Source organism: Streptomyces sp. CNQ329 (assembly GCF_000482585.1).
The window spans coordinates 57,672-114,549 of record NZ_AXVU01000015.1; the positions used below are offsets into that span (position 1 = coordinate 57,672).

The window sequence follows — 56,878 nt, forward strand, 5'->3', positions numbered from 1 at the left end:
CATCCTCGACATCCTCGACAACTACGCCTTCGTCCGCACCTCCGGCTACCTGCCGGGCCCCAACGACGTGTACGTCTCGCTGGCCCAGGTGCGCAAGAACGGGCTGCGCAAGGGCGACCACGTCACGGGCGCCGTGCGCCAGCCGCGCGACGGCGAGCGCCGGGAGAAGTTCAACGCGCTGGTCCGGCTCGACTCGGTCAACGGTCAGGGGCCGGAACAGAGCCGTGGCCGGGCGGAGTTCGGCAAGCTCACCCCGCTCTACCCGCAGGACAGGCTCCGCCTGGAGAGCGACCCGGGCGCGCTGACGCCGCGGATCATCGACCTGGTCTCGCCCATCGGCAAGGGGCAGCGCGGGCTGATCGTGGCGCCGCCGAAGACCGGCAAGACGATGATCCTGCAGTCGATCGCCAACGCGATCACCACCAACAACCCCGAGTGCCACCTCATGGTCGTCCTCGTCGACGAGCGGCCCGAGGAGGTCACCGACATGCAGCGGTCGGTGAAGGGTGAGGTCATCTCCTCGACCTTCGACCGCCCGGCGGAGGACCACACCACGGTCGCCGAGCTGTCCATCGAGCGGGCCAAGCGGCTCGTCGAGCTGGGCCACGACGTCGTCGTGCTGCTCGACTCGATCACCCGGCTCGGCCGCGCGTACAACCTGGCCGCGCCCGCCTCCGGCCGCATCCTGTCCGGCGGTGTGGACTCCACGGCGCTCTACCCGCCGAAGAAGTTCTTCGGCGCCGCGCGCAACATCGAGGACGGCGGCTCGCTGACCATCCTGGCCACCGCGCTGGTCGAGACCGGCTCGCGGATGGACGAGGTGATCTTCGAGGAGTTCAAGGGCACCGGCAACATGGAGCTGCGGCTCGACCGCAAGCTCTCGGACAAGCGCATCTTCCCCGCGGTCGACGTGGACGCCTCCGGCACCCGCAAGGAGGAGATCCTCATGGGCAGCGACGAGCTGGCCATCGTCTGGAAGCTCCGCCGGGTGCTGCACGCGCTGGACCAGCAGCAGGCGATGGAGCTGCTGCTGGACAAGATGAAGCAGACCAAGAGCAACGCGGAGTTCCTGCTCCAGATCCAGAAGACCACGCCCACGCCCAACGGCGACTGACGCGCAACCCGGCGCCGGTCCCACGCGAACCGGTGCAGGTCGGGCAGTTTTCGTAGGCAAAAGCCTCCCCTTGGAACGAGGGGAGGCTTTTGCGCGTTCACCCAGACATGTGTCACCCTTTTAGGTGATCCCTGTCGGGTAATGTGGGGAAAAGTTCGGATCTACCCGCGGCACATCAGGGACCTGAGCGGCCGAGGTGAGGAGCCGATGGCGGAACCGTACGAAGCCGGGGACCCGGGCCGCCGGCCGCGCAGCCGCCGCCGCAAGGCGGTCCTCGCGGCGGTGTGGGTGCTCGTCGGGGCCGTGATCCTCGGCGGGGCCGGGCTCACCTACCTCTACTTCCGCCTCGACGGCAACCTCACCAGCGTCGACCTGGACGCCAAGCTCGGCGGCGACCGGCCCGAGGACCTGCCCGGCGGCTCCACCGACATCCTCGTCCTCGGCTCCGACTCCCGGGCCGGCGAGAACGCCGAATACGGCCGCGACGGCGGCGGCGCACGCTCCGACACCGCGATGATCGTCCACGTCTACGAGGACCGGAAGCGCGCCAGCGTCGTGAGCATCCCCCGCGACACCCTCGTCGACCGCCCCGAGTGCACCCGCGACGACGGCGACACCGCGCCCGCGGCCGACCGCGCGATGTTCAACGAGTCGTACTCCGTCGGCGGCCCGGCCTGCACGGTCAGGACCGTGGAGAAGATGACCGGGATGCGCATGGACCACTTCGTGGAGGTCGACTTCAGCGGCTTCAAGCGGCTCGTCGACCAGCTCGGCGGGGTGGAGATCACCACCCGCCAGGACATCGACGACCCCGACAGCCGCCTCGACCTCGAGGCAGGCACCCACACCCTGGACGGCGAGCAGGCGCTCGGGCTGGTCCGCACCCGCAAGGGCGTCGGCGACGGCAGCGACCTGGGCCGGATAGAGCTCCAGCAGGTCTTCGTCCGGGCGCTGGTGCAGCAGGTCGGCGAGGTGGACCTGCTGACCAGCCCCGCCAAGCTCATCGGGCTCGCCGACACCGCCACCAAGTCGATCACCACCGACGAGGACCTGGGCTCGGTGAACGAGCTGCGCCGGCTGGCCGAGAGCCTGGGCGCCATAGGGCCGCGCGACATGCAGATGGCGACCCTCCCGGTGACGTACGACGAGCGGGACGGCAACCGCGTCGTGCCGCTGGAGAAGCAGTCCGCGCAGGTCTGGAAGGCGCTGAAGGAGGACCGGCCGATACCGAAGTCCGCGCTGAAGGACACCGCGGGCGGACAGGAGGGCCGTGACCGCGTCGTCGCCGCCCCGCCGGCCGGCCCCCGGGACCTGGCGGAGGTCGCACCGCGCGGCGGCGGTGCACAGGCGGCCGCCGGGTGACCCCGGAGCGTAAACGTCCGGCAGACCGGAACCGTCCCTCCCCCGGGGGACCGCGGGGGAGTGCGGGCGGCGGAATAATGCGGGCCCGAGGCCCGTTTTGGAGAGCACGACCGGTCCTCGTAGACTGGTACGTCGGCCCCGGTTCACGTGACGCAGTTCCGCCGATCGACCCGGAGCCCTCCCGAACCTAGGAGAGTCCCTTGAAGCGCGATATCCACCCGGAGTACGTGGAAACCCAGGTGAGCTGCACCTGCGGTAACTCCTTCACCACTCGGAGCACCGTCACCTCCGGCACCATCCGCGCGGACATCTGCTCCGCGTGCCACCCGTTCTACACGGGCAAGCAGAAGATCCTCGACACCGGTGGCCGCGTGGCCCGCTTCGAGGCCCGCTTCGGCAAGCAGGCCGCGGCGAAGAAGTAGCTCGTCCGCGTGCGCCGGGCCGGCCGCCCCGTTCAGGGGCGGACCGGGCCGGCGCACGTTTTTCGTCCCGCCCGGCCGTACGCGCCCGGTCCTGCTACTTCCCCCCTACGGAGCGCCCCACGATGTTCGAGGTCGTCAAGGATCTCATCGGCGAGCACGCCAGCCTTGAGCAGCAGCTCGCCGACCCCGGCGTGCACGCCGACCAGCGCCGCGCCACCAGGCTCAACAAGCGCTACGCCGAGCTGACCCCGATCATCGCCGCGTACCGCGCCTGGGAGCGCGCCGGCGAGGACGCCGCCGCGGCCCGCGAGCTGGCCGCGGAGGACCCGGACTTCGCCGCCGAGGCCAAGAGCCTGGAGCGGGAGCGGGAGGAGCTGACGGAGCGGCTGCGGCTGCTGCTCGTACCGCGCGATCCCAGCGACGACAAGAACGTCATCCTGGAGGTCAAGGCGGGCGAGGGCGGCGAGGAGTCCGCGCTGTTCGCCGGCGACCTGCTGCGGATGTACCTGCGCTACGCCGAGCGGCAGGGCTGGAAGACCGAGCTGCTGGACGCCAACGAATCCGACCTCGGCGGCTACAAGGACGTCTCGGTCTCCGTGAAGCTCAAGGGCGGCGCGGCGCCGGCCGAGCCGGGCCAGGGCGTGTGGGCGCGGCTGAAGTACGAGGGCGGCGTGCACCGCGTGCAGCGGGTGCCGGCCACCGAGTCGCAGGGCCGCATCCACACCTCGGCCGCCGGCGTGCTGGTGCTGCCCGAGGCCGAGGACGTCGACGAGGTCGAGATCGGCCCGGGCGACCTGCGCATCGACGTCTACCGCTCCTCGGGCCCCGGCGGGCAGTCCGTCAACACGACGGACTCCGCGGTACGCATCACGCACCTGCCCACCGGCATCGTGGTCTCCTGCCAGAACGAGAAGAGCCAACTGCAGAACAGGGAGCAGGCGATGCGTATCCTGCGGGCGAGGCTGCTCGCCGAGGCGCAGGAGGAGGCGGAGAAGGAGGCGGCGGACGCCCGCCGCAGCCAGGTGCGTACGGTGGACCGGTCGGAGCGCATCCGCACGTACAACTTCCCGGAGAACCGCATCTCCGACCACCGGGTCGGGTTCAAGGCGTACAACCTGGACCAGGTGCTCGACGGGGAGCTGGACGCGGTGATCCAGGCATGCGTGGACGCGGACGCCGCGGCCAAGCTCGCGGACGCCGGCTGAGCACCGCACGGATACGGCCGAGGGACCGGAGGGAACGTGAACCTGCTGCTCGTCGAAGTGGCACAGGCCACGCGGCGGCTCGCCGACGCAGGCGTGCCCTCCCCGCGGTTCGACGCGGAGGAGCTGGCGGCGTCCGTGCACGGCGTGCCCCGCGGCGAGCTGCACCGCGTCGCCGACGCCGACTTCGACGCGCGCTACTGGGAGGCCGTCGCCCGCCGCGAGGCCCGCGAGCCGCTGCAGCACATCACCGGCGTCGCCTACTTCCGCTATCTGGAACTCCAGGTCGGCCCCGGCGTCTTCGTGCCCCGGCCGGAGACCGAGTCCGTGGTGGACTGGGCCATAGCGGCCGTGCGCGCGATGGACGTCGTCGAGCCGCTGATCGTCGACCTGTGCACCGGCTCCGGCGCCATCGCGCTGGCCATGGCGCAGGAGGTGCCGCGGGCCGCCGTGCACGCCGTCGAGCTGGAGGAGACGGCGCTCACCTGGGCCCGCAAGAACGCCGCGCACAACGACGGCGGCGCCCGGGTCGTCCTGCACCACGGAGACGCCCGCACCGCGCTGCCCGAGCTGAACGGCCAGGTCGACCTGGTCATCAGCAACCCGCCGTACATCCCGCTGACCGAGTGGGAGCACGTCGCCCCCGAAGCCCGCGACCACGACCCGCAGGCCGCGCTCTTCTCCGGCGAGGACGGCCTCGACCTCATCCGCGGTCTGGAGGTCGCGGCACGGCGGCTGCTGCGCCCCGGAGGCGTGCTGGTCGTCGAGCACGCCGACACCCAGGGCGGCCAGGTGCCGTGGCTCTTCACCGAAGAACGCGGCTGGGCGGACGCCGCCGACCACCCCGACCTCAACAACCGGCCTCGATTCGCGACCGCCCGCAGGGTCCGTACCTGAGAAGGAGATTGACATGGCACGGCGCTACGACTGCAGCGATGCGGCCGATCGCAAGACCGGGCTGCGCGAGGCCGCGTCCGCAGTCCGCCGCGGCGAGCTGGTCGTCCTGCCCACCGACACGGTCTACGGCATCGGCGCCGACGCCTTCACCGAGGAGGCGGTGGGGGCGCTGCTGGACGCCAAGGGCCGCGGGCGCAACATGCCCACCCCGGTGCTCATCGGCTCGCCGAACACGCTGCACGGGCTGGTCAGGGATCTCAGCGAGGAGGCGTGGGAGCTGATCGACGCCTTCTGGCCCGGCGCGTTGACCGTCGTCGCCCAGCACCAGCCGTCGCTGACCTGGGACCTGGGCGAGACCCGCGGCACGGTGGCGGTGCGGATGCCGCTGCACCCGGTGGCGCTCGAACTGCTCAAGGAGGTCGGGCCGATGGCCGTCTCCAGCGCCAACCTCACCGGCCACCCGGCCCCGCAGGACTGCAGTGCCGCCCAGGAGATGCTGGGCGAGGCGGTCTCGGTCTATCTCGACGGGGGCCCGACGCCGGCCGCGGTGCCGTCCTCGATCGTGGACATCACGGGCCGTACGCCGGTGCTGCTGCGCGAGGGTGCGGTGACCGCGGGGCAACTGCGCGAGGTCGCGGGCGGGCTCGAGGTCGCCAGTTGACCGCGCCCGAGGGGCGCACGGGGGACATACAGGGATTCCGGATCCTCCACGTCAGCACCGGCAACGTCTGCCGCTCGCCGATCACCGAGCGGCTGACGCGGCATGCCCTCGACGTGCGCCTCGGCCCGCGGCCCGCGGCGGGAATCGCGGTGGAGAGCGCGGGCACCTGGGGGCACGAGGGCGCCCCGATGGAGGCGCACGCGGCGACGGTGCTGCGCGAGTCGGGGGCGGACCCGGACGGGTTCGCGGCGCGGGAGCTGCGCGACGAGCACGTGATCCGGGCGGATCTGGTGCTGACCGCGACCCGGGACCACCGGGCGCAGGTGATCTCCATGGGGCACTCGGCGGGGTTGCGCACGTTCACCCTCAAGGAGTTCGCCCGGCTGGTACGGGCCATAGATTCCGCCACGCTGCCGCCGGCCCGCGAGGGCCCGGTGGCGCGGGCACACGCCCTGGTGCAGGCCGCCGCGGCGCTGCGCGGCTGGCTGCTGGCTCCCACGCCGGCGGCGGACGAGGTGTACGACCCGTACGGCGCGCCCGTGCCGTACTTCCGGCGGATCGGCGAGGAGATCGGGCAGGCACTCGACCCGGTGGTGACGGCGCTCACAGGCGTGCCCGCCGCTGCCTGACGGTGGCCGGATGCAACCGGTCGGGCGTCCCGCGTGTCTCTTTCTGTACGGGCCCGAACGGGCCTTCCGGTCCGTACCCGGAGAACGGAGGCCCGGGAGCGGGCTAATGTGTGTGGCTGAACGGAACAGCGAAACCCCTGGGGCAGCTTGTGCGTGAATACCTGCTGACGCTGTGCATCGCAGCCGCTGTCACCTATCTGCTGACCGGCCCGGTGCGGAAGTTCGCGATCGCGGCCGGCGCGATGCCGGAAATCCGGGACCGTGACGTGCACAGTGAGCCGACGCCGAGACTCGGCGGCATCGCCATGTTCGGCGGCATGTGCGCCGCGCTGCTCGTCGCGTCGCAGTTGCAGGCATTCGAGCGGGTGTTCGAACTCAACGAACCCAAGGCGCTGCTGTCCGGCGCCGCGCTGATCTGGGTGATCGGCGTACTGGACGACAAATGGGGCGTGGACGCCCTGCTCAAGCTCGGCGCGCAGATGATCGCCGCCGGCGTCATGGTGCTGCAGGGCCTGACGATCCTGTGGATCCCGGTCCCGGGCGTGGGCACGGTGGTGCTGACGCCGATGCAGGGCACGCTGCTGACCGTCGCGCTCGTCGTGATCTCGATCAACGCCGTCAACTTCGTGGACGGCCTGGACGGGCTGGCCGCCGGCATGGTGGGCATCGCCGCCGCGGCGTTCTTCATGTACGCGTACCGCATCTGGTTCGGCTACGGCATCGAGGCCGCCGCCCCGGCGGCGCTCTTCTCCGCGGTGCTGCTGGGCATGTGCGTCGGCTTCCTGCCGCACAACGTGCACCCCGCGCGGATCTTCATGGGCGACTCCGGCTCGATGCTGCTGGGCCTGGTGCTGGCCGCCGGGGCGATCTCCATCACCGGACAGGTGGACCCGGACGCGCTGCAGGTCTTCGCCGGCAGCGAGAAGCAGGCGGTGCGCTCGACGGTGCCCGTCTTCATCCCGCTGGTGCTGCCGCTGACGATCCTGGCGATCCCGATGCTGGACCTGGTGCTGGCCGTCGTACGGCGCACGTGGCGCGGCCAGTCGCCGTTCGCGGCCGACCGGGGACATCTGCACCACCGGCTGCTGGAGATGGGCCACTCGCACATGCGGGCCGTGCTGCTCATGTACTTCTGGTCGGCGCTGGTCGCGTTCGGGATGGTGGCCTTCTCGGTGCAGGCCGACAACGTCTGGGTGGTGCTCGTGGCCGTCGGGCTGAGCGCCGCGGGCCTGGTGCTGTTGCTGCTGCCGAGGTTCGCCCCGAAGACGCCGTCGTGGGCCAACAGGCTCGTACCGCCGCGCTACCGGCGCCCGGGGGACGCCGGTGACGGAAGCGACGGCGACGGCCCCGGCGATGGTGCGGGCGCACACGGCGGCCCGGCGGTGGCGGACGGGGTCGCGGCGAACGCGGCGGGCGGGGCGAGCGGAACGCCGCATTCACAGGGTCACGAGCTGGTGCCGGCGGGTATCAGCGGCTCGACGGCCGTGGGGGAGCGCTCGCGCTGGCGCCGGGCCGGACATTGAGCCCCTTAGCAGGCATATCTCCAGGTGGGCGGAGCGGCGCGGCCGGCGTACCCCCTTCGTGTGACGGGCGGCACACTTCCCGAGTAAAGCTGGGGTCAAGATGCTTGTGATACCGTTCACGAGAACCCGGTGCAGAGCCGAAGGACCGTAGTGCGACGGTTCTCTGGCGCGATGCCCCTCGATGCGGTGCACTCGCTCCGGGAACATGCTCGTCACCGTCGACCAGTTGCTCCCGACTCCCGCCGGAGACTCCTCATATGCAGGTCAACGACGCCCGGATCCTCCGTGGCGCCGCGATCCCGACCGCCCTCGCCGGCGTCGTCGCAGTGATCATCAGTTCACTCGCGGCCGGTGTGAAGGGCGGTGTGGGAGCCGCCGCAGCCACGGTGGTGGTCCTTGCCTTCTTCGGTCTCGGCCTCTTCGCACTGCAGCACTTCTCGCGCAAGAACCCCGAGTTGTTCCTCGGGATCGCGCTGATCACCTACACCTCCCAGGTGTTGATGCTCGCGGTGGTCATGGGGCTGTTCAAGGACACGACGCTCTTCCACACCAGGGCGTTCGGCTTCACCGTGCTCGCCGCGGCGCTGGTGTTCACCGCCGCCATGGGCCGTACCCACGTCCGGCTGAAGCTGCCGTACGTGGAACCGGAGCGAGAAACCGGGGTGGGTGAACAGCGCTCCGGTACAGCCACCGAGGCCGGGCGATGAGGGGCGCCGCCCGAGCAGTGATCCGCTGCTGCTATCGTCCCCCTGCCGCGCCGGTGCGCGCGTGCGCCGTGGGCCGCAGGGCCGCACCGCACCCCGCCGGCCGTATCCCGTCCTGTCACGTACCGCTCTCCGGCGGTGCACAACGCCGACACATTGAGGTTGCCGTAGCCATGCGTCACACCGAAGGAGCTCGCCGGTGAGTGCTGCTGATACGACGCTCGCTTTCGACGCGAGTTGCAAGATCTTCGTTGATGGCGGTTGCGGCTTCCAGTCCCCCGGCCTGCACTCGTTCATCTTCAAGCCGATCTTCACCGTCGGCGGCTTCGAGTTCAACAAGCCGATCCTGCTGGCGCTGCTGACGACGCTGGTGCTGTGCGTCTTCTTCTGGAAGGCGTTCGCCAACCCCAAGGTCGTCCCGGGCAAGCTGCAGATGGTCGCCGAGTCCGGCTACGACTTCGTCCGCCGCGGCATCGTCTACGAGACCATCGGCAAGAAGCAGGGCGAGAAGTGGGTGCCGCTGCTGGTCTCCCTCTTCTTCTTCATCTGGCTGATGAACCTCTGGTCGGTCGTCCCGCTGGCCCAGTTCCCGGTGACCTCGATCATCGCCTTCCCGGCGGCGCTCGCGGGCCTGGTCTGGCTGACCTGGATGAGCCTGACCTTCAAGCGGCACGGCTTCGTCGGCGGGCTGAAGAACATCACCGGCTACGACAAGTCGCTCGGCGCGGTGCTCCCGCTGGTCATGCTCATCGAGTTCTTCTCGAACGTGCTCGTGCGGCCGTTCACGCACGCGGTCCGGCTCTTCGCGAACATGTTCGCCGGCCACCTGCTGCTCGTGATGTTCACCATCGCCACCTGGTTCTTCATGAACAGCTGGGGCTTCGCCTACGCACCCGTGGCCTTCGTGATGGTCATGGTGATGATCGCCTTCGAGCTGTTCATCCAGGCCGTCCAGGCATACGTGTTCGTCGTGCTGTCGGCCAGCTACATCTCCGGTGCCCTCGAAGAGGCGCACTGAGAGACCCGTACCGCCCGCACCCCACCAATCGTCCGGTGGCCAACCCCCACCGGTTCGGCAGAAGAGAAGGAAGAAAGCACATGGCTGCGATGGAGACCCTGGCCGCAATCGATGGCAACGTCGGCTCGATCGGTTACGGCCTCGCCGCGATCGGCCCCGGTGTCGGTATCGGCTACATCTTCGGTAACGGCGTGCAGGCCATGGCCCGCCAGCCGGAGGCCGTCGGCCTGATCCGGCAGAACATGATTCTGGGCTTCGCCTTCTGCGAGGCGCTCGCCCTCATCGGCATCGTCCTGCCGTTCGTGTACTGATCAGCCTCTTCCGACGAAAGGCACCGATGTGAATCTCCTGCAGATCGCGGCGGAGGAAAAACAGAATCCTCTCGTCCCGCCGTTGCCGGAACTCGTCATCGGCCTGATCGCCTTCCTCATCGTCTTCGGCCTGCTGGCCAAGAAGCTCCTGCCGCGTATCAACGAGGTGCTGGAGGAGCGCAAGGCGGCCATCGAGGGCGGCATGGAGAAGGCCGAGGCCGCCCAGATCGAGGCGGAGCAGACGCTGGAGCAGTACAAGGCCCAGCTCGCGGAGGCCCGGCACGAGGCCAACCGGCTGCGCGAGGAGGCTCGCGAGCAGGGTTCGGCCCTCATCGCCGAGATGCGGGCCGAGGGCCAGCGGCAGCGTGAGGAGATCATCGCCGCCGGTCACGCCCAGGTCGAGGCCGACAAGAAGGCCGCTTCGCTGGCGCTGCGCCAGGACGTCGGCAAGCTCGCCACCGAGCTGGCCGGCCGGCTGGTCGGCGAGTCCCTGGAGGACCACGCCCGGCAGAGCCGCGTCGTCGACCGGTTCCTGGACGAGCTGGAGGCCAAGGCCGCCGCGCAGTCCGGGACGAAGGCCGAGGCCGGGGCATGAACGCCGGAACGGCGACGAGTCGAGCGAGCGCCGGCGGGCGGGACGAGGAGCGTGACCGATGAACGGAGCGAGCCGCGAGGCGCTTGCCGCCGCCCGGGAGCAGCTCGACGCGCTGACCGACAACACCTCGGTCGACGCGGCGAAGCTCGCCGAGGAGCTGGCCGCCGTGACGGCGCTGCTGGACCGCGAGGTGACGCTGCGGCGGGCGCTGACCGACCCGGCGCAGCCCGGCGAGGCCAAGGCCGAGCTGGTCGCCCGGGTCCTCGGCGGGCAGATCGGCGGCGAGGCCGCCGACCTGGTCGCCGGGATGGTGCGGGCCCGCTGGTCGCGGGCGCGTGACCTGGTCGACGTGCTGGAGGAGCTCGCCGACACCGCGGACCTCACCTCCGCACAGCGGGCGGGCAAGCTCGACGAGGTGGAGGACGAGCTGTTCCGGTTCGGCCGGATCGTCACGGGCGACAAGCAGCTCCGCGGGGCGCTCACCGACCGGGTGGGCACCCGGGCCGCCAAGGCCGGGCTGCTGCACTCGCTGCTGGGCGGCCGGGCGAACCCGGTCACCGAGCGGCTGGTCGTGCGGCTCGTCGAGCGCCCGCGTGGCCGTAGCCTGGAAGGGGGCCTGGAGGCCCTGTCCAAGCTCGCCGCGGAGCGCCGGAACCGGATGGTCGCGGTCGTGTCCACCGCCGTGCCGCTCAGCGACGGGCAGAAGGAGCGCCTGGGCGCCGCGCTGTCCCGGCTGTACGGCCGGGACATGCACCTGAACCTGGACGTGGACCCCGCGGTCCTCGGCGGGATCTCGGTGCGGGTGGGCGACGAGGTCATCAACGGCTCCGTCGCGGACCGCCTCGACGAGGTGAAGCGCGGTATGGCCGGCTGACGGTCACCGACCGTCACACACCAACTCCAGAGCATCACCAGCGGCCCGAGTTGGGCCGTGGACGCAAGAACTTACGGGCCCAACAAGGAGAGCAGGGAACCCAGATGGCGGAGCTCACGATCCGGCCGGAGGAGATCCGGGACGCGCTGGAGAGCTATGTCCAGTCGTACCAGCCGGACGCGGCCTCGCGCGAAGAGGTCGGCACGGTATCGCAGGCCATGGACGGCATCGCCAAGATCGAGGGGCTGCCCTCGGCGATGGCGAACGAGCTGCTGAAGTTCGAGGACGGCACCCTCGGCCTCGCCCTCAACCTGGAGGAGCGGGAGATCGGTGCGGTCGTCCTCGGCGAGTTCAGGGGCATCGAGGAGGGGCAGTCGGTCACCCGCACCGGCGAGGTCCTCTCCGTGCCGGTCGGCGACGGCTACCTGGGCCGGGTCGTCGACCCCCTGGGCAACGCGGTGGACGGCCTCGGCGAGATCGCGACCGAGGGCCGCCGCGCGCTGGAGCTGCAGGCTCCCTCGGTCATGCAGCGCAAGTCGGTGCACGAGCCGATGGAGACCGGCTACAAGGCCGTCGACGCGATGACCCCCATCGGCCGCGGCCAGCGCCAGCTGATCATCGGTGACCGGCAGACGGGCAAGACCGCCCTCGGCATCGACACGATCATCAACCAGCGCGACAACTGGCGCTCCGGCGACCCGAACAAGCAGGTCCGCTGCATCTACGTGGCGATCGGCCAGAAGGGCTCCACCATCGCCGGCGTGCGCGGTGCGCTGGAGGAGGCCGGCGCGCTGGAGTACACCACGATCGTGGCGGCCCCGGCGTCCGACCCGGCGGGCTTCAAGTACCTGGCCCCCTACACCGGCTCGGCCATCGGCCAGCACTGGATGTACCAGGGCAAGCACGTCCTGATCATCTTCGACGACCTGTCCAAGCAGGCCGAGGCGTACCGTGCCGTGTCGCTGCTGCTGCGCCGCCCGCCGGGCCGCGAGGCGTACCCGGGCGACGTCTTCTACCTGCACTCCCGGCTGCTGGAGCGCTGCGCCAAGCTCTCGGACGACATGGGCGCCGGTTCGATGACGGGCCTGCCGGTCATCGAGACCAAGGCGAACGACGTGTCGGCGTACATCCCGACCAACGTGATCTCCATCACCGACGGCCAGTGCTTCCTGGAGTCCGACCTGTTCAACTCGGGCCAGCGCCCGGCGCTGAACGTCGGTATCTCCGTCTCCCGCGTCGGCGGTGCCGCCCAGCACCGCGCGATCCGGCAGGTCTCCGGCCGGCTGAAGCTGGACCTGGCGCAGTTCCGCGAGCTGGAGGCGTTCGCCGCCTTCGGCTCCGACCTGGACGCCGCCTCCAAGGCCGCCCTGGAGCGGGGCCAGCGGATGATGGAGCTGATGAAGCAGCCGCAGTACGCGCCCTTCCCCACCGAGGACCAGGTCGTGTCCGTGTGGTCCGGCACCAACGGCATCCTGGACGACGTGCCCGTCGCGGACGTCAAGCGGTTCGAGCGTGAGCTGCTGGACCACCTGCACCGGGAGAGCAAGGACCTGCTCACGAGCATCCGCGAGGGCGGCAAGATGGGCGACGAGACCATCGAGGCGCTCCGCGAGGCGGTCGAGTCCTTCAAGCGGCAGTTCGAGACCTCGGACGGCAAGCTGCTGGGCGAGGGCTGAGCATGGGCGCCCAGATGCGGGTCTACAAGAGGCGGATCCGTAGCGTCTCTGCGACCAAGAAGATCACCAAGGCGATGGAGATGATCGCCGCCTCGCGCGTCGTCAAGGCGCAGCGCCAGGTGGCGGCCTCCGCGCCGTACGCGAACGAGCTGACCAGCGCCGTCACGGCGGTGGCCGCGGGCTCCGAGACCAAGCACCCGCTGACCACCGAGGTGGAGCGGCCGGTGCGGGCCGCGGTGCTGCTGATCACCAGTGACCGCGGTCTGGCCGGCGGTTACAACTCCAACGCCATCAAGCAGGCCGAGGCGCTCACCAACCGGCTGACCGGCGAGGGCAGGCAGGTCGACCACTTCATCGTCGGCCGCAAGGGCGTGTCGTACTTCGGCTTCCGCGAGCGGCCGGTGGCCGAGTCGTGGACCGGGTTCACCGACAACCCCACGTACGCGGACGCCAAGAAGGTGGCCGCGCCGCTCATCGAGTCGCTGAGCAAGGAGACCTCGGAGGGCGGCGTGGACGAGATCTACATCGTCTACACCGAGTTCCACTCGATGATGACGCAGACCGCCGTGGACAAGCGGCTGCTCCCGATCGTCTTCGAGAAGACCGCCGAGGAGTCGGCGGAGGTCTTCCAGGAGGCGCGCAAGAAGGAGCACAACTACCACGCGCTGTACGACTTCGAGCCGTCCGCGGACGGCGTGCTCGACGCGCTGCTGCCGCGGTACGTCGAGAGCCGGATCTACAACGCGCTGCTGCAGTCGGCCGCCTCCAAGCACGCCGCCACCCGTCGTGCGATGAAGTCGGCGACGGACAACGCCGAGGAGCTCATCAAGTCGCTCACGAGGCTTGCCAACCAGGCCCGCCAGGCCGAAATCACCCAGGAAATCAGCGAGATCGTCGGTGGTGCGAACGCCCTGGCCGACGCCTCTGCGGGGAGTGACCGATAATCATGACCACTGCTACGACCACGGAAGCGAAGGCCACGGCGACTGGCCGCGTCGCGCGGGTCATCGGCCCGGTCGTCGACGTGGAGTTCCCCGTCGACGCGATGCCCGACATCTACAACGCGCTCACCGTCGAGGTCGCCGACCCCGCCAACGCGGGCGAGACCAAGGTGCTGACCCTGGAGGTCGCCCAGCACCTCGGTGAGGGCCTGGTACGCGCCATCTCCATGCAGCCCACCGACGGTCTGGTCCGCCAGGCCCCGGTGACCGACACCGGCGAGGGCCTCACGGTCCCCGTCGGCGACGTCACCAAGGGCCGCGTGTTCAACACCCTGGGTGAGATCCTCAACGCCGAGGTCGACGAGTCGGAGATCCAGGAGCGCTGGGCGATCCACCGCAAGGCCCCGGACTTCGACCAGCTCGAGGCCAAGACCGAGATGTTCGAGACCGGTCTGAAGGTCGTCGACCTGCTCACCCCGTACGTCAAGGGCGGCAAGATCGGCCTGTTCGGCGGCGCGGGCGTGGGCAAGACCGTGCTCATCCAAGAGATGATCATGCGTGTGGCCAAGCTGCACGAGGGCGTCTCGGTGTTCGCCGGCGTCGGCGAGCGCACCCGTGAGGGCAACGACCTCATCGCGGAGATGGCCGAGTCCGGCGTGCTGCCGCAGACCGCGCTGGTCTTCGGCCAGATGGACGAGCCGCCGGGCACCCGGCTGCGCGTCGCCCTGGCCGGTCTGACGATGGCGGAGTACTTCCGCGACGTGCAGAAGCAGGACGTGCTGTTCTTCATCGACAACATCTTCCGCTTCACCCAGGCCGGCTCCGAGGTCTCCACCCTGCTGGGCCGCATGCCCTCCGCGGTGGGCTACCAGCCGAACCTGGCGGACGAGATGGGTCTGCTCCAGGAGCGCATCACCTCCACCCGCGGCCACTCGATCACCTCGATGCAGGCGATCTACGTGCCCGCGGACGACTACACCGACCCGGCCCCGGCGACCACCTTCGCCCACCTGGACGCGACGACGGAGCTGTCCCGTCCGATCTCGGAGAAGGGCATCTACCCCGCGGTGGACCCGCTGGCGTCCACCTCCCGGGTGCTCGACCCGCGTTACATCACGCAGGACCACTACGACTGCGCCACCCGCGTGAAGGCGATCCTGCAGAAGTACAAGGACCTGCAGGACATCATCGCCATTCTGGGTATGGACGAGCTGTCCGAGGAGGACAAGCTCACCGTCTCCCGGGCCCGCCGGATCGAGCGCTTCCTGTCGCAGAACACCCACGCGGCCAAGCAGTTCACCGGTCTCGACGGATCGGACGTGCCGCTGGACGAGTCGATCGCCGCGTTCAACGCGATCGCCGACGGCGAGTACGACCACTTCCCCGAGCAGGCGTTCTTCATGTGCGGTGGCCTGGAGGACCTCAAGGCCAAGGCGAAGGAGCTGGGCGTCTCCTGACGGATGCGCCCGCGGTCGTCATCGGCTCCGAGCCGATCGGGGGCGGGGTTCGCCCCGTCCCCGGCCCGCAAACCAGTTATTCTCTGCTAAACCCCAGTTGAGGAGCCATCGTGGCCGAGCTGCACGTCGAGTTGGTCGCCGCGGACCGTAGCGTATGGTCCGGGGAGGCAACCCGGGTCATCGCGCGCACCCCGTCCGGTGACATCGGCATCATGCCCGGACACCAGCCGCTGCTCACGGTGCTGGAGTCCGGCCCCGTGACGATCCGCACGGCGGGCTCCGCCGGTGACGGCACGGTCGTGGCAGCGGTGCACGGCGGCTTCATCTCCTTCGCGGACAACAAGCTCTCGCTGCTCGCCGAGATCGCCGAGCTTTCCGACGAGATCGACGTGGAGCGCGCCGAGCGCGCCCTGGAGCGGGCCAAAGCGGACGCGGATGCGGGGGCGGAGCGACGCGCGGAAGTGCGGCTCCTGGCCGTGGCGGGTCGCTGAGGCCACGCGAGAGGAGCGGCGAGGAGGTCTGTGGAGATGTTCCTCGCTTTGCTGCTGGCCGGGGCAGTGGTCGCCCTGCTGCTGCTCGGCCTCTTCCTCTTCGGGCTGCGCCGCCGGCTGATCCAGCGGGCCGGCGGCACCTTCGACTGCAGCCTGCGCTGGGCCGCCCGCGCCGACCGGCCCGGGAAGGGCTGGGCCTACGGCGTCGCCCGGTACAGCGGTGACGTCATCGAGTGGTTCCGCGTCTTCTCGTACGCGCCGAGGCCGCGCCGCGTGCTGCGGCGGGACGGCATCGAGGTGCTGGAGCGCCGGGCGCCCGCCGGCGAGGAAGAGCTGGCGCTGCTCTCCGACGCCGTCGTGCTGGCCTGCCGGCACGACGAGGACCGGATCGAGCTGGCGATGAGCGAGGATGCGCTCACCGGCTTTCTCGCCTGGCTGGAGGCGGCGCCTCCGGGCCAGCGTGTCAACGTGGCGTAGCGCGCACGGCCACTCCGTGCGCGGGAGACGGAAGAGGGCCTGAACCCGGGGCGGGGAGGCGAGCGCACGCCGGACACCCCGGGCTCAGGCCGTCCGGGGGTCAGCCGAGACCGTTGTGGACCGCGGTCATCAGCTCGCCGTCGGCGGTGTCACCGCTGAGTTCCCAGACGAACGCGCCGCCGAGGTTCTGGTTCCTGGCGTAGGCCATCTTCGCGGTGATCGTCGCCGGGGTGTCGTAGCTCCACCACTGGCTGCCGCAGTGGGCGTACGCCGTCCCGGCGACGGTTCCGGTGGCGGGGCACCTGCTCTTCAGCTCCTTGTAGTCGTCGATGCCCTGCTCGTACCTGCCGGGTGCGGGACCCGTCGCGGAGCCGCCGGGCGCGCTTTGGGTCACGCCCGTCCAGCCGCGGCCGTAGAAGCCGATGCCGAGCAACAGCTTGCCGGGCGGGATGCTCAGGCCCTTCAGCTTCTGGATCGCGGCGTCGGAGTGGAACGCGGCGTTCGGGATGCCGTCGTATGAGGTCAGGGGCGAGTGCGGGGCGGTGGGGCCCTGGGCGTCCCAGGCGCCGAAGAAGTCGTACGTCATGACGTTGTACCAGTCGACGTACTGTGCCGCGCCGGCGTAGTCGGCGGCCTCGATCTTGCCGCCGCCGGAGGCGTCGGCGGTGATGGCCGCGGTGAGGAGTTCGTCGCCGAACTTCGCGCGGAACGCCTGCATCATGTTCCTCATCACGGCGGGGCCGCTGCTGTCGCAGGTCAGGCCGCAGGCGTTGGGGTACTCCCAGTCGAGGTCGATGCCGTCGAACAGGCCCTGCCAGCGCGGGTCGTACACGAGGTCGTAGCAGGACTGGGCGAAGGCGGCCGGATTCTGCATGGCCTGGGTGAAGCCGCCGGACCAGGTCCAGCCGCCGAACGACCAGAGGATCCTGAGGTGCGGGTGCTTCTTCTTGAGCTTGAGCAGTTGGTTGAAGTTGCCGCGCAGCGGCTGGTCCCAGGTGTCCGCGACGCCGTCGACGCTCTGGCCGGCGGTGTAGCTCTTCTCGATGGCCGCGAAGGAGTCGCCCATGGTGCAGCGGCCGTTCTGGACGTTGCCGAAGGCGTAGTTGATGGTGTTGATCTTCTGTGCTGTGCCGGAGGTGTCGAGGTTCTTCGCGTGGTAGTTGCGGTCGTAGACGCCCCACTCGGTGAAGTAGCCCATCTTGATCGTGTCGCCGCCCGGACCGCCGCCACCGGTGGTGGTGACGGTCCGCGAGGGGCTGGAGGGGCCGACCTGGTCCGCGGTGTCGCGGGCGCGGACGCTGTAGCTGTACGTGGTGCCGGCGGTCAGGCCGGTGTCCGTGTACCGGGTGTCGGCGACCGTGGCGATCCTGGTGCCGCCGCGGTAGACGTCGTAGTTCTTGATCCCCTTGTCGTCGGTGGCCGCCGTCCAGCTCAGCACGACGGAGGTGTCGGAGATGTTCCCGGCGCTGGGCGTGCCGGGAGCGGAGGGGGCGTTGTCCCCGGGGACGCCGCCGCCGTCGCAGGGGTCGCCGTTCAGGGTGCAGCCGGTGACGGCGCCGCCGCCGCTGCCGGAGCCGTTGAAGCCGAAGGTGACGCTGGCGCCGGGGGCCAGGGTGCCGTTGTACGACGTGCTCTTCGCGGTCCAGCGGGTGCCGCTGTGGGAGACGTCCGCGTCCCAGGCGGACGTGACGCTGGTGCCGGCGGGGAAGTCCCAGGACACGGACCAGGAGGAGAGGGGGTCGGTGCCGGTGTTCTTCACCGTCCACCTGCCCTCGAATCCGGTGCCCCAGTCCGCGGCCTTCTGGTAGGTCGCGGTGGCCCCGGCCGCGTGGGCGGGGCCGGCGAGTCCGACCATGGCGGCGAGCGGGATGGCCACGGCGGCCACCATGGCCGTTGCGCGTCTCAGCAGGCGTCTGCCGGTGGGGGATCTCAAGGTGTGTCTCCCTCGTCGAGTGCCGTTCCGGACAGGTGCGGGCGGCACGTCCGCGCGTACGGCCGCCCGTGGAGCCAGGTTTGTTCATGCCATGACACTCACTAACCAGGGAGGTTATTGGTACATACCAATGCGGTCAAGAGGTCTGGACCACATGGTGAAGCCCGGGTCGGTGGGGGCGACTCCACCTTCCCGGGCTTCGCCGGCGCGACGGCCGGCCGGACGGCCTCAGCCGAGGCCGCTGCTCACGGCGGACATCAGTTCGCCGTTCGCGGTGTCACCGCTCAGCTCCCAGACGAACGCGCCGCCGAGCCCTTGCTGCCTGGCGTAGTCCATCTTCCCGCCGATGGTCTGCGGGGTGTCGTAGCTCCACCACTGGCTGCCGCAGTGGGCGTAGGCCGTGCCGCCGACGGTTCCGGTGGCGGGGCACCTGTCCTTCAGCTCCTTGTAGTCGTCGATCCCCTGCTCGTACCTGCCGGGCGCAGGGCCGGTCGCGGTGCCGCCGGGCTCCGCCTGGCTCACGCCGGTCCAGCCGCGGCCGTAGAAGCCGATGCCCAGGAGGAGCTTGTTCGCCGGGACCCCGGCGGCCTTGAACTTCTCGATCGCCGCGGTGGAGTCGAAGCCCTCCTTCGGGATGCCGTCGTACGGGGCGAGCGGCGAGTGCGGGGCGGTGGGGCCCTGGGCGTCCCAGGCGCCGAAGAAGTCGTACGTCATGACGTTGTACCAGTCGACGTACTGTGCCGCGCCGGCGTAGTCGGCGGCCTCGATCTTGCCGCCGGAGGTGGCGTCGGCGGTCACGGCCGCCGTCACCAACTGGTCGCCGAACTTCCCCCGGAACGCCTGCATCATGTCCTTCATCACGGCCGGGCCGCTGCTGTCACAGCTCAGGCCGCAGGCGTTGGGGTACTCCCAGTCGAGGTCGATGCCGTCGAACAGGCCCTGCCAGCGCGAGTCGTTGACCAGGTCGTAACAGGACTGCGCGAAGGCTTCGGGGTTCTTCATGGCCTCGGTGAAGCCGCCGGACCAGGTCCAGCCGCCGAACGACCAGAGGACCTTGATGTGCGGGAACTGCTCCTTGAGCTTGAGCAGTTGGTTGAAGTTGCCGCGCAGCGGCTGGTCCCAGGCGTCGGCGACGCCGTCGACGCTCTGGTCGGCGGTGTAGCTCTTCTCGATGGCCGCGAAGGAGTCGCCGATGGTGCACCGGCCGCCCTGGACGTTGCCGAACGCGTAGTTGATGGTGTTGATCTTCTCCGCGGAGCCGGAGGTGACCAGGTTCTTCACGTGGTAGTTGCGGTCGTAGACGCCCCACTCGGTGAAGTAGCCCATCTTCACCCCGGCGGCCTTGGGGCCGGCGGGGGTGGTCGCGGCGCCCGCGGTACTCGACGGCGCCATGGTGGCCAGCACCGTGAGCGGTATCGCGAGCGCCAGGGTCAGCAGGATGCCGATGACGCGGGTGCGGGTGCGTGTGTGAGGGGATCTCAAGGGCGTGCTCCTCGAGCTAGGTCCGGATACGTGTGGGGGTGGGACCTGCGTCGCCCGGTGAGCATGGAAAGGGCACGCTCACCGCAGTGATGGGGGAGCGTAGGGAAGGTCTGCACCAATCGTCAATAGGTCTGGACCACCGGGGGCGGGGCCACCGCGAGAGGTGCCGCAGGGGCGGCCGGGCGCGGGCGTCAGTGGCGCGGGGCGTTGCGCGAGCGCTGCGGCCGGGTGCCGCGGCGGTCGCGGGCGTTCCAGCAGGCCGTGTGCCAGTGCCGCCGCAGGTCCGCGCCGCCGTGCGCGGGCCACGCCACCACGTGCGGCGTGCCGGAGCGGATCTCCTGATCGCAGCCCGGGCAGCGGTAGCTCTTGTCGGCGGCGGCCCCGGACACGCGACGGAAGAGGAACTCCTCGCCCCGGTACTCGGCCGTGTCGGGCATGCCGACGCTGCCGGCGAGGTCGTCGTCCGCGGGCGGACGGGCGGCGCCGCGCGAGCGCGGCTTGTTCCGGCGGGGGGACACGTCGGCACCTCGGAAAGATCGTCGTGACGGAGTCCCTATCAGGGTACGGCGCGCGAAGTCCAGCCCCGGGCACAAAGAATGACGATTCACCCGCCGATCGCCAACAATGAGGGCGACTGTGGGGTTGCACCCCGTCGCCGCAGGTGACGAACGGTTCGCGCCCCTCGCACGACGGCATCATCGGTACACAGGGGGCAGGATGCACATCGGCTCGTTCGTGCTCGGCGCCCAGTTCCCCGGCCAGGGGCAGGGCGAGGCCCTGCACCGTGCCGTGCGGACGGGCGTCGCGACGGAGGAGGCGGGGCTCGACTCCGTCTGGCTCGCCGAGCACCATTTCATCCCGTACGGCACCTGCCCCTCGGCCGTCACCCTGGCCGCGCTGCTCCTCGGCCGCACCAGCCGCATCCGCGTCGGCACCGCCGTCAGCGTGCTGCCCACGCAGCACCCCGTCGCCCTCGGCGAGCAGGCCGCGCTGCTGCACCACGCCGCGCAGGGGCGCTTCGTCCTCGGGGTCGGCCGCGGCGGGCCGTGGGTGGACCTGGAGGTCTTCGGCACCGGCCTCGCGGCGTACGAGACGGACTTCCCCGAGTCGCTGGACCTGCTGCTGCGCTGGCTGCGGGAGCCGCGGGTCGGGGCCGGCGGCGAGCGCTACACGTTCCGCGAGGTCGCCGTCGTGCCCCGGCCGGCCGAGGCGCTGCACGGCGGCGCCGACGTGCCCGTGCTCGTCGCCTGCACCTCGCCGGCGACGGTCCGGCTCGCCGCCCGGCGCGGGCTGCCGATGCTGCTCGGCATGCACTCCGGCGACGAGGAGAAGGCGGAGATGGTGCGGCTGTGGCGGCGTACCGCGCGGGAGGCCGGGATGAGCCCGGAGGCGATCGACGCGGCGGAGCACGTCTCGGCGGGCGTGGCCCAGGTCGACGACACCCCGAAGGGCGCGGCGGAACTGCTGCGGACCGCCCTGCCGGGGGCGTTCCGCGCCGGCGTGGGGGCGATGGAGACGGTGGACGGCAGACGGCGTCCGATGCGCGATCCGGAGGCGTACACGGAACTGCTGTGCGCGCTGCACCCGGTGGGCCCGCCGCGGCTGTGCGCCGACCGGCTGGCGGCGACCGCGGAACGCACCGGCATCACGCGCTTCGCACTGCTTGTCGAGGGCTCGGGGGAGCTGTGCGCCACCGAGCGGAACGTACGGCGTATCGGTTCGGAGGTGCTGCCGCTCCTCGCTCGCTGACCGGATGGGACGGGGCGAGCGGACGGCGTGGGGAGCGGCAGCGCGGGGGACCCGGGGCCCGTCAGCAGTCACGCAGCTCCGGTGACTGGTTGAGCAACTGCGCCCTCACCGAGGTGAAACGGGCCAGCCGCTCTTCTGCCGAGGCTTCCAGGGGAAAGACCGCCACGCGATGACAGTTCTGGAAAGCGAGCCGAACGCCGAAGTGGCGCTCCAGCGCCCCCCGTATCGCATTGCTGGCAAGCGCGCGCAGGAGCTGGCCGCGGGCGTGCTCGTCAGGGGGCGGAACCTGGTTGTCGGCGAAGTCTCCGCCGTCGACCTTCAGTTGTGCCACCAGGGAACTGATCATGTCCCAGGCATAGGGAAGTGAGGTCCGGACGCAGTCGACAAACTCCCTTTCGTCGACCTCGCCCCGCTCGGCTTGATGGAGCAGAGCAGGTGGGACGTCCAGCGACATGGATTCTCCTCTCGCAGCCCCGCGGGGTTCGGGCGGGGCCTGACCGGACAGGGACGGCGATCACCACTCTCGGTGCCCATATGGCAACCGCCTGCGTCCACCGTAGGGCGGAGGATGCGGCTCCACCACAAGAACGCGTACACAACTGGCCAATACCGAAAGGTGCATCAGGGGTCAGATCGCAGGGTGCGCCGGGAGTCGAGTAGCGTGGTGCGCCATGCGCCTCGTCATCGCCCGCTGCTCCGTCGACTACGCCGGGCGGCTCACCGCACACCTCGCCTCCGCGCCCCGGCTGATCCTGGTCAAAGCCGACGGCAGCGTCTCGGTCCACGCCGACGACCGTGCGTACAAGCCCCTCAACTGGATGTCACCGCCCTGCACTCTGAAAGAAGGTGAGCAGGACGGTGTCGCCGTGTGGACGGTCGAGAACAAGGCAGGCGAAAAACTGATCATTACGATCGAGGAATTGCTCCACGACACGTCGCACGAACTGGGCGTCGACCCGGGCCTGGTCAAGGACGGAGTGGAGGCCCACCTCCAGGAACTGCTCGCCGACCGCATGGAGGTGCTGGGCGAGGGCTGGACCCTCATCCGCCGCGAGTACCCCACGGCCATCGGCCCCGTGGACATCCTGGGCCGGGACGAGAAGGGGACGACCGTCGCGGTGGAGATCAAGCGCCGCGGCGAGATCGACGGCGTGGAGCAACTGACCCGCTACCTGGACCTGCTGAACCGCGACCCCCTGCTGGCGCCGGTGCGGGGGGTGTTCGCGGCGCAGGAGATCAAGCCGCAGGCGCGGGTGCTGGCGGCGGACCGCGGAATCGAGTGCGCGGTGCTGGACTACGACGCGCTGCGGGGCACGGACGACGGCAAACTGAAGCTGTTCTGACGCGGAAGGCGCCGCGTCAGGGGGTCTCGAAAGGCGAGGCGGCGTCCGTCCCGGACGCCGCCGACCCGGTGCCCGTCGTCGTGCCGCCCTGCGCCGTCGTCCCGCCGTCGTCCGTGGTGCCCCCGTCGTCCGTGGTGCCGCCGTCGTCCGTCGTCCCGCCGTCGTCCGTGGTGCCCCCGTCGTCCGTCGTCCCGCCGTCGTCGGAGGTGCCGCCGTTGTCCGTGGTGCCGCCGTCGTCGGACGTGCCGCCGTCGTCCGTACCCCCGTTGCCGCCGCCGGTGTCCGTGCCGCCGCCGTTCGATGTGCCGCCCTTCGAGGACCCGCCGTCCGACGTACCCCCGTGCGACGACGAGCCGCTGTCCGACGGCGTCCCCGGCGAACTGCTCGACGGGCTCTCCGGCGGCGCGCTGCTCGACTCCTCGCCGCCGTCCGACGGCGTCCCGGACGGCCCCGGGGCCGTCGACTCCGCCGACGGCGTGGCCGACTCGGAGGACGGGCTGCGCGACGGCTCCTCGGTGGGCAGCGCGTCGTCGTCCGCGGCGGCCGACCGCTCGACCTCGACCCGGTCGGAGGGCGGTTCGTCGCCGCCGGTCATGCCGAGGGTGACCACCGTGCCGAGCACCGCGACGAGCAGCGCGCCGGCGCCCGCCGCGATCAGGTTGCGCTTGGAGGCCGACGCCGCCTCGGCGCCGGGCCCGCGCACCGCCGGCGTCACGGTCGTCTCCGCGCCCCCCGACGACGGGGAGATGAGCACGGTGGGCCGCTCGGCGCCCTCGCCCGGCTCGTCGAACGCGGCCACCGCCTCCGCCATGTCCCGGGAGCCGGCCGGCACCACCGGCAGCGCCGTCGTCACCGCCTCGCTGCCGCCGCCGTGCGTGACCAGCGCGAGCGCGCGCCGGCTGGCGATCTCGCCGCCGCGGTCGGAGATCGCCCCGCGCAACGCGAGCGCCGCCTCCAACTCGGCCCGCGCACGGGCCGCGTTGCCGGTGCACAGCGCCAGCACGCCCAGCTCGTGATGGAAGTACGCCTCCGCCGCGACCTCGCCCGCGCGCCGGGCGGCCTCCTGCCCGTACCGCAGCGCCCGCTCCCAGGCGCTCCAGCGCAGCGCCGCGGCGAACGCGGGCGCGGCGGCGCGCGCGAGCAGCACCGCGGTGCTGACGGTGGTCCCCTCCCGGTCGGCGACGAGACCGCCGAGCGCGGCGAGGATGGCGTCCGCGTCGTCCGCGACGGCCCCGGGCGTGACCGAGCGGTGCGCGGACCACCAGACGTAGTGCTGCGCGGCCGTGAGCGCCGGGTCCTGGCCGCCCTCGGCCGGGCGGTCGTAGCCGGCGGCGAGCAACTGCGCGGAGACTCCGGCGGCCAGCCGGTAGCGGCCGAGGCCGCCGGAGACCAGGCCGCAGCCGGCGAGTTCGGCGAGCGCGGTGTCGGCCAGCGCCTCGCCGGCGAGCGCGGGAAGCTGCGCGTGGTGCGGGAAGACGCCGCCGAGGGCCACGGCGAAACGCAGCGCCGTACGCGCCGCCTCGCTGAGCCGCGACGCCAGCAGCGCGGCCGGCGCGGCGCTCTCGGCCAGACTCGGCAGCGGCTCGCCCGCGCCGGGCCCGGCGAGCCGCAGCACCGCACCGGCCTGCACGAACCGCAGCGGCAGCCCTTCGGATTCGAACCACAGGTCCGCCGCCCAGGTGCGCTCCTCCTCACCGAGCGGACGCCGTCCGGCTCGCTCCAGGAGCTGCATGCAGGCGGCGCGGCCCAGGCCCGGCAGCTCGACCTCTTCGAGGTACGAGGCGGCCGTCGGCCCGGGGACGTCGGGGGTGACGGAGATCAGGTACGCGCACTCGGGGGTGGCGTCCAGCAGTTCTTCCAGCGCCGTGCCGCCGAACTCGGCGTCGTCGAGCACCACGACCGCGCCGATCTGCGGCAGCAGCTCGGCCAGTTGCCCCGGGGCGGGCCGCCGGCCGGTCAGCTCGTAGACGGCGGCGCACAGTTCGTAGCGCAGATCGGTGGGGGTGCTGCCCCGGCCGCTGAGCCGGATGACGCCGTCCGGCGCCAGCTCGGCGCAGTCGGCGGCGACGGCCTCCAGCAGGGCCGTGCGGCCGGACCCGGACGGACCGGTGAGCCGGACGGAACGGCCGCGGGAGAGCAGGCGCACCAGCCGCTCGCGGATCTCGTCGCGCTCCAGCAGCGGCAGTTGCGGTCCCGCGGGGCCGGGCGGCGGCGACGGCGGGCGGCGGTGCTCGGCGCGCTCCCCGGCGGACATCCGGCGCGGCGGGCCCGGGCGTTCGGCGGGCGGGCACAGCTCGGCGTGGGTGCCGTCGACGGGGTTGACGGTGAGGCGGTACTCGCCGGCGATCACCCGGGCCGTACGCGCCGGGCCGGGCCGGGCGCCGCCGGCGGGGGAGAGGCCGTCGCCCGGACGGGTGCGCCCGGAGCCCTTGCCGTCGGAGCCGGCGCCGGACCCGTCCTCGGGGAGCGGACCGGGGAAGGAGCCGGGAGCGGAGGCGGCGGGCGGGCCCGCGCCCTCGGCGGCCCCGCCGGGTACCGCGTCGTCGTCGGCGTACGGGCCCAGGACCTCGTCGGCGTACGGGCGTACGGGCTCCTCACCGGGGAACACACCCGCGGTCCCGTACGGCGCCTCCGGCTCCGCGCCGGGGAACGCCCCGGCGCCCTCGTCCCCGTTCCCGCCGGCGGGCACCTCGTGCTCCGGGTGCGCGGCCCCCGGCTCGCCGGAGCCGGGGTGCGTGTGCGCCGGCTCACCGGGATACGCCCCCGGGGCCGGCCCCGGGGGCGGGGTTATGCCCTCGGGCGTGTCGTCCTGTCCATGGCCCGTGTTCGGGTCCATCGCGAAGCCCCCTGCCCGCTGTCCTACGCCGTGCCGTTCCCCGGCCCGGAAACCCTATGACCTCCGCCGGGCGATCCTGGAGGGGAGTCCCCGACGAAGCCGTTTGTTCACTGAATCGTGAGGATGCGGTGGAGTCTGGTGGCCACCAGCAGCCGCTGCATCTGCGGCGGGACCCCGCGCAGCACGAGCCGTCGGTCGGCCCGTCCCGCCCTGCGGTGTGCCCCCATGATGACACCGAGCCCGGTGGCGTCCCAGGAGTCGAGGTCGGTGAGATCCAGGATCAGGTCCCCGCGGCCCTCGTCCACGGCCCGGTGCAGGGCGACCCGGGCGTCCGCCGCGCTGCGGACGTCGAGGCGGCCCCCGACGGTCAGCCGGGCGTGGTCCCCTTTGATGTACGCGGGCGCCCCGGGGCCCGTGCCGTCCGCGGCGCCGGCCCCCGGCACCGGCCGGCGGGCGTTCCGGCGCGCGGGGCCCGCGCGATGGCGGGCCGGGTGGTAGGGCGGGGCGCTTTCGCGGCCCTCCGCCTCAAACATGTGCGCTCCCCGTCTGCGGGTTCTCGTGGTCCGTGCTGCCGAGTCCGTGCCTGTCCCCTGGGTGATCCGACTCCCCCGGAGCCGTTCCGGGTTGCCCTCTGTACGGGTATCCGTACCGATTTCACCCCCGCGGGGGACGCCGTACCCGCCCTCGGTCCGACCGGGTGTCCGAGGGCGGCGGGCAGTCCGCATCAGTGCTCGTAGAAGCCGCGGCCGCTCTTGCGGCCGATGTCGCCCGCGTCGACCATCCGGCGCATCAGCTCCGGCGGCGCGAACTTCTCGTCCTGGGTCTCGGTGTAGATGTTCTCGGCGGCGTGCAGCAGGATGTCGACGCCGGTCAGGTCGGCGGTGGCCAGCGGCCCCATGGCGTGGCCGAAGCCGAGCCGGCAGGCGACGTCGATGTCCTCGGCGGTGGCGACGCCCGACTCGTACAGCTTGACGGCCTCGACGACGAGTGCGGTGATCAGCCGCGTGGTCACGAAGCCGGCCACGTCGCGGTTGGCGACGATGCAGGTCTTGCCGGTGGATTCGGCGAAGGCCCGGGCGCGGGCGAGGGTCTCGTCACTTGTCCTCAGGCCCCGTACCAGCTCGCAGAGGCCCATCATGGGCACCGGCGAGAAGAAGTGCATGCCGACGACGCGCTCGGGGCGGGAGGTCACCGCCGCGATCTTGGTGAGGGGGATCGCGGAGGTGTTGGAGGCGAGCACGGCGTCGTCGCGCACCAGGCCGTCGAGTGCGCGGAAGATGTCCTGCTTGACGTCGAGCCGTTCGAAGACCGCCTCGACGACGATGTCCGCGTCGGCGGCGGCATCGAGGTCGGTGGTGACGGTGATCCGGGCGAGCGCCTGCTCGACGGTGCCGGCGTCCAGCTTGCCCTTGGCGACGAACTTCTCGTACGAGCCCCTGATCCCGTCCGTGCCGCGCGTCAGCGCCTCGTCGGTGAGGTCGCGCAGCACGACGTCCCAGCCGGCCTGGGCGGCGACCTGGGCGATACCGGACCCCATGAGTCCGGCTCCGACGACGGCGAGCTTTCCGGCGGATTCCACGGTGGTTCCCTCGCTAAACGGCTCGTTCACGTGCTCCGAAGCGGACACTAGCGCTCCTGGCGCGTTCGCGGAGCGCTTAGAGATGCGCGTCACGTCTCAGATGACGGACATCACACGTGCGGGGCTCACTCGCGGGGCCGGGGTGCGTAGTTGAGGACCTTTTGGCCCAACAGGTCCGCTCTCTCGCCGGGAAGGCCGCGCGTGTCGCGCGGGCGGGGAAAGGCCCCGGACCGGTGACGCCGGGCACACGCGTGCTCCGCGGCGCCGGAGCGCGGGGGCGCAGGCATACGCTGTGCGCATGGTCAATCTGACGCGGATTTACACCCGGACCGGCGACAAGGGCACCACCGCCCTCGGCGACATGAGCCGGGTGCCCAAGACCGACCTGCGGATCGCCGCGTACGCCGACGCCAACGAGGCCAACGCCGTCATCGGGACCGCCCTCGCCCTCGGCGAGCTGCCCGAGGAGGTCGCCCGCGTCCTCACCCGGGTGCAGAACGACCTCTTCGACGTCGGCGCCGACCTCTCCACGCCGGTGCGCCCGGACCCTGAGTTCCCGCCCCTGCGCGTCGAACAGGAGTACGTGGACCGGCTGGAGGCCGACTGCGACCGCTTCCTCGCCGACCTGGAGAAGCTGCGCAGCTTCATCCTCCCCGGCGGCACCCCCGGCGCCGCGCTGCTGCACCAGGCGTGCACGGTGGTGCGCCGCGCCGAGCGGTCGACGTGGGCCGCCCTGGAGGTCCACGGCGACCTCATGAACCCGCTGACGGCCACGTACCTCAACCGGCTATCGGACCTGCTTTTCATCCTTGCGCGTACGGCCAACAAGGCGGTCGGCGACGTGCTGTGGGTGCCCGGCGGAGAGCGGTGAGGCGTCCCGCTCCCCGCCCGGCACCCCCGCGCCGGCGGGGGGCCGCTTGGGAAAGAGCGTGTAGCTCCCCGCGATGACCACGTTGATGCCGATGACGAAGAGCAACCGCATCTGCCACGCCCGCAGCGACTCCGTGTCCCCGTCGGCGCCGACGTACCACGCCGCGCCCTGGAGCAGGGCGATCGCGATGCCGCTCGCCAGGATCCAGCGGGCGGCGGTGCGCCACTCGTGCAGCGCCCGCGCCATCCCGTACTTCGGCGGCTTCACCGGTGGCGGGCCGCCCGCGAAGCGGTGCGCGAAGCGGGCGTCCACCCAGCGGATCGTCGACGGGCCCAGCGCGACCGAGAAGCCGATGTAAACCGCGGCCAGACCGTGCTTCCAGTCCGGCTCCGCGCCGTTCTTCAGGTCGACCGCCGTGACGATCAGCAGCACCAACTCCAGCAGCGGCTCGCACAGGAGCACCGCGGCGCCCAGTCGCGGCCTGCGCGCCAGGTAGCGCAGCGAGAGCCCTGCGGCGAGCAGCACCCAGAAGGCGGCCTCGCAGACGATGATGAGCGTGACGATCACGGTGTGCTCTCCCTTTCCCGGTCCGTCTTCCAGGCTCCCGCCCGGGGCGCGGGGGCGCGTCGTCGTACGCGACGATCCCGGACTGCATCCTTCGATGTAGCGCACGCCCCGAAAAAGCGGCCCGGGATACGGAGGCCACCGGCTGAGCGGCCGTGTTTGATGGGGGAGTGACCAGCTCACGCCCCTCGCTCCGGCCGCACCGCGACGACGTGCTCATCGCGGCCGTCGGCCTGCTCGGCGGGGTGGCGCTCTGGGCGCTGGGTCTGCACACCCAGGGCGGGCGGCCGTTCGGCGACGCGCGGCTGACGCTGATCCCGCTCGGGGTCATGTGCGGCGCCGAGCTGCTGCGCCGGAGCCGCCCGATGACCGGGCTGGTCATCGCCGTCGTCGCCGTCACCGCCGACCAGTTCACCCGCGGCACGCTGGCCACGCTCCTGATGTTCACGGACCTGGTGTACGCGGCCGTGCTCTACGGCACCGCGACCGCGGCCCGCTGGGTCCCGCGGGCCGCCGGGGCGTTGACCGTGGCCTCGACCCTCGCGGTGCTGGCCGTCTTCCAGGACCGGGTCGCGATCCTCCTGGGCGTCGCCGTGGGCCTCCTCACGCTCGCCCCCGCCACCACCGGCGTCGCCGTCCGCTCACACCGCCAGGCCGCCGACGCCGCCCGGCTGCGGGCGGAGCAGACCGCGCTGCTCGCGGAGCTGGACCGGCGCGAGGCCGTCGGCGCGGAGCGCGCCCGGATGGCGCGCGAGCTGCACGACATGGTGGCCAACCACCTCTCCGCCATCGCCATCCACGCCACCGCCGCCCAGTCCATCGACGACCGGAAGGCGTCGCGGGAGGCGCTGTCCGTCATCCGTGAGAACAGCGTGCAGGGGCTGGCGGAGATGCGCCGCCTCATCGGCCTGCTGCGTGACTCCGAGGGCGACGGCACGGGCGCCGAGCCGGACGCGGCGCCGACGCTGGACGGGCTGGCCGCGCTGGTGGAGCAGGCGCGTGTCAACGGCGCAGGCAGCGGCCTCGACATCGTCCTGGACGACGCCCGCGAGCCGGACGCGCGGCTGCCGGCTCCGGTGGAGCTGGCCGCGTACCGCATTGTGCAGGAGTCACTGACCAACGCGCTCAAGCACGCCGCTCCCGGCGTGGTACGGGTCCGGCTCGCCGGGCCCGAGCCGCTGACGGTGGCGGTGATCAGCCCGCTCGGCGACGAGCCGCGGGAGGGCGGCCGGGAGGGCGGGGAGCCCGTGCCGCGGGCCCCGGGATCGGGCGCGGGACTGATCGGGATGGAGGAGCGCGTGGCCCTGCTGGGCGGGACGTTCACCGCGGGCCCCGAGGCCGGAGACCGGGGGAACGGCGAAACCGGCGGCGGCACGCGCTGGGCCGTCCGGGCCGGGCTGCCCACCGGCGAGAACACCCCCGCAGCGCAACGGAGGAACGATGCCTGACGCCGCCCCACCCGTCCGGATCCTCGTCGCCGAGGACCAGCAGGCCGTGCGCGCCGGGCTGGTGCTGATTCTGCGCTCCGCCGCCGGACTCGACGTCGTGGGCGAAGCCGCGGACGGCGAGGAGGCCGTGCGGCTGGCCCGCGAACTCCGGCCGGACGTGGTGCTGATGGACGTCCAGATGCCCAAGCTCGACGGGGTTTCGGCGACCCGCGTGATCAGCGCCGAGGAACTGGCCGACGTGCTGGTGCTCACGACGTTCGACCTCGACGAGTACGTCTTCGGCGCGCTGCGCGCCGGCGCCGCGGGCTTCCTGCTGAAGAACACCGAGGCGGACGCCCTGGTGGAGGCGGTACGCACCGTCGCACGCGGCGAGGGCCTGATCGCCCCGGCCGTGACCCGGCGGCTCATCGCCGAGTTCGCCGGCGGCCGGCGTGGCCCGTCGCCCGGAGGGCCCGATCCGGCGGTCCTCGACACGCTCACGCGGCGCGAGCGGGAGGTGCTGGCCTGCCTGGGGCAGGGGATGTCCAACGCGGACGCCGCGGCCCGGCTCGATATGGCGGAGGCCACGGTGAAGACGCACGTCAGCCGGCTGCTCGCCAAGCTGGGGCTGCGCAGCCGGGTGCAGGCCGCGGTGCTGGCCCGGGAGCTGGGCGTCTGAGCGGCCGGGGGCGCCCCGTACGTCGTACGCCCCCGGCCGCCCGCGTGCGCCTAGACGTCCCGCTTCGACAGCAGCGCGAACGCCAGCAACAGCATCCCGCCGGTGACGGCGGCCAGCAGGCCGAGCAGCCCCCAGCCGCCCAGGTCCGCGTCTTCGAAGAACGGGATGCCGAAGAGCGAGGCGAGACCGCTCAGCGGAGAGTACTCGATCAGCTTGCGCTGCACGTCCCGCAGGCTCTCCGCCTGCATGAACAGCGCGATGATCAGCGGCAGCAGAATGAAGCCGACCATCGTGGTGATGGCGCCCGCCGAGTGCCGCAGGATCGCGCCCACGGCCAGCGCGAGCAGGCCCAGCAGCGACACGTACAGCGCCGCGCCCACGGTCGCGTCGAACCACTCGCCGCCGGTGGCGATCAGCTCGCCGCTGTCGGAGACCGAGTCCTTGAACATCGGGTCGCGGGTCTCGTAATCGGGCACCGTCTGGCCGCCCAGGACCGCCGAGTGGATCAGCGCCGTGATCGCGCACGCCGCGGTGGTGAGTACGAAGGCGAGCACGAAGAACACCACGGCCTTGGCCGCCAGCACCCGCCAGCGCTGGGGCGAGGCGGTGAGCGTGGTGCGGATCATGCCCGTGCCGTACTCGGAGGTGATCACCAGCACGCCGAGCGTGACGATGCAGATCTGACCGAGCATCAGGCCGAACAGCCCGCCGGAGAGCAGCGGGGCCCCGACCCAGTCGTCGGTGGACATCGCCAGCGCGATCAGGAAGCCGACGCCGACGACGAGGAAGAGCATGATGCCCAGCGTCCACATCGTGGAGCGCACCGAGCGGATCTTGGTCCACTCCGAGGCGAAGGCGTGGCCCAGGTGCGTGGTGACGATCGGGATCGGCGAGGAGTAGATGCCGCCCGCGGGGGCGCCGGGCGGCGGCACGGCACCGGGGACGGGAGGGGCGCCGGGCACGGGAGCGCCTCCGGGGACCGGGCCGGGAGGGGCGCCGGGCACCGGCGGCGCGCCGGGGGCGGGGCTGGAGGGCTGCGGCGGGTAGCTCATCGGCGGGTCTCACCTTCGCGCGGGGCGGGAGCGGCGGCGCCGGGCTGGGCCTGCGGCGCGGCCGGGGATGGCGGGGCGTACCCCTGCGGCGGGGGCGGGGCGTAGCCGGGCTGCGCCCCGGGCGGCGCCATGCCGGGGCCGGCCGGGGGCATCCCCGGAGCGCCCATGGGCGGCGCGTAGCCCGGCCCGGGGGCCGCGTACCCCTGCGGGGGCACCGGGCCGGCGGGCTGCTGCAGGCCGGAGCGGTGGTCGGCGGTGGAGCGGAAGTCCACCGCGCCCTGGGTCATCCGCATGTACGCCTCCTCCAGCGACGCCTCGTGCGGCGAGAGCTCCCACAGCCGGATCCCGGCGTCGTGCGCCAGGTCGCTGATCCGCGGCAGCGGCATCCCGCCCACGCGCAGCGCCCCGTCGGGCTCCGGCTGCACGTGCGCACCCTGCTCGGTCAGGGCGGCGGTCAGCTTCTCCCGCGTCGCCTGCTCCCCGTCGGGGACGCGGACGCGGGCGAAGCTCGCCGAGTGCGTGTTGATGAAGTCCCGTACGCTCATGTCGGCCATGAGCTGGCCGCGGCCGATGACGATGAGGTGGTCGGCGGTGAGCGCCATCTCGCTCATCAGGTGGCTGGAGACGAAGATGGTGCGGCCCTCGCTCGCCAGCTTCTTCATCAGGTTGCGGATCCACAGGATGCCCTCGGGGTCGAGGCCGTTGACCGGCTCGTCGAAGAGCAGGATCTGCGGGTCGCCCAGGAGCGCGCCGGCGATGCCGAGGCGCTGTCCCATGCCGAGCGAGAAGCCCTTGGAGCGGCGGCCGGCGACCTCGCGCAGGCCGACCACGTCGAGCACCTCGTCGACGCGGCGCTGCGGGATGCCGGAGAGCTGGGCGACGCAGCGCAGGTGGTTACGGGCGCTGCGGCCGCCGTGTACCGCCTTGGCGTCCAGCAGGGCACCGACCTGGCGGGGGGCGTTGGGCAGCCTGCGGTACGGATACCCGCCCACGGTGACGGTGCCGCTGCTCGGCTCGTCGAGCCCCAGGATCATGCGCATCGTGGTCGACTTGCCCGCCCCGTTGGGGCCCACGAAGCCGGTGATGACCCCCGGCTTGACGGTGAAGGAAAGGTTGTACACGGCGGTCTTCCCGCCGTAGGTCTTCGTCAGACCCTGTGCTTCGATCATGTGGCCCCCTGCGTCGGACACGGGGGCGCACGCGACTACCGTCCCCCTTCGGGTTAAGAGGCTATCGGGGGGCTTCCGGTTCCCGGCGGGCAGCCCGCGGCGACGCTGCTTCAGCCACCCGGAGCGGGCACCGGGCCCACGGGGGCGGGGGGCGCTCGGAGGTCAGGCGTCGCGCTTCTTCAGCACGGCGTACCCGCCGATCAGCGCCACCGCCGTCCACGCGCACATGATGCCGAAGCCGCCCCAGGGCCCGTACGGCGTCTCGTCGCTGTTCAGCGCGCCCGGCACCACCTGCATGACCCGCGACCCCGCCTGGTCCGGCAGGTACTGCGCGACGTCCCTGGTGGCGGGGACGCCCGCCAGGATCGAGGAGATCAGGAAGAAGAACGCCATCAGCAGGCCGAGGGAGAGCACCGTGCTGCGCAGCATGGCGGCGACGCCCATGGAGAACATCGCGATCACACCCATGTACAGCCCGGCGCCGATGACCGCCCGCAGCACGTTGTCGTCGCCGATCGACGCGCTGTGGTCGCCGAGCAGAGCCTGGCCGAGGAAGAACGTGAGGAAGCTGGTGAGCAGGCCGACGACCAGGGCGAGCAGCGTGGCCACGGTGACCTTGGAGACGTAGAACGTGGCGCGCTGCGGCACCGCGGCCAGCGAGGTCTTGATCATGCCGGAGCTGTACTCCGTGCTGATCACGAGGACGCCGAAGACGACCATCGCGAGCTGACCGAGCATCATGCCGAAGAAGCTCACCAGAGTCGGGTCGAAGGTGAGCTGCTCGGCGCGCGACAGGTCGTCGAACGTGGCGTTCATGACGCCGGACAGGAGCGCGCCCACCGCGGCGGTGAGGACCAGCGCGGCGGCCAGCGTCCAGACCGTGGAGCTGACCGTACGGACCTTGGTCCACTCCGACTTGAGCACTGCCGAGGGTGCTGCCATGGCGTCAGTCTCCCTTGCCCCACTGCGGACCCGGCGGTGGCGGCGCGTTCGGCGCGGGCGGCGCCGGGGGCGCGGCACCGGCCGCGGCGGCGGCGTGCGGGCCGCTCAGATCGTGCGCGTGGTACTCGACCGCCTGGGCGGTCATCTGCATGAACGCCTCCTCCAGGGAGGCCTGTTGCGGGCTCAGCTCGTGCAGCGTCACCCGGTGCTGCGCGGCCAGCTCGCCGACCCGTTCGGCCATGTCGGCGCCGTCGACCTCGAAGGCGCCGTCCTCGCGCACGGTCACGGACATGCCCGCGGCGCCCGCGGCGTCCCTGAACTGCTCGGGCTGCGGGGTGCGCACGCGCACGTACGACCGCGAGTTCTCCCGGATGAAGCCGGCCATCGAGGTATCGGCGAGCAGTCTGCCCTGGCCGATGACGATGAGGTGGTCGGCGGTGAGCGCCATCTCGCTCATCAGGTGGCTGGAGACGAAGACCGTGCGGCCCTGGGCGGCCAGGGTCTTCATCAGGTTGCGGATCCAGTGGATGCCCTCGGGGTCGAGCCCGTTGACCGGCTCGTCGAACATCAGGATCTCGGGGTCGCCCAGCAGCGCGTACGCGATGCCGAGGCGCTGGCCCATGCCGAGCGAGAAGCCCTTGGACTTCTTCTTCGCCACCGCCGTCAGACCGACGGTCTCCAGCACCTCCCGCACCCGGGAGTCGGGGATGCGGTTGCTCTGGGCCAGGCACAGCAGGTTGTTGTACGCGCTGCGGCCGCCGTGCATGTTCTTCGCGTCGAGCAGGGCCCCGATGTACTTCAGCGGCTCCTGCAGATCGCGGTAGTGCTTGCCGTCGATGCGCACCGAACCGGACGTGGGGTTGTCGAGGTCGAGCATCATGCGCATCGTGGTCGACTTGCCGGCGCCGTTCGGCCCCAGGAATCCGGTGATCATACCGGGCCGCACCTGGAAGGTCAGGTGGTCCACGGCGAGCTTGTCGCCGTACCGTTTGGTCAGCCCCTCCAGTTCGATCATGCGCTAACCCTAGGCGGCAAGGTCATCGAACGCATCCCCTGGGGACGATCGGCACAACCGGATCAGCGCCCTCCGCCGGGGCGGAGGGCGCCGGATGCACGCCGCACGGCCGGGCGGGCCTCAGCCGCCCGGCCGCACGCGGCTCAGCGGGACTGCTGGGCGGGCACGCCCGGCTTGTCCTCCACCTCGTCGGCGCCGCCCTGGGCGGCCACCTGCGCGCCGGTCAGCGTCGCGAGCATCTCGCGGACGTTGGTGAGCTGGGCGTTGATGCTGTCGCGGCGGTTGGTGAGCGCCGCCAGCTCGCGCTCGGACTCGCTGCGGATCCGCTCGGCCTTGGCGTTCGCGTCCGCCACGATGTCCTCGGACTGGCGCTGCGCGGTCTCGACCGTCTGACGGGCACGGCGCTCGGCGTCGGTACGCAGCTTCTCCGCCTCCAGGCGGAGCTGCTCGGCCCGGTGCTCGATCTCGGCGAGGCGCTTTTCGGCCTTGGCCTGGCGGGAGGCGAGGTCGCGCTCGGACTGCTCGCGGCGCTTGGCGAGGTTGGTCTCGAAGTCCGCGGCGGCCTGGGCGGCCTTGGCGCGGGTCTCCTCGAAGAGGGTGTCCGCCTCCTCGCGCTTGGACTGCGCGTCCTTCTGCGCCTCGGCACGCAGACCGCTGGCCTCGCCCTTCGCCTTCTCGACGATCCGGGCGCCCTCGTCCTCGGCCTTCGCCTTGCGCTCGGCGGCGAACGCCTCGGCGTCGTTGCGCACCTGCTGCGCGGCCGACTCGGCCAGCTCGCGGTGCTGGTCGGCGGCGCGGCGGGCCTCCTCGCGCAGGTCCTTGGCCTCTTCCTCGGCAAGCCGCAGGATCTTCTCCACCCGGGCACCGAGGCCGGCGTACGACGGCTCGGAGTCGGCGATCTGCGCCTGTGCGTTCTGCGTCTCGAGGTGAAGCTCCTCGATCCGCTTCTCAAGGGAGGTGATGCGCGAGAGGGCACTGTCGCGGTCGGCAACGAGCTTGGTGATCCGTTCGTCCACCTGCTCGCGGTCGTATCCGCGCCTTGCGAACTCGAAACCGAAGGGGTTGGCAGTGTCGCTCATGGGGTTCCTGTCGAAAGAGACCGAGTGAGGTGTAAGGGGAATCCTAGGGGTGCTGACGGCGTGTCACAGCGTCAATCCAGGTTTGATCTGGAGAATGTCCGCTCAATCGAGTGGTCTGCCACCGGACTGTTTGCCCCCCGACCGGGCCGCGGCGGCGGCGGGGGCCTTCCCGCCGCCGTCCTTCCCCTTGCTGACCTGGCTGTTCTTGCCATCCTTGGCGTCCTTGCCGTTGGCCGCGAGGGTACCGGGGCTCTCGAAGGACTCCAGGGCTTCGAGGACGTCCTGCACGCGGGAGATCTCCGCGTTGATGTCCTCGCGTCTGCGGGTGATCAACTCCAGTTCGCGGCGGCCCTCGTCGACCATCCGCTTGGCCTCGGCGCGCGCCTCGGCCTTCGTCCGCTCGGCCGCGTCGAACGCCTCGGCCTGCTTCTGCCCGGCCTCGTTGAGGAGCCCTTCCGCCTTCTTCACGGCGGAGATACGGACCCTGTCCGCCTCGCTCTTGGCCTCGGTGAGCATCTGCTCGGCGCGTGTCTCGGCCGCGTTGAGCTGCTCGTGAGCCGCTGCGACGAGCTTGTCGACGCGCTCGCCGGCGGCCTTGGTGGCCTCCGCCGCCTCACGCCGCGCGCGGTCGTGCAGCGCGTCGGTCTCGGCCTCGGTGCGGGTACGCAACTCCTCGGCGCGCTCGCGGATCGCGTGGGAGTCCCGGCGGGCCTCCTCCAGCATCCGGTCGGCGTCCGCGCGGGCCTTCTCCACCAGACCGCTCGCCTCCGACGTGGCGTCGCGCACCAGCCGATCGGATTCCTTGCGGGCGGCGGCGACCATCACGTCGGCCTGTTCCTCGGCCGCGGCGGTGGCCCGGGTCGCCTCGTCGTGCGCCTTCTCGATCAGCTTGTCGGCCTGCTCAGCGGCCTCCGTACGGCGCTTCGCGGCGTCGCCGCGGGACTCGTCCCGGACCCGTTCGGCCTCGGTACGCAGCCTTTCGGACTCTGCTAGCGCCTCGTTGACGGTCGATTCCGCCAACTCCTTGGCGGCGTCCGTCTCTTCCTTGGTCTCCCGGCGCAGCGTCGCCGCGGCGTGCTCCGCGGCCGAGCGCAGCCCCGCGATCTCCTCCTCGGCCTGACCGCGCAGCTCGCTGACCGAGTCCCGTACCTGCTGAGCGGTCTGCTCGGCCGCGGCGACCAGCTCGCGTGCCCGGCGCTCCGACTCCTCGGTGACCCGGGCGGCCTCGGTCTGCGCCTCCTCGACCCGCTTGCGCGCCGAGGCCAGCAGCTCCTCGGCCTGCCGGGTGGCCTGCGTGCGCTCGCGTTCGGCCTCGCCGCGGGCGGAGGTGAGCAGCTCCTCGGCCTCGCGCCGCCGGCGCGCGGCCTCCTCCTGGGCGGCGGTCAGCGCCTCCTGCGCCTCGGCCGCCAGCCGCTCGGCGGCGGCGGACGCCTCGGAGCGGATCCGGTCGGCAGCCTCCTGGGCCTCGCCGCGCAGTCGCTCAGACTCGCCCGTGGCGTCCTCGTGCAGCCGCCGGGCGGCGGCCTCGGCCTCGGCGCGGGTCGCGGCCGTCTCGGCGGCGGCCTCCTCGCGCATCCGGGTCGCCTCGGACTGGGCCTGCTGCTGGAGCGTACGCAGCCGCTCCGCGGCCTCCGCGCGCAGCCGCTCGGTCTCCTCCGCGGCCTCCCGGCGGATCCGCTCCGCCTCGCCGCGGGCCTCGGCCAGCGCCTCGTCGGCGGCCGTGACCCGGGCGGCGGCCTCCTGCTGGAGCCGGTCCAGCTCCGTCTGCACCTCGGCGCGGCGGGCGGCGGCGGCTTCGTCGGCCTCCGTGCGCGTCTTGCGCGCCGCCTCCTCCGCCGCCTCGGTGATCTTCTGCGCCTGCGCCTCGCCCTCGGCGCGCAGCTCGTCGGCCTCGGTGCGGGCCTTGGCGAGCGCCTCCTCGGCCCGCTCGCGCAGCGTCGCGGCCCGCTCCGCGGCCTCGCCGCGCACCCGCTCGCCCTCGGCCGTGGCGGCCTCGCGCAGCTCCTCGGCGTCGGTGCCGGCCTTCGCGAGCAGCTCCTCGGCGGACTTCGCCGCCTCCTCGATCTGCGCGACCGCGTCCCGGCGGGCCTCGCCGCGGATCCGCTCACCCTCGGCCGTGGCCTCCGCGCGCAACTGCTCGGCCTCGTCGCGCAGCCGCCGGGCCTCGCCCTGCAGCTCGACCGTCTTGGCCCGGAACTCCTCGGTGTCGTCCTTGGCCGCACCCTTGAGCTGCTCGGCCGCCGCCGCGGCCTCGTCCCGCAGCCGCTCGGCCTCCGCCTCCGCCTCCCGGCGGATCCGGTCGGCCTCCTCGCCGGCCGCCCTGGTGGTGTCCTCGGCCTGCTTGGACGCCTTGTTGAGCACGTCCTCCGCGGTCTTGGCGGCCTTGGCGATGGCGTTCGCGCTGTCCTCGGCGGAGCGCGTACGGGCCGTCTCCTCGGCCTCCGCGATCAGGGCCTCGGCCTGCGTGCGCGCATCGGCCCGCACCTGCTCGGCCTCCGCCTTGAGCGCCTCGGCCTCCTTGGTGGCCTCGCCGACCAGCCGCGCGATCTCGTTGCGCGTGGTGCGCATCCGCTGGTCGGCGCCGGCCTCGGTCTCGGCGATCTTCTTGGACGCCGCCTCCTCGGCCCGGGCCACCAGCCGGTCCGCCTCGGTGCGCGCGGCACGCAGCGCGGTCTCGGCCTCGGCGAGCTTCTCCTCCGCCCGGCGCTGCGCCTCCGTCGCCTCCCGGCGGGCCTCCTCCGCCTCCCCGGCCGAGGAACTGCGCAACCGCTCGGCGTGGGTGGTGGCCTCCTGGGCCTGGGTGGACGCCGCGTTCAGCAGCCGCTCGGCATCCGCGCGGGCGCGCCGCAGCAGGTCGTCGGCCTCGGCGCGGGCGGCCTGTGCCTCGCTGCCGGCCCGCTGGCGGGTCTGCTCCGACTGGCGCTGGGCCTCGGCCCGGGCGGCGGCGATGATCCGGTCCGCCTCGGTCCTGGTCTCGTCCATGAGCCGGCGGGCCTGCGCCTCGGTACGGGAGCGCAACTGCTCGGCCCAGGAGACGTTCTCGTTGACGTGGGTCTCGACGGTGGTGCGGCGCTCCGCCAGCTCCTCGTCCAGCCGCTGCCGCCGGGCGATGGCCTCGGCGTGCAGGTCGGCCTCCATCCGGGCCTGACGCTCGGCGTGCTCCTGCAGCAGCCGCTGCGCCTGGGCGCGGGCCTCGCGCAGCTCGCGCTCGACGTCGGCGCGCAACTGATCGGCCTGCGCCTGGGCATTGCGCAGCAACTGCTCGGCCTGGTGCGAGGCGCTCTCGAAGGAGTTGCGGGCGCCGAGTCCGCGGCGCGCCTCGTGCAGCTTGGCGCGCAGCACCTCGACCTGGTAGCCGAGGTCCTCGGCGTGCTGGACGGCCTTCTCCCGCTCCTTCTTCAGCCGCTCGATCTCGGCCTCGAACTGCGAGAGCCCGTCCATCACGGCGTCAGGCTCGTAGCGGTCGTAGCCCCGCACTGCGCGGTCCCATCCGTCCCCGGGTCGTTTCTGCGTTACTGGCGATGACAATGACGATGACGTGTGCTGCGTTCGTGGTGCTGGTACCGATGGTGTCAGATGATCGGGCCGCCCAGGACGCGGGCGGCCCCCTGCACTCTACCGGCCATGGGAATCAAAGGTCAGTGTGCGCCCGCGGCCGATGCGGAAGTGACCAATTCTGTGAGCACGCCGTGGCAGTCCTTGGGATGCAGGAAGGTGATCCGCGAGCCCATCGAGCCGCGCCGCGGCTCGTCATAGAGGACGCGTACGCCCTTGTCACGGATGGCGCCGGCGTCGGCGTCGACGTCCGCCGTGCCGAAGGCGATGTGGTGGACGCCCTCGCCGTTCTTCGCCAGCCACTTGCCGACCGCCGAGTCCTCGCGAACGGGTTCGAGCAACTGCAGGTACGAGGCGCCGCCGTCGGACGTCTCGTTGATCTTCAACATGGCCTCGCGGACACCCTGTTCCTCGTTGACCTCGGTGTGGAACACCTCGAAGCCGTAGGTGGCGCGGTAGAACTCGACGGTCGCGTCGAGGTCATGACAGGCGATTCCGATGTGGTCGATGCGCGTCAGCATGCGCCCAGTCCATCGCCGCCCGGGAGGTTACGCAACGTGCGCACGGTCACACCGAACGAACCGTGACCCGGCCCCGAACCGGTCAGTACGCTGAAGTTAACCCTCATTCACTTCTCCCCGAAGGGGATGCGCATGACCGGTAGTGGCACGTCAGGCAGCACGTCCGTGATCGTCGCGGGCGCCCGAACACCCATGGGGCGCCTGCTGGGCTCCCTCAAGCCGTTCTCCGGCGCCGATCTGGGCGGCTTCGCCATCGAGGCGGCACTGACGCGTGCGGGCGTCGCGCCGGCCCAGGTGGAGTACGTGATCATGGGGCAGGTGCTCCAGGCCGGGGCCGGGCAGATCCCGGCGCGGCAGGCCGCGGTCAGGGCGGGCATCCCGATGAACGTGCCCGCGCTGACGGTGAACAAGGTGTGCCTGTCGGGACTCGACGCCATCGCCCTGGCCGACCAGCTCATCCGCGCCGGCGAGTTCGACGTCGTCGTCGCCGGCGGCCAGGAGTCCATGACCAACGCCCCCCACCTGCTGCCGAAGTCCCGGGAGGGCGTGAAGTACGGCGCGCTGGAGATGCTCGACTCCATGGCGCACGACGGGCTCACCGACTCCTTCGAGGGCATCGCCATGGGCGAGTCCACCGAGAAGCACAACGCCCGCCTCGGCATCGGCCGCGAGCCGCAGGACGCCTTCGCCGCCGCGTCCCACCAGCGGGCCGCCGCCGCGCAGTCACGCGGCGTCTTCGCCGAGGAGATCACCCCCGTCGAGGTACCCCGGGGCAAGGGCGTCTCCGTGGTCGTCGACACCGACGAGGGCATCCGCCCCGGCACCACCGCCGAGTCGCTCGCCAGGCTGCGCCCCGCCTTCGCGCCCGACGGCACGATCACCGCCGGCTCCGCCTCGCAGATCTCCGACGGCGCCGCCGCCGTGGTCGTGATGAGCCGGGCCAGGGCCGAGGAGCTGGGGCTGCCCTGGCTGGCCGAGATCGGGGCCCACGGGAACGTCGCGGGCCCGGACAACTCGCTGCAGTCGCAGCCCTCGAACGCGATCCTGCACGCGCTGAAGAAGGAGGGCATGGACGTCGGCGACCTCGACCTCATCGAGATCAACGAGGCGTTCGCGGCGGTCGCCGTGCAGTCCATGAGGGACCTCGGCGTCACCCCCGAAAAGGTGAACGTCAACGGCGGCGCCATCGCGCTGGGTCACCCGATCGGTATGTCGGGCGCCCGGCTCGTGCTGCACCTCGCCCTCGAACTGAAGCGCCGAGGCGGCGGCGCCGGCGCCGCGGCCCTGTGCGGGGGCGGCGGCCAGGGCGACGCGCTGGTGGTCCGGGTGCCGGCGTCCTGACGGCCGGTGGCGGACCCCGCCGCCCGGGGCCACCGGGAGCACGTGTTCCCGGGGCGGGCCGCGGGCGGCGGCAGGGCCGGGTGCCGGCCGCCGGGGGCCGGGGCACGTCCCGGTTTGGGCAGGGGACGGGGCTGGGGAGACAGCCCCGTACGGACGCAAGGAGCGATCACACATGCCAGCCGCAGACGTAGCCGCGCTCGTGGCCGCCGCCCGTGAGGGCAGCCCGCGGGCCGTCGCCCGGCTCATCACCCTGGTCGAGGGCGCCTCGCCGCACCTGCGCGAGGTGATGGCCGCCCTCGCCCCGCTCGCCGGCCGGGCCTACGTCGTCGGGCTCACCGGATCGCCCGGCGTCGGCAAGTCCACGTCCACCTCCGCCCTGGTCGGCGCGTACCGCAAGCGCGGCAAGCGGGTCGGCGTGCTGGCCGTCGACCCCTCCTCGCCGTTCTCCGGCGGCGCGCTGCTCGGCGACCGGGTGCGGATGGGCGAGCACGCCTCCGACCCCGGCGTCTACATCCGCTCCATGGCCACCCGCGGCCACCTCGGCGGGCTGGCCTGGTCCGCGCCGCAGGCGATCCGCGTCCTGGACGCCGCCGGCTGCGACGTGGTGCTGGTGGAGACCGTCGGCGTCGGGCAGTCGGAGGTGGACATCGCCGGGCAGGCCGACACCTGCGTGGTGCTGCTGGCACCCGGCATGGGCGACGGCATCCAGGCGGCCAAGGCCGGGATCCTGGAGATCGGCGACGTGTACGTGGTGAACAAGGCCGACCGCGACGGCGCCGACGCCACCGCCCGCGAGCTGAACCACATGCTCGGCCTCGGCGAGGCCCGTGCCCCCGGCGACTGGCGCCCGCCCATCGTGCGGACGGTCGCCGCCCGCGACGAGGGCACCGACGAGGTCGTCGAGGCGCTGGAGAAGCACCGCGCGTGGATGGAGGAGCACGGTGTGCTGGCCGCGCGCCGGCTGCGGCGGGCGGCCGGGGAGGTCGAGACGATCGCGGTCACGGCGCTGCGTGAGCGCATGGCCGACCTGCACGGCGACCGGCGGCTGTCGGCGCTCGCCGAGCGGATCACCGCGGGGGAGCTGGACCCGTACGCCGCCGCCGACGAACTGCTCGAAGGGCTCACCGGCGGCTGACGCCGGACGCCGGCCGCGGGCGTACGGACCGGGCCCGGCCCGTACGCCGTCCGCCGCGCGCTACCGGCCGTACCCCGCGGGAGTGCCGCCCGGCACGCCCTGCTGATGCGGCACCGCACCGGTCGCCAGCCCCGCCTGCATCGTCTCCGTCGACTGCAGCAGCACCTGCCCGGCGCCCGTGAACTGGAACTGGTGCTCCTCGCCGGACGCGCCGCCGATGCCGGTCATCGCGCGGATGCCGCCGAGGAGGCCCTGCATGTAGCCGTGGTCGTAGTGGTGGCACGGGGAGGGGCAGTCGGCCCACCCCACCAGCGCCTGCGGGTCCACCCGGATCGGCGGCTCGACGAAGACGACGGCGCCGTTGGAGACGGCGACGAACGTGCCCGTGCCGATCAGCGTGAGGAAGCCGGGCACGATCGACTGCTTCAGTTCCAGGCCCGGCTCGAACGCCAGCAGGTTCCCGGAGCGGATCGTGAGGTTGCCGTCGTCCAGGTCGTAGGAGTTGACGTCGAAGGCCCGGTCGGCGAGCAGCATCACGCCGTTGCCGTTCGCCACCACCCAGTCGGCCGCGTGCAGCGGCGAGTGGAAGCTGCCGGCGACCAGCCCGTCGAACGCCCCGTGGCCGACGCCCTCGAAGGAGATCTGCCCGTAGTAGGCGATCATCTTCCCCTTCTGCAGGAACCACTGCCCGTTGAGGGCGACGCTGTAGGCGTAGGGGTGGACGTTGTCGTTGCGCGGCAGCGTGTTCATGTCGTGGACGACGGGTCCGGCGTTCACAGCTTCTCCTCCGATGCCTGCACGTACACCGTGCCGTTGCCCGACAGCTCCAGTTGGAACGCCTCGCCGGAGCCGCGTCCCACCATGTCGCGCCAGCCGAGCGCGGTGGAGAGCTTGTTCTGCACCTGGCCGCGGTGCGCGACGTACGCCTGCGGGTCGACGTGCACCGGACGCTGCGGGGTGATCGGCAGCTCCAGTACGCCGCCGTGGGCCATCACCGCCGCGGCGCCGTGCCCGGCCAGGGTGGTGGTGAACAGGCCCTGCCCGGTGACCTGGCCGCGGACCATGCCCATGACGCCGCCCTGCGAGCCCATGAACATCGTGCCCTGCTGGAGCGAGCCGTCGAAGGCCAGCAGCCGGTCGGCCTCCACGTACAGGGTGTCGCCGGTCATCTCGATCACGTGCACCTCGTGGCCGCCGTGCCCGAACATCACCGTGCCCGAGCCCGCGACGGTCATCAGCGGCGTCGCCTCGTTCGCCACCCGGCGGCCGATCATCGACGTCAGCCCGCCCTGGCCGCCCTGGATGTTGGGCGTGAAGCTGACCTGCCCGGTGTACGCGAGCATCGCCCCCCGCTGGCTGTACATCGTCTGGCCGGGCAGCACCTGTGCTTCGGCGATCTTCGAATTGAGCATGCGGAACGGCATGTCAGACCTGACCCCCCACCGTGTTGCGCTCGCTGGGCTGGACGTAGACCAGCCCGTCGCCCTCGAAGCGGATCTGGAACCCCTCGCCGCCGCCCTCGCCGATGAGGGTCCGGAACGTCGCGCCGGACTGGAAGTGCTGCTGTACCCGGCCGGTATGGGCGACGTACGCGCCGGGGTCGACGACCAGCGGCATGCCCGGCGTCACCCGCAGCACCACCGCGGGCCCGTCCGACATGACGGCGGCCTGCCCCGTGCCCTCCACCGTGGTGGTGAACAGCCCGGTGCCGGTGCTCGCGCCGCGCATGCCCGTGAAGCTCGTTCCCGTCTTCAGCCCGCCGTCGGTCGCCAGCAGGTTGCTCGACTCCACGTAGAGCGTGTCGGCCTGCAGTCCGACGAGATTGATCACGCTGGCCCGGTCGGCGAAGTAGCAGGTGCCCTGCCCCTTCACCTCCATCAGCTCCATCGACTCGCCGGTCAGCCGGCGCGTCACCATCCCCCGTATTCCCTCGCCGCCCCCCGTGAGCTTCTTGAAGGCCATCTGGCCGTCGTAGGCGACCATCGAGCCGTTCTTCGCCTTCACCGCGTCGCCGGCCATGTCCACGGCCAGCACCTTGCTGCCTTGCAGTCGAAACTGAGCCACGGTGCGACGCTAGTGGCTCGGCCACCCCTCCAGGAAGGCCGGGTATGAGCGGCTGACACAATGGGTCCAGTTTGCCCGGGGACATCCCCCGGAATCCGGACGAACCGAAGGCTTTCCCGTGGACATCGACACCGCATCCGCCCTCCGCCGGCTCCGGCTGATCTCGGCCCCCGAGGCGGTCTCCTTCCTTCTGCTGCTCGTGTGCTCCGTGCTCAAGCGGACGACCGAGTTCGACGCGGTCCCGGTCATGGGCATGATCCACGGGGTGCTCTTCGTCGGGTACGTGCTCTTCCTCGCCGACGCCTGGAACCGCACCCGCTGGCCGGTCAAGCGCGCCGCCCTGTACTTCGTCCTCGCCGTCCTGCCCGGCGGCGGCTTCGTCGCCGAGCGGATGCTGCGGCGCGAGGTGGAGGCCGGGATCATCGCCGCCCGCGCCCGCCGTGAGGGCGTCGTCGGCGCCTGACCGCCGCCTGCCGGCGCTTCCTCCGACCCCTTCGCGGGGCGGAACCCCCCGCTCGGCCCTCTCCGGTTCGACACTCGGTGCATTTCCGCCTTTGGTGGGATATGTCGGCGTTGTCGTATCTGCGGAGGGACTGTGCGCCCGGAAGGCTATGACTACGAGAAGTTCAGCCGCCTCGCGGGGCCGCTGACGGACCCCGGTCCGTCCCGGCCCTACCGGGTCCGCTACACGCGCCTGCTCTCCCGTGAGCCGCACCGCGTCCGGGCGATCCTGCTCATGGCGTGCGCGCCGCTGGTGTCCTGCGCCCTGCTGCTCTACCTGGTCTGGCCCTCGCACTGGACCGAGCGCACCGGAGCACCGCCCTGGCTGCTCACCGCGGACGCGGTGATGCTCCTGTCGATCGGTCTGATCGAGACCTTCCGGCTGGTCAACGTCGTGTCGATCGCGCACGCCACGATGGTCGCCCGCGACCCCGTCCCGGTCACCGCCGAGCCCGGCACCCGGGTGGCCTTCCTCACCACGTACGTGCCCGGCAAGGAACCCATATCCATGGTGCGCGCCACGCTCAGCGGCGCGGTCGCGCTGCGGCACGACGGGCCGCTGGACGTCTGGCTGCTGGACGAGGGCGACGACCCCGAGGCCCGCGCGCTCTGCGCCGAACTGGGCGTACGGCACTTCAGCCGCAAGGGCGTGCCGCAGTGGAACACCGCCGAGGGCGCGCACCGCGCCAGGACCAAGCACGGCAACTACAACGCCTGGCTGGCCGCGTACGGCGACGGCTACGACTTCTTCGCCTCGGTCGACACCGACCACGTGCCCCTGCCGAACTACCTGGAGCGGATGCTCGGCTACTTCCGCGACCCCGACGTCGCCTTCGTCGTCGGACCGCAGGTCTACGGCAACTACGACACCGCCGTCACCAAGCTCGCGGAGAGCCAGCAGTACCTCTTCCACGCGCTGATCCAGCGCGCCGGCAACGCCTACGGCTCGCCGATGTTCGTCGGCACCAACAACGCCGTCCGCATCACCGCCCTCAAGCAGATCGGCGGCCTCTACGACTCGATCACCGAGGACATGGCCACCGGCTTCGAGCTGCACCGCACCCGCAACCCGGACACCGGCCGGCACTGGTCGTCGGTCTACACCCCGGACGTGCTGGCCGTCGGCGAGGGGCCCACCTCCTGGACCGACTTCTTCACCCAGCAGATGCGCTGGTCGCGCGGCACGTACGAGACGCTCATCGGCCAGTACGGCCGCGGCGGGCGGCGCTTCCCCCTCCGCCGGCTCCTCAACTACTCGCTCATGCTGGTCTACTACCCGATGACCGCGGTCACCTGGTTTCTCGGCGCCCTGAGCTGCGTCCTCTTCCTCTGGCTGGGCGCCTCCGGCACCCAGGTGCCGGCCTCGGTCTGGCTGATGCTCTACAGCGACGCGGCGGCCCTGCAGATCGGCCTGTACCTGTGGAACCGGCGGCACAACGTCTCGCCACACGAGCCCGAGGGCTCCGGCGGGCTGGCCGGGATGCTGATGTCGGCGATGTCGGCGCCGATCTACTTCACGTCCTTCAAGGCGGCGGTGCTGCGCCGGCCGTGCCGGTTCGTGGTGACGCCCAAGGGCGGTGACGCGAGCCCGGACCGGGTGGCGACGTTCCGTATCCATCTGTTCTGGGCGGGGCTCCTCGCCGTCTCGTTCCCGGTGTCGGTGCTGCTGGGCCACACCCACGTCGCGATGCGCACCTGGACGGTGCTCGGGGTGTGCATCGCGCTCGGGCCGGCGGTGATCTGGGTCTGCTCCGCGTGGCAGGTACGCCGCGCGGTCCGGCGCGAGGACACACGGCGCCGCGCGGCCGTGGCCACCGCCGCCCCCGTCCAGAGCCGGGCCGCAGGGCTGAGGACGAGGCCGTGGTCCCCGGCCGGGGCGGCCGGGGATCCGGGCGCCGGCCTGCCCGCGACGCCGGCGGGGGCACCGGCCACCGCCACGGCGACGCCGGCGACCACGGCGGGCACCTCTGCGACGACGACTGGGAGCTGATCCATGGCGTACCGGCCCGGCAAGCGGTTCAAGAAGGCGGCGATCGGCACGGGTGTGGTCGTGCTGCTGGCAGGGCTCAACGCTCCCGCGGCCATCGGCTTCGCCGAGGAGCAGTACCGCGAGTACCGGATATCCCGGCCGGACTACCAGCGCAGGTACGGCTCCTGGCAGATGCAGGAGACCCCGGACTCCTACCGCCTCAACGCCATCCACGCCACGCTGCTGCACACCGGCAAGGTCCTGCTCATCGCCGGCTCGGGCAACGACGAGAAGCAGTTCGACGCCGGCACGTTCCGCACCGTGCTGTGGGACCCGGAGAAGAACAGCTACGAGGAGACACCCACCCCCGCCGACCTGTTCTGCGCCGGCCACACCCAACTGGCCGACGGCCGGCTGCTGGTCGCCGGCGGCACCGCGCGCTACGAACGGCTCGACGGCGACGTCGACCGCGCCGGCGGCCGGATGCTGGTGAAGAACGAGAACCCGGACAAGTCCGTCAGGCTCAAGAAGGGCACCGGCTTCATAGCCCCCTCCGGCCTCGTCTACCGCACCACCGCCGGGGTCACCGTGCCGGCCGCGGAGAAGAAGAACGCCGGGCGCGGCAAGGGAACGGTCGTCACCGCCGCCGAGGCCAACGTCTTCGTCGAGGCGGAGGAGGAGGGCGACGGCTATGTCCAGGACCGGCAGGCGCAGTACGAGGTCGAGAACCTGACCGGCAAGGACGCGGACAACGTCTACGGCCTGGCGCAGAAGCTGAGCATGGACAAGCAGGACTTCCAGGGGATCAAGGACACCTTCGAGTTCGACCCGGTCGAGGAGCGCTACGTGCGCGTCGACCCGATGGACAAGGCCCGCTGGTACCCGACGCTCGTGACGCTGCCGGACGGCAAGGTGCTGTCGGTCTCCGGTCTCGACGAGTCGGGCGAGATCCTCTACGGCGACAACGAGGTCTACGACCCCGCGACCGGGAAGTGGTCCAAGGGGCCCAACCACTACTTCCCGACGTACCCGGCGCTCTTCCTCACCGCGGGCGGCAAGCTCTTCTACTCCGGCGCCAACGCGGGCTACGGCCCCGCCGACCGCGGCCGCAAGCCCGGGATCTGGGACCTGGAGGACAACACCTTCACCACCGTCCCCGGCATGACCGACCCCGGCCAACTGGAGACCGCGAGCTCGCTGCTGCTGCCGCCCGCGCAGGACCAGAAGGTCATGGTGCTCGGCGGGGGCGGGGTGGGGGAGTCGGTGAAGTCCACGCCCCGCACCGCGATCATCGACCTGACCGAGGAAGACCCGGCGTACGAGGACGGCCCCCCGCTGCCCCAGGGCACCCGGTACCTCAACAGCGTGATCCTGCCGGACGACACGGTCTTCACCAGCGGCGGCTCGGCCGACTACCGCGGCCGGGGCGACAGCGACATCAAGAAGGCGCAGTTCTACGACCCGGGCACCAACTCCTTCACCCGCGCCGCCGATCCGGAGGTGGGCCGCAACTACCACTCCGAGGCCGTGCTGCTGCCCGACGGCCGGGTGGCCACCTTCGGCTCCGATCCCCTCTTCGGCGACAAGGCCAACACCCGGCCGGGCACCTTCGAAAAGCGCATCGAGATCTTCACGCCGCCGTATCTGCACCGGGCAAACGAGGCGACGCGGCTGAGGATCGGCGCGGGGCCGGAGCGGCCGGGCCGCGGGCGCGAGGCGACGTACGAGGTCGCGGGGGCCGAGCGGGTGGCGAAGGCGCGGCTGATCCGGCCGGCCTCCGTCACCCACGTGACCGACGTCGAGCAGCGCTCGATCCACCTGGAGGTGACGAAGGGCGCCGGCAAGGTGACGGTGACCGTGCCGGAGGATCCGAGTCTGGTGCCGCCGGGCTGGTACATGCTCTTCGTCGTCGACCGCGAGGGCGTGCCGTCCGAGGCGAAGTGGGTGCACGTGCCCTGAGGAGCCCGTCGGCGGGGCCGCCGCCCCTCGGCCCCGCCGGCGTTCCAGGCCCGGACGGCCGGGCGCGTACGGGCGGGGGACTGCCGCGGCCCCGTACGGGAGGGGGCGCTCAGCCCGCGCGGCGGGCCAGGCCCAGGGCGTAGTCCGGCCACCACGCCCCGGCCCTGGGGCCTCCGCGGCACGGCCCGTCGGACTCCCCGGGGCGCTTGACCCACAGGAAGGCGTCGGCCCGCTCGTCGCCGGTCCGCGTCGTCGGCGGCTCGCCGAGCGCCCGCCCAGGCGGGTTGCACCACACCTCGTGCGGGGCGCCGGAGAGCGGGCCGTTGCCGTTGCGGCTGGTGTCGACGACGAAGTGGGCGCCGTCGAGCAGTTCCGAGAGCCGGCGGCCGTAGGCGAGCTGCTCCTCGGTGCGGCGGAAGTTGGAGACGTTGAGCGCGAAGCCGTCGGCCTCGCCGATGCCGGCCCGCCGCAGCGCCTGTGCCAGTGTGCCGGGGTCGGTGATCCAGGCGGAGTTCCCGGCGTCGAGGTAGACCTTGACGCCCGGGTGCCGCTTGAACCGGGCGATGGCCCCGGAGATCAGCCGGTAGCGCTCCTCGTGCAGCTCCGGCGGGGTGCAGCCGTCCACGACGTGCGGGATGGCGTCGGGTTCGAGGATCACCAGCGCCTTCGCGTCGCCGATGTTGTCGGCGAAGGCGCCGATCCAGCTCGCGTACGCGGCGGCGTCGGGCGCCCCGCCCGCGGAGTGCTGGCCGCAGTCGCGGTGCGGGATGTTGTACGCCACGAGCACGGCGGTGTGACCGCCCGCCGACGCGCCGCGGACCGCCGCGCGCACGTCGGCGCCGGGGTCGTGGGCGGCGGGCCACTCGGCGACCGGCTGGCTCGCGATCCGCTCCAGCAGCGCGGCTTCCTCCGTCCGCCCCTGCCGCTTCCACGCGTGCGCCTGGCGGGCGGCCGGGGAGCCGGGGTCCACCCAGAACGGCGACTTCGCCGCGGAGGCCGGCCGGGCCCGCTCGCCGCCCCGCGGCCCGTCCCCGTCCTCGCCGCCGTCCCGGGGCGTGCAGCCGAGCAGGAGTCCGAGGACCAGGATGCTGAGGAGCGTACGGATCCGCGCCGACATGCACTTCTCCCGCGGGAGTCGACCGAACAGAACCCGTTGATCGTGACATAGCGGAACTTTCCCTACGGAACGCCGCGCCAGCCCGGCCGGTGGCGTGCGCCGCAGGCGTCCGGATGGGCGTCAGCCGCCCGCGGCCAGCGCGGCGCCGAGCGGCGTGCGTTCGTACAGCACCCGGTGGCGCTCGCGGTGCGAGGTCAGCAGCCCCGCGGCCTTCAGCACGGACAGGTGCGCGGAGACCGACGACGGGGCCAGGCCCAGACGGCGGGCGAGTGCGGAGGTGGAGGCCGGCTCGTCGAGCGCGGCGAGGACCGCGGCCCGGCCGGCGCCGAGCAGCCGCGCCAGCGACTGCGCCGCCTCCCGCCCGGAGTCCGCCCACAGGCCGCCGACGCCGCGGGCGGGGTAGATCACGGTGGGCAGCCAGGGCGGCTGGAAGCCGGTCACCACGTCCGGCCAGACGAAGGCGCTGGGCATCAGCAGCAGGCCGTCGCCGCCGAGGTCGCGTTCGTAGCGGTAGTGGTGCTTGGTCCGAACGGTCAGCAGGCCGTCCTCGTACGACAGCCGGTGGTGCAGCAGCGCGAACAGCTCGCCCAGCCCCGCGGAGGCCAGTTGCCGGGCGCGGAAGTCGATGTCCGCCTCCAGCAGGTCGTGCAGCCGCGGCCAGAACGGCTCGACCAGCGCGTGCCAGGCGCGTTCGGTGACGTCGGCCATCAAGGCGATCGCGGCGGCCGGGTCGTCGAGCAGCTTGCGGCCGAGCGGGGACTCGGCGGCGCCGGGAATGGTGCTGAACGACAGGGTCATCTCCGCGTGCGCCAGCTCCGGGTCGGTGGCGCGCAGCCGGGCGAGCCCGTCGGCCACCGAGGTGTACGCCGCCTGCGGCGGACCGCCGAGGAAGTCCGGCGTGTAACCGGGGCGGGCGTGCGGCATGAAGATCCACAGCGGTTCGAGGTCGAGCCCGGCGGCGGCCTCGCCGAGCCGGTTCAGCCACGGCCGGTGGTAGCCGTGGCGCTCGGTGCGGCGCAGGGTCCGTATCGCCTCGTGGGTCTCGAAGACCGGGGAGACCGCGAAGCGGCAGCGCAGCAGGTCGTCGGGGCCGAAGCGCATGTACACCGGCACGGTGGCCCTCCCGGCTGACTGATTCGGCTGGTGCCGAAAGACTACGGGCGCGCCCCGGCGGCGGGCGAGGCTCCCGTGATGAGCGACACCACAGCCGCGGACGGCACGGCCGCGCCCGCGGCCGAGCCGTCCGGCCCGGGCGGCGCCCCCGCCGGTTCCCGCGCCCGCTACGCCGACGTCTTCCGCGTCCGCGAGTTCCGCTTCGTCTTCGCCGCCCACGTCCTGTCGATCACCGGCGAGGTCATCGCCGCCATCGCGCTGACCGTGCTCGTCTACGACAGGACCGGCTCCCCGCTGCTGAGCGCGCTGACCCTCGGCGTCGGCCTGCTGCCGTACCTGGTCGGGGGCACCCTGCTGTCCTCGGTCGCCGACCGTCTCCCGGCCCGCCGGGTGCTGGTGACCTGCGACCTGCTGGCCGCCGTCTGCTTCGGGCTGATGGTGCTGCCGGGGATGCCCGTCGCCGTGCTGCTGGCGCTGCGCTGCGTCGCCGGCGTCATCTCGCCGGTCTTCACCGGCACCCGGATCGCCACGCTCGCCGACATCCTCGGCACCGGCGACCGGTTCGTCCTCGGCCGCTCGGTCATCCGGCTCACCGCGCAGGCGGCGCAGCTCGCCGGGTTCGCCCTCGGCGGGCTGCTGGCGGCGTTCTCCCCGCGCGCGACGCTGACGCTGACGGCGGCCGGGATGCTCGGCTCGGCGCTGGTGCTGCGCTTCGGCACCCGTGCCCGCCCGGCCCGTACCGCCGGTGCCTCCGCCGGGACACCCGGCCGCACGAGCACCGTCGCCGCGTCGCTCGCCGCCGCCGGCACCCTCCTGCGCGACCGCCGCATCCGCGCGCTGCTGCTCCTCACCTGGATCCCGCCGGCCTTCGTCGTCTCCCCCGAGGCGCTGGCCGCCGCGTACGCCGACGATCTCGGGATCGGCGCCCTCGGGCTCGGCCTGCTCATGACCGGCATGCCGATCGGCGCCGTCACCAGCGAGATCCTCGCCGGCTCGCTGCTCGGCCCGCGGGGCCGGGAACGGATCGTCTTCCCGGTGGCGGTGCTGTGCACGGTCCCCGCGATCGGCTTTGTGACGCACCCGTCGTTCGGCTGGGCGCTGCCGCTGCTGGTGCTCACCGGCTTCGGCACCTCCTACTCGCTCGGGCTCGACCAGTGGTTCGTCGCCGCCGTGCCGGAGGAGATGCGCGGCCGGGCCATGACGCTGCAGACCGCCGGGCTGATGACGCTGCAGGGTGTGGGGATGGCCGGCGCGGGCGCGGTCGCGGAGTTCGTGCCGGTGCATGTGGCGGTCGCCGCCGTCGGTGTCACGGGCACGGTGTGCTCGTCGCTGGTGTGCCTGGAAGTGCGCAGGACCCGGCCGAAGGGCGGGACCGGGCTGACCGCGTCATGACCGGGGGGTAGGGTCGGCGACGTGCCGAAGCCGCTGAGCCTGTCGTTCGACCCGATCGCGCGCGCCGACGAACTGTGGCGCCAGCGCTGGGGAGCCGTCCCCGCGATGGGGGCCATCACCTCGGTGATGCGCGCCCACCAGATCCTGCTGGCGCAGGTCGACGCCGTCGTCAAGCCCTACGGGCTGACCTTCGCGCGCTACGAGGCGCTGGTGCTGCTCACCTTCTCCAAGGCCGGCGAGCTGGCCATGTCGAAGATCGGCGAGCGGCTGATGGTGCACCCGACGTCGGTGACCAACACCGTCGACCGGCTGGTGAGGTCCGGCTACGTGGCCAAGCGGCCCAACCCCAACGACGGCCGCGGGACGCTCGCGTCGATCACGGACCGGGGCCGCGAGGTCGTCGAGCAGGCGACGCGCGACCTGATGGCGATGGACTTCGGGCTCAGTGCGTACGACGAGGAGCAGTGCGCGGACATCTTCGCCATGCTGCGCCCGCTGCGGATAGCCGCGGGCGACTTCGAGCAGTAGCCCCCGCGGGCCGCGCTCCTACGCCTCCGCCGCCGCGGGCTCGGCGTCGCGGGCGACCAGCGGCCCGACCTCGCGGGTGATCTTCCGCTCGACGAAGAACGCCGCCGTCGGGACCGTCCCCGCGAGCAGCACCCAGACCTGCTTGCCGACCGGGAACTTCGCCTTGGAGCCGAGGTCGAAGGCGAAGACCAGGTAGACGATGTACAGCCAGCCGTGGGCGATGCTCACGACCTTCGTGAAGCCGTCCGCGCCGGAGAGGTCCAGGGCGTACTTGGCGATCATGCCGAGGGACAGCAGGACGAGGAGCACGCCGGTCACGTACGCCATCGTGCGGTAGCGGGTGAGGATGCTCTTCTTCATGCGATCGAGCCTAAACCCCGCACGCGACACGCCGTGACCACCCCCACTTCCGGACCGCTGTGCCGCGGCTCCACCGGGGCATGCAACACTTACTAGGACGTCCTATTAAATGCGCCGCGTGATCCGCGCGCAGAGAGAGGCGGTACGGGCATGGATGCTGCGGCCATGGAGGAAGGCCGGCGTCGCTGGCAGGCGCGTTACGACGCGGCCCGCAAGCGCGAGGCGGACTTCACCACGCTCTCCGGCGACGACGTCGAGCCGGTCTACGGCCCGCGCGCGGGGGACGTCTACGAGGGCTTCGAGCGCATCGGCTGGCCGGGCGAGTTCCCGTACACCCGCGGTCTGTACGCCACCGGCTACCGCGGACGGACGTGGACCATCCGCCAGTTCGCCGGTTTCGGCAACGCCGAGCAGACCAACGAACGCTACAAGCTCATCCTCGGCGCCGGCGGCGGCGGGCTGTCCGTCGCGTTCGACATGCCCACCCTCATGGGCCGCGACTCCGACGACCCGCACGCACTGGGCGAGGTCGGGCACTGCGGCGTGGCCATCGACTCCGCCGCCGACATGGAGGTGCTGTTCCGCGACATCCCGCTGGCCGACATCACCACCTCGATGACCATCAGCGGCCCCGCGGTCCCCGTCTTCTGCATGTACCTGGTCGCCGCCGAGCGCCAGGGCGTCGACCCCGGCGTGCTCAACGGCACCCTGCAGACGGACATCTTCAAGGAGTACATCGCGCAGAAGGAGTGGCTCTTCCAGCCCGAGCCGCACCTGCGCCTCATCGGCGACCTGATGGAGTACTGCGCCGAGCGCATCCCGGCGTACAAGCCGCTGTCCGTCTCCGGCTACCACATCCGCGAGGCCGGCTCGACGGCCGCGCAGGAGCTGGCGTACACCCTCGCCGACGGCTTCGGCTACGTGGAGCTGGGCCTGTCCCGCGGCCTGGACGTCGACGCCTTCGCGCCCGGCCTGTCCTTCTTCTTCGACGCCCACGTCGACTTCTTCGAGGAGATCGCCAAGTTCCGCGCCGCGCGCCGCATCTGGGCCCGCTGGCTGCGCGACGTGTACGGCGCGCGCAGCGAGAAGGCGCAGTGGCTGCGCTTCCACACCCAGACCGCGGGCGTCTCGCTGACCGCCCAGCAGCCGTACAACAACGTGGTGCGCACGGCCGTCGAGGCGCTGGCCGCTGTCCTCGGCGGCACCAACTCGCTGCACACCAACGCCCTGGACGAGACCCTGGCACTGCCCAGCGAGCGGGCCGCGGAGATCGCGCTGCGCACCCAGCAGGTGCTGATGGAGGAGACCGGCGTCGCGAACGTGGCCGATCCCCTCGGCGGCTCCTGGTACGTCGAACAGCTCACCGACCGGATCGAGGCCGACGCGGAGAAGATCTTCGAGCAGATCCGCGAGCGCGGCCGGCGCGCCCACCCCGACGGGCAGCACCCCGTCGGGCCGATCACCTCCGGGATCCTGCGCGGCATCGAGGACGGCTGGTTCACCGGCGAGATCGCCGAGTCGGCCTTCCGCTACCAGCGGTCGCTGGAGAAGGGCGACAAGAAGATCGTCGGCGTCAACTGCCACACCGGCTCCGTCACGGGCGAGCTGGAGATCCTGCGGGTCAGCCACGAGGTGGAGCGCGAGCAGGTGCGCACGCTGGCGGCCCGCAAGGAGGCCCGCGACGACGCGGGGGTGCGGGACGCGCTGGCGGCCATGCTGACCGCGGCCCGCGACGGCGGCAACATGATAGAGCCCATGCTCGCGGCGGTACGGGCCGAAGCCACGCTCGGCGAGATCTGCAACGCCCTGCGCGACGAGTGGGGCGTCTACAGCGAGCCGGCGGCCTTTTGAGGCGTACGCGCGCGGGGGAGCGGGGTCCCGCGACGAGGGCGAGCGCGCCGCCCTGGGCGTGCACCTCCCTCAGGCGGGGTCCCCCCGTCCCGCCCCGGGCCCGGCCGGGTCGGGTTCCGAAGGACTCAGGGCGCACAGGCGCCGGGGCCGGCCGGGCCGCCCGGGTCCGGCGCCGGGTCGGTCAGGGCGGCCAGGCCGCGGGTCAGCAGGGTGGCGAACGTCGTGGCCCACGCGGCCGTCACCGGCTCCGCGCTGACGAGCAGCCGGTGCAGCACGGAGCCGGCGATGACGTCGAAGATCATGTCCGCGTTGCGCTCCGCCGTGGCCGCGTCCGGCTCCGCCCGCAGCTCCCCGCGCGCCTGCGCCCGCTCGCGGCCCCGCAGCACCAGACGCATCTGCCGGTCCACGATCGAGGCGCGGATACGCTCGCGCAGCGCCGCGTCGTGCGTCGCCTCCGCCAGCACCGCCATCAGCGCGCCGCGTGTGCGCGGCTCCCGGAGCAGCCCGGCGAACTGCAGCACCACGTCCTCCACGTCCCGCGTCAGGCTGCCGTGGTCCGGCAGCCGCAGGGAGTCGAAGAGGTCGGCGAGCGCGTCCAGAACGAGTTCGTTCTTGCCCGGCCAGCGCCGGTAGAGCGTGGTCTTCGCCACTCCCGCGCGGGCCGCGATGCCGCCGAGGGTCACCCCGGCCCAGCCCGTCTCGGCGATCGCGGCCCGGGCGGCGTCCAGGATGGCCCGGTCCGCGGTCGCGCTGCGGGGGCGGCCCGTGCGCCGTGCGGAGGGGGTCTCGTGGCTCATGAGCTGGACCTTATCCCTTCTCCCCGGCGCCGCAGGTGGGTTACGCTACGACTCGTAGCGAAAGTCACTCCCGAGCGACCGGTGTCTTCTGCTGCAGCGTGGAACCCGCCCGGGGGCGGACCCTTCCGGGCGGGTTCGCCGGGTCATCCTCGGCCCGTCCGTTCAATGCACCGCGCGAAGGGGGGAGGATAGGGCGTATGCAGCCACGCAACATGTCTATGAGCGGAGCGGTCGATCTGGCCGCGGTGAAGGCGGCCGCGGAGGCCAAGGAGAAGGCGGAGGCGGCGCGCGCCCAGGCCGCCCGGGACGGGGTGCCCGCGTCCGGCGCCGGTGCGCTGGTCATCGACGTCGACGAGGCCGGCTTCCAGCAGGACGTCCTGCAGCGCTCCACCGAGGTCCCCGTCGTCGTCGACTTCTGGGCCGAGTGGTGCCAGCCGTGCAAGCAGCTCAGCCCGCTGCTGGAGCGGCTGACGCAGGAGTACGCCGGCCGGTTCGTGCTCGCCAAGATCGACGTGGACGCGAACCAGATGCTGTTCCAGCAGTTCGGCGTCCAGTCCATCCCGGCGGTCTTCGCGGTCGTCGGCGGACAGGCCATCCCGCT

At 72.2% G+C, this 56,878-nt stretch carries 54 protein-coding genes (2 of these 54 only partly in view); 32 read left to right on the plus strand and 22 right to left on the minus strand.

The genetic code is table 11. The features are described 5' to 3' along the window. The 18 genes from rho to I003_RS0112460 all read left to right on the plus strand — a co-directional run. On the plus strand, positions 1-1,114 hold the 3' portion of the coding sequence (gene rho, locus I003_RS0112375) for a transcription termination factor Rho (RefSeq protein ID WP_027771818.1). Its footprint begins 848 nt before the window's first position; the window shows 1,114 of its 1,962 coding nt (coding positions 849-1,962); the start codon falls outside the window, past its left edge; it ends in the stop codon at positions 1,112-1,114. A 207-nt stretch (positions 1,115-1,321) separates the two neighbouring features. Continuing rightward, on the plus strand, positions 1,322-2,476 hold the full coding sequence (locus tag I003_RS0112380; RefSeq protein ID WP_027771819.1) for an LCP family protein: 1,155 nt from the start codon (positions 1,322-1,324) through the stop codon (positions 2,474-2,476). A gap of 200 nt (positions 2,477-2,676) precedes the next feature. Continuing rightward, entirely contained in the window at positions 2,677-2,898 is a 222-nt protein-coding gene (gene rpmE / locus I003_RS0112385) for a 50S ribosomal protein L31 (protein ID WP_018840095.1), read from the plus strand. 122 nt (positions 2,899-3,020) lie between these two features. After that, positions 3,021-4,103 carry a peptide chain release factor 1 gene (prfA, locus tag I003_RS0112390; protein ID WP_027771820.1) on the plus strand — a complete coding sequence of 361 codons (1,083 nt, stop codon included), beginning with the start codon at positions 3,021-3,023 and terminating at the stop codon, positions 4,101-4,103. Positions 4,104-4,139: 36 nt separating this feature from the next. Beyond that, positions 4,140-4,997, plus strand: coding sequence for a peptide chain release factor N(5)-glutamine methyltransferase (prmC, locus tag I003_RS0112395; protein WP_027771821.1), 858 nt, complete (start codon positions 4,140-4,142; stop codon positions 4,995-4,997). 13 nt (positions 4,998-5,010) lie between these two features. Then, entirely contained in the window at positions 5,011-5,658 is a 648-nt protein-coding gene (locus I003_RS0112400) for an L-threonylcarbamoyladenylate synthase (RefSeq protein WP_027771822.1), read from the plus strand. Continuing rightward, entirely contained in the window at positions 5,655-6,287 is a 633-nt protein-coding gene (locus I003_RS0112405; RefSeq protein ID WP_027771823.1) for a low molecular weight phosphatase family protein, read from the plus strand. Before I003_RS0112400 ends, I003_RS0112405 begins: the two co-directional genes overlap by 4 nt. Positions 6,288-6,436: 149 nt before the next feature. Then, on the plus strand, positions 6,437-7,810 hold the full coding sequence (locus tag I003_RS0112410; RefSeq protein WP_027771824.1) for an MraY family glycosyltransferase: 1,374 nt from the start codon (positions 6,437-6,439) through the stop codon (positions 7,808-7,810). A gap of 257 nt (positions 7,811-8,067) precedes the next feature. Continuing rightward, positions 8,068-8,517 carry a Cg1360 family ATP-synthase-associated protein gene (locus I003_RS0112415; RefSeq protein WP_027771825.1) on the plus strand — a complete coding sequence of 150 codons (450 nt, stop codon included), beginning with the start codon at positions 8,068-8,070 and terminating at the stop codon, positions 8,515-8,517. 196 nt (positions 8,518-8,713) lie between these two features. After that, complete coding sequence (gene atpB / locus I003_RS0112420) at positions 8,714-9,532, plus strand: F0F1 ATP synthase subunit A (protein WP_027771826.1); 819 nt, start codon at positions 8,714-8,716, stop codon at positions 9,530-9,532. 80 nt (positions 9,533-9,612) lie between these two features. After that, positions 9,613-9,843: an ATP synthase F0 subunit C gene (atpE, locus tag I003_RS0112425; protein WP_027771827.1), complete on the plus strand. Its 231-nt coding sequence runs from the start codon at positions 9,613-9,615 to the stop codon at positions 9,841-9,843. Between the two features lie 28 nt (positions 9,844-9,871). Then, positions 9,872-10,438 (plus strand): F0F1 ATP synthase subunit B, encoded by a 567-nt coding sequence (locus I003_RS0112430; RefSeq protein WP_027771828.1) that lies wholly within the window; start codon positions 9,872-9,874, stop codon positions 10,436-10,438. Between the two features lie 58 nt (positions 10,439-10,496). After that, complete coding sequence (locus tag I003_RS0112435) at positions 10,497-11,312, plus strand: F0F1 ATP synthase subunit delta (protein WP_027771829.1); 816 nt, start codon at positions 10,497-10,499, stop codon at positions 11,310-11,312. A gap of 104 nt (positions 11,313-11,416) precedes the next feature. Next, complete coding sequence (atpA, locus tag I003_RS0112440; RefSeq protein WP_027771830.1) at positions 11,417-12,988, plus strand: F0F1 ATP synthase subunit alpha; 1,572 nt, start codon at positions 11,417-11,419, stop codon at positions 12,986-12,988. Between the two features lie 2 nt (positions 12,989-12,990). Continuing rightward, the gene (locus tag I003_RS0112445; RefSeq protein ID WP_027771831.1) at positions 12,991-13,932 is read left to right on the plus strand and encodes a F0F1 ATP synthase subunit gamma; all 942 of its coding nucleotides are present in this window, start codon (positions 12,991-12,993) and stop codon (positions 13,930-13,932) included. Between the two features lie 2 nt (positions 13,933-13,934). Continuing rightward, entirely contained in the window at positions 13,935-15,386 is a 1,452-nt protein-coding gene (gene atpD / locus I003_RS0112450; protein ID WP_027771832.1) for a F0F1 ATP synthase subunit beta, read from the plus strand. Positions 15,387-15,493: 107 nt separating this feature from the next. Beyond that, positions 15,494-15,877: a F0F1 ATP synthase subunit epsilon gene (locus I003_RS0112455; RefSeq protein ID WP_027771833.1), complete on the plus strand. Its 384-nt coding sequence runs from the start codon at positions 15,494-15,496 to the stop codon at positions 15,875-15,877. A 36-nt stretch (positions 15,878-15,913) separates the two neighbouring features. After that, a complete protein-coding gene (locus I003_RS0112460) occupies positions 15,914-16,354 on the plus strand; it encodes a DUF2550 domain-containing protein (protein WP_027771834.1) in 441 nt (146 codons plus the stop codon). Positions 16,355-16,454: 100 nt separating this feature from the next. Here the strand turns inward: I003_RS0112460 and I003_RS0112465 are convergent, their stop codons facing one another. The 3 genes from I003_RS0112465 to I003_RS0112475 form a co-directional block, all read right to left on the minus strand. Further along, positions 16,455-18,242, minus strand: coding sequence for a glycoside hydrolase family 18 chitinase (locus tag I003_RS0112465; RefSeq protein WP_037720711.1), 1,788 nt, complete (start codon positions 18,240-18,242; stop codon positions 16,455-16,457). A gap of 273 nt (positions 18,243-18,515) precedes the next feature. Continuing rightward, complete coding sequence (locus I003_RS0112470) at positions 18,516-19,769, minus strand: glycoside hydrolase family 18 protein (protein ID WP_027771836.1); 1,254 nt, start codon at positions 19,767-19,769, stop codon at positions 18,516-18,518. A gap of 191 nt (positions 19,770-19,960) precedes the next feature. Continuing rightward, complete coding sequence (locus I003_RS0112475; RefSeq protein WP_027771837.1) at positions 19,961-20,287, minus strand: hypothetical protein; 327 nt, start codon at positions 20,285-20,287, stop codon at positions 19,961-19,963. Positions 20,288-20,486: 199 nt separating this feature from the next. Between I003_RS0112475 and I003_RS0112480 the strand changes: the two genes are divergently transcribed. After that, positions 20,487-21,518 carry an LLM class flavin-dependent oxidoreductase gene (locus tag I003_RS0112480; protein WP_027771838.1) on the plus strand — a complete coding sequence of 344 codons (1,032 nt, stop codon included), beginning with the start codon at positions 20,487-20,489 and terminating at the stop codon, positions 21,516-21,518. 61 nt (positions 21,519-21,579) lie between these two features. Here the strand turns inward: I003_RS0112480 and I003_RS0112485 are convergent, their stop codons facing one another. After that, the gene (locus I003_RS0112485; protein WP_027771839.1) at positions 21,580-21,972 is read right to left on the minus strand and encodes an SCO5389 family protein; all 393 of its coding nucleotides are present in this window, start codon (positions 21,970-21,972) and stop codon (positions 21,580-21,582) included. Positions 21,973-22,189: 217 nt separating this feature from the next. Between I003_RS0112485 and nucS the strand changes: the two genes are divergently transcribed. Further along, positions 22,190-22,861, plus strand: coding sequence for an endonuclease NucS (nucS, locus tag I003_RS0112490; RefSeq protein ID WP_027771840.1), 672 nt, complete (start codon positions 22,190-22,192; stop codon positions 22,859-22,861). A gap of 16 nt (positions 22,862-22,877) precedes the next feature. Here the strand turns inward: nucS and I003_RS36025 are convergent, their stop codons facing one another. The 3 genes from I003_RS36025 to I003_RS0112505 all read right to left on the minus strand — a co-directional run bounded on the left by I003_RS36025 (position 22,878) and on the right by I003_RS0112505 (position 27,276). After that, positions 22,878-25,697 carry an ATP-binding protein gene (locus tag I003_RS36025; protein ID WP_051368211.1) on the minus strand — a complete coding sequence of 940 codons (2,820 nt, stop codon included), beginning with the start codon at positions 25,695-25,697 and terminating at the stop codon, positions 22,878-22,880. A gap of 107 nt (positions 25,698-25,804) precedes the next feature. Beyond that, on the minus strand, positions 25,805-26,140 hold the full coding sequence (locus I003_RS0112500; RefSeq protein WP_051368215.1) for an STAS domain-containing protein: 336 nt from the start codon (positions 26,138-26,140) through the stop codon (positions 25,805-25,807). Positions 26,141-26,421: 281 nt separating this feature from the next. Further along, a complete protein-coding gene (locus I003_RS0112505) occupies positions 26,422-27,276 on the minus strand; it encodes a 3-hydroxyacyl-CoA dehydrogenase family protein (protein WP_027771842.1) in 855 nt (284 codons plus the stop codon). Between the two features lie 298 nt (positions 27,277-27,574). Between I003_RS0112505 and I003_RS0112510 the strand changes: the two genes are divergently transcribed. Further along, a complete protein-coding gene (locus tag I003_RS0112510; protein WP_027771843.1) occupies positions 27,575-28,147 on the plus strand; it encodes a cob(I)yrinic acid a,c-diamide adenosyltransferase in 573 nt (190 codons plus the stop codon). Here I003_RS0112510 and I003_RS0112515 read toward each other — a convergent pair. Continuing rightward, positions 28,064-28,714, minus strand: coding sequence for a hypothetical protein (locus I003_RS0112515; protein ID WP_027771844.1), 651 nt, complete (start codon positions 28,712-28,714; stop codon positions 28,064-28,066). The two genes, I003_RS0112510 and I003_RS0112515, sit on opposite strands and share 84 nt — an antisense overlap. 167 nt (positions 28,715-28,881) lie before the next feature. Between I003_RS0112515 and I003_RS0112520 the strand changes: the two genes are divergently transcribed. Together I003_RS0112520 and I003_RS0112525 are read left to right on the plus strand one after the other, a co-directional pair. Next, on the plus strand, positions 28,882-30,159 hold the full coding sequence (locus I003_RS0112520) for a histidine kinase (RefSeq protein WP_027771845.1): 1,278 nt from the start codon (positions 28,882-28,884) through the stop codon (positions 30,157-30,159). Then, entirely contained in the window at positions 30,152-30,817 is a 666-nt protein-coding gene (locus tag I003_RS0112525) for a response regulator transcription factor (protein WP_027771846.1), read from the plus strand. Before I003_RS0112520 ends, I003_RS0112525 begins: the two co-directional genes overlap by 8 nt. A gap of 50 nt (positions 30,818-30,867) precedes the next feature. Here the strand turns inward: I003_RS0112525 and I003_RS0112530 are convergent, their stop codons facing one another. From I003_RS0112530 to mce, 7 genes are all read right to left on the minus strand, one after another. Further along, positions 30,868-31,869, minus strand: coding sequence for an ABC transporter permease (locus tag I003_RS0112530; RefSeq protein WP_027771847.1), 1,002 nt, complete (start codon positions 31,867-31,869; stop codon positions 30,868-30,870). Next, complete coding sequence (locus tag I003_RS0112535) at positions 31,866-33,038, minus strand: ABC transporter ATP-binding protein (protein WP_027771848.1); 1,173 nt, start codon at positions 33,036-33,038, stop codon at positions 31,866-31,868. The genes I003_RS0112530 and I003_RS0112535 overlap by 4 nt, the downstream gene beginning before the upstream one ends. 162 nt (positions 33,039-33,200) lie before the next feature. Next, positions 33,201-33,980 carry an ABC transporter permease gene (locus I003_RS0112540; protein WP_027771849.1) on the minus strand — a complete coding sequence of 260 codons (780 nt, stop codon included), beginning with the start codon at positions 33,978-33,980 and terminating at the stop codon, positions 33,201-33,203. Positions 33,981-33,984: 4 nt separating this feature from the next. Next, positions 33,985-34,995, minus strand: coding sequence for an ABC transporter ATP-binding protein (locus I003_RS0112545; RefSeq protein WP_027771850.1), 1,011 nt, complete (start codon positions 34,993-34,995; stop codon positions 33,985-33,987). 143 nt (positions 34,996-35,138) lie between these two features. Then, a complete protein-coding gene (locus I003_RS0112550; protein ID WP_027771851.1) occupies positions 35,139-36,074 on the minus strand; it encodes a cellulose-binding protein in 936 nt (311 codons plus the stop codon). A 102-nt stretch (positions 36,075-36,176) separates the two neighbouring features. Further along, positions 36,177-39,551 carry a polarized growth protein Scy gene (gene scy / locus I003_RS0112555; RefSeq protein ID WP_027771852.1) on the minus strand — a complete coding sequence of 1,125 codons (3,375 nt, stop codon included), beginning with the start codon at positions 39,549-39,551 and terminating at the stop codon, positions 36,177-36,179. Between the two features lie 161 nt (positions 39,552-39,712). Next, entirely contained in the window at positions 39,713-40,150 is a 438-nt protein-coding gene (mce, locus tag I003_RS0112560; protein ID WP_027771853.1) for a methylmalonyl-CoA epimerase, read from the minus strand. A 126-nt stretch (positions 40,151-40,276) separates the two neighbouring features. Between mce and I003_RS0112565 the strand changes: the two genes are divergently transcribed. Together I003_RS0112565 and meaB are read left to right on the plus strand one after the other, a co-directional pair. Further along, positions 40,277-41,491 carry an acetyl-CoA C-acetyltransferase gene (locus tag I003_RS0112565; protein ID WP_486584194.1) on the plus strand — a complete coding sequence of 405 codons (1,215 nt, stop codon included), beginning with the start codon at positions 40,277-40,279 and terminating at the stop codon, positions 41,489-41,491. 172 nt (positions 41,492-41,663) lie between these two features. Further along, entirely contained in the window at positions 41,664-42,626 is a 963-nt protein-coding gene (meaB, locus tag I003_RS0112570; protein WP_037720716.1) for a methylmalonyl Co-A mutase-associated GTPase MeaB, read from the plus strand. Between the two features lie 60 nt (positions 42,627-42,686). On the opposite strand, the gene I003_RS0112575 is transcribed toward meaB, so the two are convergent. From I003_RS0112575 to I003_RS0112585, 3 genes are read right to left on the minus strand one after another with little or no spacing between them, the layout of a single operon-like run. Then, positions 42,687-43,376, minus strand: a complete 690-nt coding sequence (locus tag I003_RS0112575) for an AIM24 family protein (RefSeq protein WP_051368217.1) — start codon at positions 43,374-43,376, stop codon at positions 42,687-42,689. Between the two features lie 23 nt (positions 43,377-43,399). Beyond that, on the minus strand, positions 43,400-44,050 hold the full coding sequence (locus tag I003_RS0112580) for an AIM24 family protein (protein WP_027771857.1): 651 nt from the start codon (positions 44,048-44,050) through the stop codon (positions 43,400-43,402). 1 nt (position 44,051) lies between these two features. Further along, positions 44,052-44,690: an AIM24 family protein gene (locus I003_RS0112585; protein ID WP_078563965.1), complete on the minus strand. Its 639-nt coding sequence runs from the start codon at positions 44,688-44,690 to the stop codon at positions 44,052-44,054. A 118-nt stretch (positions 44,691-44,808) separates the two neighbouring features. Between I003_RS0112585 and I003_RS0112590 the strand changes: the two genes are divergently transcribed. The 3 genes from I003_RS0112590 (at position 44,809) to glxA (ending at position 49,119) form a co-directional block, all read left to right on the plus strand. Further along, positions 44,809-45,153: a DUF3817 domain-containing protein gene (locus tag I003_RS0112590; protein WP_027771859.1), complete on the plus strand. Its 345-nt coding sequence runs from the start codon at positions 44,809-44,811 to the stop codon at positions 45,151-45,153. Positions 45,154-45,285: 132 nt separating this feature from the next. Then, on the plus strand, positions 45,286-47,181 hold the full coding sequence (locus tag I003_RS0112595; RefSeq protein WP_027771860.1) for a glycosyltransferase family 2 protein: 1,896 nt from the start codon (positions 45,286-45,288) through the stop codon (positions 47,179-47,181). Positions 47,182-47,184: 3 nt separating this feature from the next. Continuing rightward, positions 47,185-49,119 carry a radical copper oxidase GlxA gene (gene glxA, locus I003_RS0112600; RefSeq protein ID WP_027771861.1) on the plus strand — a complete coding sequence of 645 codons (1,935 nt, stop codon included), beginning with the start codon at positions 47,185-47,187 and terminating at the stop codon, positions 49,117-49,119. A 109-nt stretch (positions 49,120-49,228) separates the two neighbouring features. Here glxA and I003_RS0112605 read toward each other — a convergent pair whose 3' ends face one another. Both I003_RS0112605 and I003_RS0112610 read right to left on the minus strand, forming a co-directional pair. Continuing rightward, positions 49,229-50,236, minus strand: a complete 1,008-nt coding sequence (locus I003_RS0112605; RefSeq protein WP_027771862.1) for a glycoside hydrolase family 6 protein — start codon at positions 50,234-50,236, stop codon at positions 49,229-49,231. 120 nt (positions 50,237-50,356) lie between these two features. Next, positions 50,357-51,349, minus strand: a complete 993-nt coding sequence (locus tag I003_RS0112610) for a winged helix-turn-helix domain-containing protein (RefSeq protein WP_027771863.1) — start codon at positions 51,347-51,349, stop codon at positions 50,357-50,359. Positions 51,350-51,427: 78 nt separating this feature from the next. Between I003_RS0112610 and I003_RS0112615 the strand changes: the two genes are divergently transcribed. Both I003_RS0112615 and I003_RS0112620 read left to right on the plus strand, forming a co-directional pair. Next, a complete protein-coding gene (locus I003_RS0112615) occupies positions 51,428-52,741 on the plus strand; it encodes an MFS transporter (protein ID WP_486584195.1) in 1,314 nt (437 codons plus the stop codon). A 21-nt stretch (positions 52,742-52,762) separates the two neighbouring features. Beyond that, positions 52,763-53,269, plus strand: coding sequence for a MarR family transcriptional regulator (locus tag I003_RS0112620; protein WP_027771865.1), 507 nt, complete (start codon positions 52,763-52,765; stop codon positions 53,267-53,269). 18 nt (positions 53,270-53,287) lie between these two features. Here I003_RS0112620 and I003_RS0112625 read toward each other — a convergent pair whose 3' ends face one another. Then, positions 53,288-53,629: a DUF3817 domain-containing protein gene (locus I003_RS0112625; RefSeq protein WP_027771866.1), complete on the minus strand. Its 342-nt coding sequence runs from the start codon at positions 53,627-53,629 to the stop codon at positions 53,288-53,290. A gap of 150 nt (positions 53,630-53,779) precedes the next feature. Between I003_RS0112625 and icmA the strand changes: the two genes are divergently transcribed. Next, positions 53,780-55,480 (plus strand): coenzyme B12-dependent isobutyryl-CoA mutase large subunit, encoded by a 1,701-nt coding sequence (icmA, locus tag I003_RS0112630; protein WP_027771867.1) that lies wholly within the window; start codon positions 53,780-53,782, stop codon positions 55,478-55,480. A gap of 125 nt (positions 55,481-55,605) precedes the next feature. On the opposite strand, the gene I003_RS32055 is transcribed toward icmA, so the two are convergent. Next, positions 55,606-56,277, minus strand: a complete 672-nt coding sequence (locus I003_RS32055) for a TetR/AcrR family transcriptional regulator (protein ID WP_051368212.1) — start codon at positions 56,275-56,277, stop codon at positions 55,606-55,608. Between the two features lie 197 nt (positions 56,278-56,474). Here I003_RS32055 and I003_RS0112640 point away from each other — a divergent pair, with 197 nt between their 5' ends. Next, positions 56,475-56,878, plus strand: partial view of a tetratricopeptide repeat protein gene (locus I003_RS0112640; protein ID WP_027771868.1) — the start only. It continues 574 nt past the right edge of the window; the window shows 404 of its 978 coding nt (coding positions 1-404); it begins with the start codon at positions 56,475-56,477; its stop codon lies beyond the right edge, outside the window.

Excerpts from the sequence above, each read along its gene's own strand:
- I003_RS0112400 (WP_027771822.1), top strand. The coding sequence starts at position 5,011 with ATGGCACGGCGCTACGACTGCAGCGATGCGGCCGATCGCAAGACCGGG.
- meaB (WP_037720716.1), top strand. The coding sequence starts at position 41,664 with ATGCCAGCCGCAGACGTAGCCGCGCTCGTGGCCGCCGCCCGTGAGGGC.
- I003_RS0112540 (WP_027771849.1), bottom strand. The coding sequence starts at position 33,980 with ATGGCAGCACCCTCGGCAGTGCTCAAGTCGGAGTGGACCAAGGTCCGT.
- mce (WP_027771853.1), bottom strand. The coding sequence starts at position 40,150 with ATGCTGACGCGCATCGACCACATCGGAATCGCCTGTCATGACCTCGAC.
- I003_RS0112580 (WP_027771857.1), bottom strand. The coding sequence starts at position 44,050 with ATGCCGTTCCGCATGCTCAATTCGAAGATCGCCGAAGCACAGGTGCTG.
- I003_RS0112510 (WP_027771843.1), top strand. The coding sequence starts at position 27,575 with ATGGTCAATCTGACGCGGATTTACACCCGGACCGGCGACAAGGGCACC.
- I003_RS0112615 (WP_486584195.1), top strand. The coding sequence starts at position 51,428 with ATGAGCGACACCACAGCCGCGGACGGCACGGCCGCGCCCGCGGCCGAG.
- icmA (WP_027771867.1), top strand. The coding sequence starts at position 53,780 with ATGGATGCTGCGGCCATGGAGGAAGGCCGGCGTCGCTGGCAGGCGCGT.
- I003_RS0112485 (WP_027771839.1), bottom strand. The coding sequence starts at position 21,972 with ATGTCGCTGGACGTCCCACCTGCTCTGCTCCATCAAGCCGAGCGGGGC.
- I003_RS0112565 (WP_486584194.1), top strand. The coding sequence starts at position 40,277 with ATGCGCATGACCGGTAGTGGCACGTCAGGCAGCACGTCCGTGATCGTC.
- I003_RS0112460 (WP_027771834.1), top strand. The coding sequence starts at position 15,914 with ATGTTCCTCGCTTTGCTGCTGGCCGGGGCAGTGGTCGCCCTGCTGCTG.
- I003_RS0112550 (WP_027771851.1), bottom strand. The coding sequence starts at position 36,074 with ATGAGCGACACTGCCAACCCCTTCGGTTTCGAGTTCGCAAGGCGCGGA.
- glxA (WP_027771861.1), top strand. The coding sequence starts at position 47,185 with ATGGCGTACCGGCCCGGCAAGCGGTTCAAGAAGGCGGCGATCGGCACG.
- nucS (WP_027771840.1), top strand. The coding sequence starts at position 22,190 with ATGCGCCTCGTCATCGCCCGCTGCTCCGTCGACTACGCCGGGCGGCTC.
- I003_RS0112480 (WP_027771838.1), top strand. The coding sequence starts at position 20,487 with ATGCACATCGGCTCGTTCGTGCTCGGCGCCCAGTTCCCCGGCCAGGGG.
- I003_RS0112545 (WP_027771850.1), bottom strand. The coding sequence starts at position 34,995 with ATGATCGAACTGGAGGGGCTGACCAAACGGTACGGCGACAAGCTCGCC.
- atpD (WP_027771832.1), top strand. The coding sequence starts at position 13,935 with ATGACCACTGCTACGACCACGGAAGCGAAGGCCACGGCGACTGGCCGC.
- I003_RS0112445 (WP_027771831.1), top strand. The coding sequence starts at position 12,991 with ATGGGCGCCCAGATGCGGGTCTACAAGAGGCGGATCCGTAGCGTCTCT.
- I003_RS0112605 (WP_027771862.1), bottom strand. The coding sequence starts at position 50,236 with ATGTCGGCGCGGATCCGTACGCTCCTCAGCATCCTGGTCCTCGGACTC.
- I003_RS0112625 (WP_027771866.1), bottom strand. The coding sequence starts at position 53,629 with ATGAAGAAGAGCATCCTCACCCGCTACCGCACGATGGCGTACGTGACC.
- I003_RS0112535 (WP_027771848.1), bottom strand. The coding sequence starts at position 33,038 with ATGATCGAAGCACAGGGTCTGACGAAGACCTACGGCGGGAAGACCGCC.
- I003_RS0112415 (WP_027771825.1), top strand. The coding sequence starts at position 8,068 with ATGCAGGTCAACGACGCCCGGATCCTCCGTGGCGCCGCGATCCCGACC.
- I003_RS0112465 (WP_037720711.1), bottom strand. The coding sequence starts at position 18,242 with ATGGTGGCCGCCGTGGCCATCCCGCTCGCCGCCATGGTCGGACTCGCC.
- I003_RS32055 (WP_051368212.1), bottom strand. The coding sequence starts at position 56,277 with ATGAGCCACGAGACCCCCTCCGCACGGCGCACGGGCCGCCCCCGCAGC.
- I003_RS36025 (WP_051368211.1), bottom strand. The coding sequence starts at position 25,697 with ATGGACCCGAACACGGGCCATGGACAGGACGACACGCCCGAGGGCATA.
- atpE (WP_027771827.1), top strand. The coding sequence starts at position 9,613 with ATGGCTGCGATGGAGACCCTGGCCGCAATCGATGGCAACGTCGGCTCG.
- I003_RS0112575 (WP_051368217.1), bottom strand. The coding sequence starts at position 43,376 with ATGAACACGCTGCCGCGCAACGACAACGTCCACCCCTACGCCTACAGC.
- I003_RS0112530 (WP_027771847.1), bottom strand. The coding sequence starts at position 31,869 with ATGAGCTACCCGCCGCAGCCCTCCAGCCCCGCCCCCGGCGCGCCGCCG.
- prfA (WP_027771820.1), top strand. The coding sequence starts at position 3,021 with ATGTTCGAGGTCGTCAAGGATCTCATCGGCGAGCACGCCAGCCTTGAG.
- I003_RS0112435 (WP_027771829.1), top strand. The coding sequence starts at position 10,497 with ATGAACGGAGCGAGCCGCGAGGCGCTTGCCGCCGCCCGGGAGCAGCTC.
- atpA (WP_027771830.1), top strand. The coding sequence starts at position 11,417 with ATGGCGGAGCTCACGATCCGGCCGGAGGAGATCCGGGACGCGCTGGAG.
- I003_RS0112525 (WP_027771846.1), top strand. The coding sequence starts at position 30,152 with ATGCCTGACGCCGCCCCACCCGTCCGGATCCTCGTCGCCGAGGACCAG.
- I003_RS0112380 (WP_027771819.1), top strand. The coding sequence starts at position 1,322 with ATGGCGGAACCGTACGAAGCCGGGGACCCGGGCCGCCGGCCGCGCAGC.